Consider the following 41,767-nt stretch of genomic DNA (forward strand, 5'->3'; position numbering starts at 1 on the left):
GTTTCTCAAACCCAGTCCCCGTGAGCATTTGCCATTTGCGGATGAGTCTATTAGTAATAGCGTGAAAACCGAGCCTTTAGGTGTAGAGAAGCCCTCGACAATTACTATTGATGACTTGAGAAATTGGTACAATGCCGCAGATAAGTTAGGGAAGTCAGAAAATTACAAAAAACGCATTGTGGAAGTCGCCAATCAATTTAAAGTTAGTAAGCAATTCTCAGCCGAAGCGTTGACAACAATGAATAAAGATACATCTGAGCTTGAAGCCATCAGTCGGCTGACTCAAATTACTCAAAGGATTGGCATGGTTTGGGGTAAGCCTAATGAAAATGGGATTCAAGTTTTGGGAAAAATTTATGATATAACCTTTAATACCCGGCAGAGAGATTTAACTATTTCGCAGAAAAATGGAGAGGTAATTTTAAACTTGCAATCTGGGAGAGTGCAGACTAATAAAGTAACTCCACAGATATTGCAAACTTTTGAGGATGCGAATAGTCATCTAGATAAAATCTTGGCTAAATCTCAAGCGCCACAAATAGACTTACAAAGATAGATTTATCCTAAAATAGCCTTTTTAAGCCAATAGAAAAGGAGAACAACGCTATGGAGACGGTTAATTTAGAGCAAGCACAGGTTTCTTATAATTAAGGTCTAGTACATATAAAGTCAGGGAAGTTAGATGCAGTTATCGAGTGTTTTAGAGAGGCATTACTATTTAATCCTAATTTTGCTGAAGTTCACAATACTATAGAACTAATTCAGTTCCAAATCGAAAAAGTAGCCACTTGCCAAGAGTGGCTACAAATTTCATCCGAGAATTTGAATTACAGCCGCCAGAATTGACGCTGCTTTATCGCCAGTTGGGACGAATACTCGCTTTTTCCATTGAATGATTTCCGTGAAACATCCAACAGCCACCAGAGAGTCAGCCAACGAGAGGGCATTCACTAGCTCAATCCGCCGCTCATCAGCAATAGACGAACAGCGTAATGTAACTCCTCCAGGTAACTGTTGTGAATACTTATCGTTCAAGACTAGCTTCACCAGTTCTGCTGGAGAAAGCACCTGATTCCTTAGTCCGAGTTGTTCTCTGACAGTTTGAATGTCGTGAGCCGAAATCACCCGACCTAAAACTTTCTCGCCATCGCTGGTTTGCAATCGAAATACTCGACTGTTCTGAATCGGCAGAGTTTTCCAAATTGGTAAAAGTGTTCCTGTGACCAAATGAATGTAATCAGTACTGAACTGGGGCAGTTGGGAGACTTCGGTAGACCACGCCGCGACAAACGCCTCTGTTGAAACCTGCTTCCAGATTGACGATAAGAGCTTGTCAACAGGTACACGAGTTTCTTTGTGTGGTTGCACCAACAAAACCCGTGGCACTACCCCACCTTCAGGATCAAAGATACTGTGAGTAGGAATAGATACTGCGGCTTGACCAGATTTCTCGTTTACCATAAGCCGTCCCTGGTATTTGCTAGCCGAATCCACTGCTTCTTGAGCAGTTTGAATGTTGTTCTTTTGAAGACGTTCAATCAAGAGATAGTTAGTCACACTACCAGTAGCAGGATGAGTATAAACTGCTTCTTCCCTTTCAATGGTAAACCGTTGTGCCCGAAGAGTTTCAACACCAAGCTCAAAGACACCATTAGCGATCGCTGTTTCAATCTGTTGACTTAACAGTAATTCAAACCTCTCGAAAATCACGTTCTGCATTCCGATTTTCAAAGCCAGCAACCGATTGAGGAATTGCCGCAGGGGTGGCAGGTCAATTTTCATACCGCCTTCATGGGAGGTAAGCGATAAACCTGTCATTTGCTCAAAAGTCCCTAGTGGAACCTCAATAAATCGACCTTGGAATATTTGCTTAAACAATTCGTACAAGGCATACTCAGCATAGTTCGATTCCAGATTGTCTTGTGCTGAGAATATCCCATTGCCCCCCGTTTGTCTTTGTCCGCGAGTGAGTGCGCCGAGACTGTCCAGCCGTCGAGCAATCGTACTGATGAATCGGCGTTCACCTCGCACATTGGTTGTGACTGGTCGGAATACGGGTGCTGATGCTTGGTTGGTGCGATGAGATCGCCCTAATCCCTGAATTGCATTATCTGCTCTCCAACCGGCTTCCAAAAGGTAGTGCGAGCGCCGCCGACGATTGATCGCGTTCAAATCTGCGTGGTAGCTACGACCTGTACCGCCAGCGTCAGAAAAGATGAGGATTTGTTTGTTTCCCTGCATAAACTCGGCAGTTTCGGGAATATTTGCGCTAGCACCTCTAGAATCTACAAATAAACGCCCCGAATCATCTTTGAGGACTCGTTTGCTCCTCCCGGTGACTTCAGCCACTTGTTTATAACCGAAATGCCAAAGCAATTGCTCTAATGCGCCAGGGATTGGGTCAAGGCTAGCCAGCCGATCAATGAGCTTATCTCTCAAGGCTACAGCTGCTTGGGAGATAACCGGAGAACCATCAGCGTTAAAAGCTGGTTCTGAGCGTTCTTCACCTTCAGAGGATGAGTGAATCTCATGCAGATGTACGGGAAAGGCACTCACTAAGTAGTCAAGAACATACTCACGCGGAGTTAAATCAAGATTGAGATCCTTCCACTCGGAAGCTGGAACCTCATTGAGCCGCCGCTTCAATAACTCTTCGTTAGTCGAAACGATTTGAACAACAACGGCATTACCCGCAGCTAAATCCTGCTCAATCGCCTTAATTAATTGAGGGCATTTCATTCCGGTCAGCAGATGATTGAAAAACCTCTGTTTGTGGGACTCGAACTGAGACATTGCGCTCATCTTTGCAGCACGGTTAAAAGTCTTATCACCGGAGATATTGCAAGCTTCTAGTGCTTTTTGAAGGTTATTATGAATAACTTGAAAAGCGTCTGCGTAACTGTCGTAAATTCGTTCTTGAGTCGGTGTTAGCTCGATTTCAAGAGTGTCATATTCTACACCATCGAACGAGAGACTCCGCGCCAGATATAATCCCAAAGCCTTCAAATCCCGCGCCACAACTTCCATCGCCGCAATGCCACCGTCAGAGATAGATTCCACAAAATCTTCACGCGAAGTAAATGGGAAATCTCCAGTCTGCCAAAGCCCCAGGCGATTTGCATAACAGAGGTTAGAAACCTTCGTCGCTCCGGTGGCTGAAACGTATATAACCCTGGCTCTTGGGAGCGCATTTTGCAGCCTCAGTCCGACAACACCTTGCTGTGAAGCGGCGACCATACCAAGTTTTCCTTCTTGTGCCATCGCATTTCCCATTGAGTGGCACTCGTCAAATGAAATGATACCCTCAAAACCAACACCAGCCCACTCCACAATTTGCTTGAGCCGACTTTTTCCACCTTTAACAGAGCGCAACGTTGAGTAGGTGCAAAACAGAATACCTTGGGAGAATGGGATTGGATCGCCTAGTTTAATGTTGCTAAGGTCGATAATATCTTTCTCGCTACCTCCCAAAGCACACCAATCCCTACGTGCATCTTCGACTAAAGCAGAACTTTTCGATACCCAAATAGCTTGACTTCGCCCTTGACACCAATTGTCTAAAACGATTCCCGCAACTTGTCTACCTTTCCCACAACCTGTCCCATCGCCAAGGAACCAGCCACTGCGAAATCTTACAGGATTTTCTTCAGTATTTGCCGCTACAGTCACATTATCCCAGGAATCATCAATAATATATGACCCAGACAGGAATTCAGAGTGCGCTTGACCAGCGTAAATCACGCTTTCGAGTTGTGCCTCTGATAACAAGCCTTGTGTGATGATGTTGCGTGGGAGATACGGTTTATAAGTTGGAGCCGGGGGCGAGACAAGTGCTAGGGCTGCGCTCTCGCAAAGCAACGAGGGATGTGGTAAAGCGTCCTTGATTCTGATTCGCTGTGGTCGGTAGGTTTCGTAAAGCGTATCTTTCAGTCCTTCGGTAGCTGCCCACTCGACAACTTCGTATTCCAAAACTACTACATCTGGAATTTCTGCGGAGGGTTCTGGTTGTGCCATTACGGTACGCTTGGGCAGCTTAACAACCTTCGTTGCAACGACAGCAGCTAAAGGAGTTGCAGCATTCCATTGCGAACGCAGAGGTAACTGCTCAATCAACGCCAGTATTTCGGGCAAGTCCAAGGTTTCTCTAATGCAAGGAATGTTGCTTATTTCAGTAGCCGGAACTTTGTCAATCACAGTGATTCGGGTTTCCATCCTCGTCCCGTGCAAGGCGTAGGCTTGACCACTGACTCCGACTGACATTAAAACTCGTGCTTTCTCTTGCCACTTAACGAAAGTCTCTCGCCAAGTTGGGTTAGCAGAAGAAAACCAATTAGCAGTGATTGTTACCAGTCGTCCACCATCGCATAATCTTTGCAATGCCGAGTTAATATGCCGAGGAGTTGCGTCAGGGTTGCGATCGGCTATCTTAGGAGATGATGAAAAGGGTGGATTCATCAGAACAACGGATGGCTGAGTCTTGCCAGCCAAATAATCGTTGATCTGTTCTGCGTTGACTGAGAATAATGATGTGCCAGGGAATAGCCGACGCAGAATCTTCGCTCTATCGGGTGCAAGCTCATTAAGCATCAAACTTGCACCTTGAAGTTTAGCGAACTGGGCTAAAATCCCAGTACCAGCAGATGGTTCAAGAATCAGGTCGTTGTTTGTGATTTGTCCTGCCAACGCCACTAAGTAAGCTAATGATAACGGAGTAGAGAACTGCTGAAGTTTTAGTTGCTCCTCGCTACGACGGGTATGTGTGGGGCAGAGTAACTCAAGCCGTCGCAGTTCTTCTAAGGGATTTTCCGATAATCCCTTTTGCCGCAGGTAGAGAATTAATGCAACCTCAACAGCTTCGTAAGCATCTTTCCACTGCCACTTGCCCTGTGCCGCAGTTCCGTTGAAATAACGATTCATCTGCGACTGGATTGCTCTGTTTGCCAAAGGTTGATTGTTAATCAATAATTTGGCAAGTTCTTGTCCCGCGCTGACAATGGATTGCCCGTAGTCCAAAACTGTTTGCACGTCAAACAGTGAGCCTTGGATTGCATTAACCATGACTGTATATATAGTATTGATTTCACAAAAACTTGGCGTAGCCGATACTGCACTGGAAGATTCGTACAGCGATCAGCAATCAAAGTAGACTTAATTGCAAGATGTTGATTTCTGTGGGATGCTCCCGCTCGATCCACCGAAATGCACATTTCAAATTAAAAATGAATTCCAACCACTCTTTCGGTTGTGGAACTCCAACAGATGTTTGTTTTGCTGCATATTCGTTGACCAAAAGAGCTAACTCAATCATGTGCGAGTAAGTATCAAAAGCCAGTTGATTGCATTGTGAACGAATTCGTTTTTTTACTCGTTCCGGTGAGGTCTTCCAAAAGATGCTCCAGAAAAGCTTGTGATATTCATCAGAAAGAGCGATTGCTATTTCCAAGTGCTGACGAACGATCGCAAACTCCTCTTTATCTGGGGCATACCGGAGAGCGACTACTAAGGCACAGTGCGCTGCTTGCATTGTTTTGAATTTTTGAAATGACAAAAAAGCGACCGCTATTCTTGAAACGCGATCGCTCCTTTAATAGGTGTCTCTGTCGAAGCAACAAGACACCCGGTAAAGTTACTTAAGCCGACTGCTTGCCTGAGCTTGCGGGTTTTCGTGGAGCTTTAGTAGATGTCGCTTTTGCAGTAGTCTTAGAAGTTTTGGTAGTTTTGCCTTTGAGGAGAGTAGATTTATTGGCGGTTTTAGCTTTAGATTTAGGTTGTACTCCTGTTGCTGGCGGTAGCAACCTTAGTGAAGGGAACGGGAGTACAACTGGTTGAGTTTCGGTACAACTGTTGTAAAGCTCTAGCTCTAATGTCCAGGGGTCAGAAATTTCCTCAAACTGTGATGTAAAAAAGGGGATTTGTTGAGTTTTAACTTCTATTTGTTCAGTGTTAGGTAGTGGTTCAAATTGAGTTGCTATTACTGTAGATTTGGAACTGGAATTGAATTGTGCAATTGCAATAGATGGTAATGGCACAACGTAAAGTCCATCGATAAAATCGAAAATTATCAGAGCAACAAAGCTCATAACAATAACTTCAATAGCTTGAGTAAGTGTAGATTGAATATCCATTGTATTTTTCCGAAATTTTTAATGTTCACAAAAGTTACGCGAAGCGTTAACAGCCCTGTAATCAAGTACAATCGATCTGAATACAAAAAGTTTTAAAAATGAATATCTTCAAAGAAATTCATGGGTTGACTGAAGCTTGAAGGTGCGCTTAAGTCTCGGACTATTCTATAGTTTTCTGGATGCCAACAAGTATCACTTAAATGTTTTATTTAGCCATTGGTCAAGTAGATTTTGTAACTCTGAATCGTTCTGAATAAACTCTTTTTCTTCAATTGTCCAAACTCTTGTAATCGCGTTAGAGACAGCTTCAAAAATGGAGTCTTCTGATTGTTTTGGATTCATTTGGATTATCAGTTCAAGAATTTTCACTCTATTCCTCGCAACGCGAGTGGCTAACGCCTGGGCACTCAAGGCATTGCACAGAAACTTGTGTAGAATACAAAGCAACACACGGGTAAAACTTCTGCTAATGCAAGATTTAAGTCAGTGCAGTCATCGCGTTTTACTTAACAATGCTTTCCGTACAAGAGTAGATACTGGAATTCCGCCTCGGTTATCTCGGTCGCTACTGGAACTTGATAAGCGTTGTTGGCTTATTAATTGGCTTCTTGCTCTGTACGCTGATATTTATGCCATTAATTATTAACATAAAACTAGATCCGTTCAGATATCCAGATCATCTAGTCATGAGCGGGATCGCTGCGGTGATTTTTGGTGCAATACTCTGGCTGGGGCAGTGGCTAATTCTCCGTCAGACTGAGATGACACCAAGAATTTTTGCGCTTATCAATACGGTAGTTGGAATTTTTGTCTTCTCTGTGCTGGTATGGTTCAATCAAAAAAGTTTGGAGTGGAGCGGTGGCCCGATTGATGGCTTAATACCGGACTCATTTTTCTAGTGGGTGGAACAGTTACTGGAGCCGCGACGGATAAAGCATTAGATTTTTACTGTGGACGAGTTGAGCAGCGATTAATCAGACTTGAGAAACAGACGGTAGAGCCAGAAATCCAAGAGCGAGAAAGGCTGGAAAGAGAAAGGTTTGAGAAACAGACGGTAGAGCAAGAAATCTTAGAAGCAGAGATGGCACAAAGGAAAAGGATACAGCCAGAGGCGGATCTTGAGGAAGAACGCCTCTGATACGAACAACACGGTCAAGACTATGCAGATTATGAATATGACGACGAGGAGGAAGAATAACTTTGTGCTGACATGAACATTAGTAAGCGATGCCTGCGGTGTTTGCTAGCCTACGCTGATGAATTAGCTTTCACTGATGGAATGGCACAGGCGTTCTTCCCCTTGTTTACCGTTGCCAACGGGAGCAACGCGATTTGGTGAGGTCGGATCAAAAACTAGCGATCGCTAATCCCGTATTTCAGTACGAAAACAAATTTATTACTTAATATTGCGTATAAATACATAAATACTTCCTATCTATTCTGTCATGACGACAGAAAAAGGTAAGATTCCCTTTAAATAGTGTTTTCAGATAGGGAATATCTGCCTTTTATGACAAAAAATATATGTGCAACTCTTGATTTAAATAAATCAATAAAAACTTTTCAATCAAATATTACAAAACTTTTGGATTTTGGTAATATCCCAGAATGGGATGGAAAAAAGCTCAAAGAGCGAGAAGAAGAAATTAGAGTTCAGGCAGTCATCTTAGCTGGACAATGTATAGCTCTTTTATTATATAATCTTTCGATATCACCGAAGATTCTTGACTACTCTGTTGCTCAGACACACGGATGGAGAAGCACAAACACACAAAAACATGGTTATAAAAAGCGACAAATAGTAACAATTGGAAATATCGAAGTAACTTTAAACCTACCTTATGTACTTGAACGGAATCCCACAAGTAAAAAATCTGATAATGCTCTGATCAATGAGCCAAAAATAAAAAACCCAAATCAAGGATTTTGTCCGTTTTTAAAATGGCTAGGGATGTCAGAAGGTATTAGCCCTTTAGTCTGGTCAACAATTGCCAAATATGGTGCGATAGCCAGTTCTTTTGATGCAGCACGTTCGACGCTAATGGATTGGGGAATAAATGTTAGTTTAAAACGAATCGAGCGCCTGACTTACCTTTTTGGTGAAATTGGTATTAATCTACGCCAATCAAAAATATTAAATTTGGAGATGGGTTACTTATCTAACAGTAATGTTCTCAAAGACCAACGAGTTGTGATCGCTGTAGATGGTGGAAGAACTAAAATTAGGTTCAATAAAAAAGGTAGACGCAGCAACAAAACAAACCGTCATGGCATTGTTGGTGAATGGATGGAGCCAAAGTTACTAACAATTTATGTAGTAAATGAACAAGGTAAAAAAATTAGGACATCGGCAATACCTATTACTAATGATGGCACGTATTCCGGTTATAAAGAATTCCTCAAAATTTTAGAAATGTATTTGGTAAATTTGGGTATAAGTGAAGCCAAGCAGGTGTTATTGATTGCTGATGGTGCAGAGTGGATATGGATACACATTCCTCCTTTACTAAAAAAATTAAAATGCCCACTTGAAACTTATCAATTATTAGACTTTTATCACGCAGCATCACATTTACAAGATTTTGCTGATGCTGCTTTTAGTACAGATAATGAGCGTCAATCATGGTTTAAAAAATCTCGGAAAATTTTAAAGAAAGGTCAGACACTAGATTTAATGAGAAATATGGGTAAATTTATTTCCGAGGCAACAGGAGAGCGCTGTAAAATTATGGTAAGAGAGCGAAATTATATTTTAAAAGCGTATAGAAGGAGGCTTTTAAAATATAACGAAGTTGCAGCCCGAAAATTACCTCTCGGTAGTGGTGCAGTTGAAAGTTTAATTCGTCAAGTTATTAATTTACGCATGAAAGGAAACAGTAAGTTTTGGTTACAAAATAATGCAGAAATTATGTTACATCTGCGTTGTCAATGGATAGCTAAAAGTTGGGATAATTTTTGTGATTCTATTTTTAATTCTTTTATCAAATCCCCAACTGGGTGATAAATTTTATACTTTAATTCTTCCTTTGATTTATTTTATGCTGTAATTGATACCAAATATCAAAGAGATATTACAGAAAATTTTGTAAATAATCGTCAAAGAACTTACTAGCAATCTTTTTGAGATATCTCATCAAGATAATTTATCGTGTAAATACGTTTATATATTGCAAATAAAATTACCTCGTACTTAAATTTAAGTTTTAGCGATTCCTACGGAGCGCTTCGCGATCGCTAGTTTTTGATCCGACTTCACAAAATCGCGTTGCTCCCGTTGCCAACTGACTTTGACGGTTACAAATCAAAGTCAAGGCTGAATGTTTCACCATCAGAATCTTCTTCTTCCGACTCTGTAAATGGAGTTGAACTCCTTGAGGGGACTTTGTTATCTTCTGTATTAGTCGGCGTGAAAGCCACTTGTTGTGTGGGAAATGCACCCTTTCTGAAAGCAAAATAACAATCAATGATAAAGTAAAGCGTCTCTAGGTAACTTTTACCTAGTTGCTGTGATTCGGCAAATATCCGTTCTCGGTAGCTATCTTTGATCCGAACTTTTTCTGGGGTTAAGTCAAGTTTGTCTGCCATTGTTATAACTTAAGAGATGTAGATGCTGGATTCTTACCAAGAATAGTTTTTGCCATTTCTAAAAGCCCAAAGACATTGGCTTCCACTGGGTTGTCGAGAATCTTGAAACCGTTCTTCTCTAACAATTTTTTAAATCCTGGTAAGAGGCAGCCTCCACCAATCGCCCAGATTTCATCCCCCTGGTGCTTGGCATCAAGTGTCAGATTCACCACTTTCTTCAAGTATTTTTCATACCAATCTTTTAAAGAAGCGCTGTATATATCTTTAATATCGATGTCACGGCTGTATCGGGTATGCCCCATTTCCAAACAAAATCGGATTTTTGATGGATCGCCGATTTTTCCGCCATTTAGATGTTTCATTTTTTGGGAGATATCATCAATGAGAACTTCTACACCGATAGGGTAGGCAGTATGAACTTCTCGTTGACCCCGGTTGTAACGAGAATACAAGGTCGTACCATTGCCAAAGTCTAAAATGGTTAGTTTTTTTGGTAGTGAATGCCCAAATAATGCACCCATACCCTCAAGTACAACTTTCAGCACTTCTACTTTTACATCTGATTGTTTGCCAGCAAGTATTGGCTGATATTCTCCATTTAGTACTTTTTGCAATTCTTCGGCCAGACCAACATCATGTAAGCTGACGACTAATTTTAAGTGCCAAGCCCTACGATGTGGCAGATGTGCCAAAGCACCCAATAAAGTCAATAATGCGTTGTTGACTTTGTTTTCATTATTATCGGTGTTTCGGTCAAAATAATTTCCTGTCCGGTAAGCTGATTCTCCGACTGTGTAAGCACTACCATTAAAAACTACCCGTCCGGGCACATCTTCCATCTCGGCATTTGTTATATAGCTGGGCACGCGAACTACTTCAAAGCCATCGACTAAAAGTTTGAGACTTCCATAACCGTTATCGAAACCCGCAGGAAAAATTTTTTGCAACGTGTGAATGTTTGACATAAAGACAAAGGTAATACACTATGATTTGCGAAAGCTATCTGTTCAAATGATTTTGGGGAGTGGGGGAGAGAAAAATAAAATAACTATCCCTTTTTGATCCAGCCTCAAGAGTTTATCATAACCCCCTTGGGGGCTAAGTGGGGTACAAAATCTCATCCAGTCAAATGTACCCCATATAGCACCTTTATGTACCCTATATAGGGGTCAAAATTTCATCAAAGTCTTGAGCTATTGTTGGGGTATATATAGCCCCCCTATAGCCCCCAAAAGGAATTTTAGAAATCTTTTTTATCAACGCAGCAAAAATTAATTTAGATCGTTGTTGACTCTTTGATTTATACTTTACTGTCAATTTTTTGTTGAAAAGCAATTCAGTTTTGATCTTTAACTTCTTGCTGACTATGTAACGAGTGCGCTATCAGTTGCTTACAGGTTCAGCTTTCTCAACTGAATTATCATTCACACCCAAAGTCAAAACAATTCAAAATTCAAAATTGAATAAATAATTAAAAATTATTTAATTAAAGCCTCGACTCTGCTCGGCTTTAACCCTGAGCGAACTTGTGCTGAGTGTAGTCGAAGTAGCGTCTCGTAGAGAAGTCGAAGCAGCCGAAGGGTTAAGGTACAAGCCCTTGTTTTTAAACATGAGAAAAAAAGTGCAACATCCTTAATTCAAGCTCCAAGATGCGACATGAAGCATTAATTTTGAATTTTGAATTGATGTGCCTCTTCTTGAAGTCTTTTGCGTTGTTCAACTTCATCAACACTTGGTCGCGGCGGTAAAGTAGGCCACCATAAACCTCGGTCATCTGGGCCAATTACTTCTCCCGGTGGTTTTACTCCATTTCGATTCAGCACCGAAGTAGTAGCAAAGGTTTCAATGCGGGGTCGTGGTTCACTAGTTAGGTTATTGGCATATTTAACTTGCCAGGTGTAACTGGTGAGTACTGTAGCTTCATACTGTTCAGCAGTAGTAGTACTGCAACTAGTTAATGTTAGTGCCGTTAGTGCAGTTATTATTGAAGTTAACAATCTCATTTGCATTATTAATGATTGATATCTATTACCAGTCACTCTTAAAGAGGGTGTGTGAGATCATTGCTGCCAAGGCGAAGGTATCACTGTTGTCGAAAGCACCTGACCTGTTGTTAATCTGATCGCCGTCTGCTCACAATTAGGACATTGGATTTTCAACTGAACAAGCGAAGGACGACCCTTGTATTCTCCCATTACTGGTTCCCCAGTAAACTCGCTAATTATTCCCTGCTGACAGTGCCAACACTCAAATATCACGCCCCCCACTTGTTTATCGCAGTCCAAAAACTGGATATGTTGACAGCGTTCTGGTGCTAACTCTTCTTCTTCATCGCTCTTTGTCAATTGACCCTGTTGCTTGGGCTGTTGCGGTAATTTAGATTTTCTCTTGTCAGCAGAGGTACGTTTGGCTTTACTTTTCTCTAAATGTTGCGGTTTTTCAGCAGCGTTTGTCTTTGACCTTACAAGACGTATCACCTCTGCTTGGGCTGGTTGCTCAACTGACGGCGGCTCATCAATGGGAGTAATGCCAGGCTGAGAGATTGGCTGCTGTTTATCTACTGGTTTATAAGCTACAAGGTCAAGCTTTGGACTTGGGTTGTTGGGTTTTGGCTGCTGTTTAGGTGGCTTGGGCAATCGCTCGGTAGACTTCATCAGAACTTTCTTTCCTGAACTTTAGCAAATGAGTGTATTTTAACTAGCAGTTCACCTTTTAAACATTTTTACTAAGTCACAGATGAGTTTATGCACTAAAGCGTATAGTTGCCACTATTCATCAGCTTTTCCTACCAACTCTTCTAGTTGAGAGAGTAGTTTATCTAACTTCGCTCGTTTGTTGGGATCATTCCAAACAGATGTTTTTTTAAGTTGTTTTCCGATTTTAGAATACCTCTGAACATAGATTTTACTAGGTGGATTGTCTTGTTCAATGACATTGAGTTCCTGGATTTTTTGCTTAATTTCTCTGAAACTCAAGTTTTGGGATATTGCTAAGTTGAGCAAGGTTTTTCGCTGTTCTTTATTTTTAACTTGTGCGATTGCTCTAGCCTTTGTAAACTCTATTTTACCTTCACGGAGTGCTGTCAAAATATCAATAGGCAGATTTAGCAATGGTAAACGACTGGTACGAAAGGATTCTGACGAAAATTTTCCTAACCCAGATAAGACCGATTCGATAACTTGAAGTTGGAGGAAAACGTTTTCCTCCAATTGTTGATGACGGTTTTTTGCGTGATTAGCACGATTCAGTATAGAACCAACCTCTTCGGAGCTGATCTTGAGTTTGAGTGAAAGAAGCTCAAGAATTGCCTCCGTTTCTTCAACTGGGTTAAGATCCTCACGTTGGAGGTTTTCTATAAGAGCAATTTGGAGAGCTTGTTGATCATCTAAGTCTCTAAAAACGACAGGAAGCTCACTCAATCCAATTTCCTGGGCTGCTCGATATCGCCTTTCTCCAGCAACTAACTCATAGGTTCCATTTTTTAATGGACGAACTAGTAACGGTTCTAGAATCCCATGATCTTTAATTGATTGGACTAATTGAGATTGCTTGTCTGGAGCAAAGTAACGACGGGGTTGCTTGGCAGGAAGTTGAATTTGTTGAATAGATAATGTTTGAGAAGATTCGACACTTTTTGGATCAGTGATGAATTTTTGAGCAATGGAGGCAGAGAGTCCTTGAGTTAGTGATTGTCTTGGTTTATTCATTCAAAACCTCCAAGGATTTTTTGAATAATTGTTCAATTTCACGTCTAGCGATTCCGGCTGTTGATCCAGGTAAATCAAAGATAGTAGAATTTTGTCCATAGCAGTCGGCGATGATCTGTCGTTGATGAAGTACATTTTCTAAAACGGTGACATTTGGCATTAATTGAAGTACTTCTACTGCTTCATCTTTCAATTTAGTTCCTTTAACTGCACGATTAACAAACATTACGGCTTTAGGTTCTCCTCGCCGAATCCTTTGCGCTTGTTGAATCAAATGTACAGTATCAGAAGCACTCTCAAGGTCAATACCAGCAGGTTGGCATGGAATAATTGCTAAATCAGCAGTTAAAACTAATGCTCTGGTTGTTTCAGAGAGAGCGGCAGGCCCATCAGCAATAATCCATGTATATGATTCATTTAGCTTAGGTAACTCATCCAATAGTGCATCAGGCGCTTGAATAATCTGACAAGGAATAACTTGTTCTAATCGTTTTAGCCACTTAGAAGATGAGCATTGAGCATCAGCATCTACAAGTAGCACTGATTTACCTTGTTTTTGTAGCCATCGTGCAAGATGAACAGAAACTGTTGATTTACCTGCTCCTCCTTTTTGATTGATAATTGCGATGATCGGCATAAGTAGGATCTAAATTACAAAGTATAGTTTATGGTAGATTTTTAGCTTATACAGGCTTTCAGGCAAAACAAGCAAGCATCAAACAGCAAGATATATAAGTATCAGTGTTCACAAGCAGAACTTCTGAAATTCTCCTTTATACTCAAGTTGAACTTAAAAATTCATATCAATTTAACACGATTGCAAAAATCCCATCTTCTTTGCAGATTGCCTATATCTTGAAGAATACTACTCAAACAAATAGTTTCAATAGGTAGCTTCTCAATTTATCTTGATTTATCTCATTCATTAAGTTTTATGCCCAGCCCAACTACCGACTTAGTTCGCTCCTACTTAAAAGAAATCGGACGCTATCCTCTGCTAACTCCTGAGCAAGAAATTACAAACGCTAGGCTTGTGCAGCAGATGATGACGATTGAGCAGCAACGGCAAGCGATCGCACTTGAACTTAACCGACAACCAACTGCAAGAGAATTAGCTATCTCGTTTGGGCAAAGCGAAGCTGAAGTAGAGTCAATCGTTCAACAAGGTCAAAAAGCTAAACATAAAATGGTGACAGCTAACCTACGATTGGTGGTAGCGATCGCTAAAAAGTACCAGAATCACAATTTAGATTTTCTCGACTTGCTCCAAGAAGGGGCACTAGGTTTACAAAAGGGAATCGAAAAGTTTGATCCCAACCGAGGCTATAAACTATCAACCTACGTTTACTGGTGGATTAAGCAGTCAATAACACGTGCTGTAGCAGAGAAGTCTCGCACTATTCGTTTACCAATCCATATCAACGAAAAGTTAAACAAAATCAGGAGAATACAGCAGCAACTATCTCAATCTTTGGGTCGTCCTCCGGTTGTAGCAGAAATAGCCGAATCGTTGAATCTATTGCCAAGCCAAATAAGAGATTACCTTCAGGTTTCCAAGTCTCCAGTTTCATTAGAAATGAGAGTGGGAGATGAGGGTGAAAGTGAACTAGTCGATATTTTACCGATGGATAGCATTTCTCTAGATGAGCAAATAGCTCAGGAGCTTTTACACCAAGACTTGAGCAAGTTGCTGGCATTGCTTAAGCCAAGGCAACGAGAAGTATTGACTCTACGTTTTGGATTGTCAGATAATCAGCAACTGACTTTGAGTCAAGTTGCAAAACGCCTAAATCAAAGTCTGGAAACAATTCGTAAAACTGAACATCTTGCTCTGAAAATTTTACGCTCTCATCAAAACAAGATTAAAGACTATCTTCTTAATTAGGACTAAAGGTTGTTTGACTCTAGTTTCATTTATATAAGTCGAACTCACTACTCCAAAGATTGAGAACAAACCGCCACTACTGGTAAAGATGCCTTTAATTGCCTCTGTCTGGTTGCGATCGCGTACCTGCCATGAATTGGTGGCATCGCCTCTGCTTAATCCCCGGCGAAAAACCTCACTGTTTCAATCAAATGAAGCATGAATATATTGATACTAGAAACTATCCTTATAAATAGAACACCGAAGAAAGAACCGATGCCCAGCAAAACTATTGAAGTCCGAGAGTACACTGTTAGAGCGCACAAGCGGGAAATTCACACTCGCGTTTTCAACTTCGTATGTAAGCAGTGTGAACAGCCCACACAACGAGAAACCTTTGGTGTGCGACCACTCTACTGTGAGCAATGCCGTCCGCCACAAGCACCTAAGCAATCGAAATTAGTCCCTATAGGCAAGAGGAAACCCAGAGCTATGAACTATAAAAGCGGGAAGGATATCGCTGGGTGATTTGTTGTCTCTTGGGTGAGTGAAGCAGTGCGCTCATTCGCCCAACCTAACTCAAACTGGTAAAAAGTAACTCTAATGTTTAGGGTCATTCAGGAGATGCAAACTGTGCAAAGACCTCGGCCCCTGTCAGGTTTTTAGTTTCATTGGCAAAACAGTAATATTGGGGCTTTTCATCAATGAATACCTGACGATCGAAAACAAGACCTTCAGAACTATCGAATAGTCCAACAGGCATGAAATACTGGTTACTTTGTTTCAATTTGTAAAAGAGATGGCTACCACACTGCTTACAGAATCCACGTTCTGCCCATTCTGAAGATTGATAAACTTCGATATTTTCTTCACCAGAGAAGCTAACATCACTTTCACAGTCAACGACTAACAAAGGCCCTCCGCCCCAATTGCGGCAGATACTACAATGACACGCTCCCACACTTTTACTCATGCTAGTTGTAGAAAGACTTACTGCTCCACACAGGCAACTACCTTTTGCAATGCTTACGTTAGACATATTATTTTCTCTGACTCCACGCAGGCACTCCAATTACTCACATTTTCCCCTATTTCATACTGGAAATGCCAAGAATATTAAGTAGTTCGCTTTCATGACTTTGTTCTTTTAAAGGTAAAAGCAAAGTTACGAAACAACTTTTACAATTTATTCTCTAGAAAGGTTGCCCAGAGACTATTTATAAAGTAAATCTTTAGAGAACAAGACGACGCAACATAATTCTGTACTTGGCATTAGCGAGAAACGGGATATCAGATACAGGTTTTGGTTAACATAGAAATTCCCCTGACATTGCAAATATTGTATGCCCAAGACTTGGAACATCAAGATAGATAACTATATTCAAGCCAACCCCAATTGCATCATCGCCACTGCTCATGTAGATTCGTTTCCGATAGACCTGCCGCTAGAACCGAACATTCGCGAACCGAACCGCAAAAGCGCGACCTACAGACAAATGTTCGATTCACTGACAACCGAACCCGAAAAATTCTTCTCCCGTCACAGTGGAATTGTTTTATTAGCCAATAAAGTTAAGCCCAACAGAAATAAAACCTCACTCGAACTAGAAATTTTAGAAGCTAACGAGGGGGGTAGTGATGGCATTATCAACGGAGGGCATACAGTTTTAGCTTTTGAGCAAGCAAAAAATTACAAATATGACCTAACCGAAGCCAGAGTAAAAGTTACGATTCACATTGGACTGACTGAAGAATCAGCCAAAGATATAGCCCTAGCAAGTAATACTACAACGCCAGTAGATTCTCGCTCCAAAGTCAACGCCAGGGGTGATTACAAATTCATCAAGCAGTATTTAGCTCAGTTAGAACAGAAAGAAGATAGAAAATTCCGCATTGCCTATTATCAAAACCAAAGCGGCACTCCCAGAAATGCCCAGTGCAATGTCACCCATTTGCTCAAGCTGCTTTACTGCCTCGACAGGAATAAATACAACCCCGACAGCAATAAACGAACCAAGCACCCAGCAGGAATGAGTCTTCCAAGTAACATCACAGACGCAGAAAGGGAAAGATTAACTGCACTTTTGCCTCTCTTGACTCATGCCCTGTGGATAGAGCAAAGACTTTACGAAATAATCCAAGACTATATCAGCAACCCCAGAAGAAAAGGTGCTAACGACCTAGCATCAATTGATATACGTAAAACGACGTTGTTGCCTGACAGCAAGTATTCATTCGGGTTTGGTGCGCCAACCGACTTAGCACTACCGATAATCGCATCATATCGGGTATTTCTGGATAAAGACTATAAATGGATTCTGCCGTTTAACGAATTCGCTGAAGATTTCCTCCAACACTTGTGGAATAACTACTTCCGCAAATATTTGGTGTCGGAGAAAACAGCAGGAAATACAGTCGGTACAAAAATCAGTCGGAACCAGGAGATTTGGGAAAGTCTGTATATTTCGGCGCAGAGTTATCTAAATCAGCACTTGGTTAAAATGGTTAATTCTAGTAAGGAAGAAAAATCGAAGGTAACACAAGGGACAAAAGGGCGTGTGCAAGCAGCTAAGAAATGATAGTACAAGGCTTCTATTGAAAAATTTGTTTTGGATGAGCGATGGTTTTTAACACTGAATAATTATCAGTTATCAGTAAAGTTGTAAAATCCTTGGGTTTTAACTGATAACTGATAACTGTTTTAAGTGATAGCTTAACTTTTGAAATCAAAAAAGTACTATTGCTCACAGATTATTTTCTATTTCCATATACAATAACAACTGCTCATTCAAGGAATATTTTGTGATTTTAACAGTAGCAAGAGAGAAAAAATAATGGCTGAACTCAAACTCCGGTCAAAAGATCCAGATTCCCTCAGACGCATTATTCAAAGTGCTTTGTCAGAAAGATTACAGAGTGTGACAGCAGGAATCAAAAGAACAGAAGAACGGATTCAGGATTTTGAAACCAAATATCAATTATCGACTGAGGAATTTCTCACTCAGTTTAATAATGATGAATTATCCCATAATTTTGACTATGATGAGTGGATTGGAGAAGCTCGAATGTTGGTACATTTACAACAAACAAAAGAGTCGATAGAGGAGATTGATTTTGTTGATTGAAGATTATTTTCAGCAAATTCGGATTTTAATCGAATCCTCAGAAATAGTTAAGATATTTAATTTAGAAACTGAAAAAAGAGGAATATATGAAGGTTTTCTCAGAGCCAAGCTCGAATTTAAAGATAATTCGTTGCTGCATCTAAGGGAATTTATCTATGTTGAAATATCTCCAGATAGAAAAATGTATAGTTATCAATATATGAACTCAGAGAATAATCTAATTTTCCGCTATGACAATACTGAACATCACCGAAAATTAAATCTGACTACCTTTCCTCATCATAAACATGATGGTGGTGAAGATAATATCGTTAAATCAGATGCTCCTTTTTTAGCTGAGATCCTAAAAGAAATTGAGAAAATATTAGTATAAGTGCGATTCCTACGGCAGAGGTTGCCGATATCCACAATCTCTTCAGCGAACGCTTGACATCGATTAATTTATTTTCGCTGTAGACCACGCCCTAGTTAGAAAAGCGTATGATTTTTGGGTTTAGCCCTTTCGTCTGATATTGTATGAACGAGCAGGATTTAGCCGTTCAGCAGGAATATAGCTTAGGAAATACCACCCATCATCATCCCTTTCAACCAAATCAGACTTTTTGTGACTAAATAATACCAAGCAATTTAAATTTCCTTTTCGACTTCATACTATTAAAGTCTTTTTCGGGCTGTGTTTTTCTTATTAAAAGCTTAATTTAGATTCAGGTGATACTAGTTGCTGAAGATAACATGAGTTTCCCAAATACTCATACTAACCAGTCTTCACTTTAGCTTGTTGCGATCGCTCTCAAGTTCTAAATTAACTAACTTCAACAAGGAAAATACACTATGGCTATTATACAAGGACAACCAACCAATGGAAATGACGTCATCTTTGCTGATGGAGCTAATGACTTTATCGATGGTCTACAAGGCATTGACTTAATTAACGGTGGTTCGGGTAACGACACCCTCTTCGGTAGAGATGGCAATGACATAATTCTCGGTGATCCCGGCAATGACTTGATTGATGGTGGCTTTGACAATGACGACCTTAATGGTAACGCGGGCAATGACACCCTTATAGGTAGCTTTGGCAATGACAGCCTTTTCGGTGGCTCTAGCAGTGACTCCCTCAGTGGTGGCGCCGGCAATGATATTCTCATAGGCTTTAATGGAGTCAGTGGGAATGAGTTAGACACTCTAAGGGGCGGTTCTGGAGCCGACACGTTTGCGCTTGGAGATAGAAGCGGTTCCTTCTACCTCAATTCGGCCGGCTCTAGTTTTGCCACAATTGTTGATTTCGATTCCAGTCAAGCTGACAAGATTCGAGTTAACGGTAGTGCCTTTGGTTACACATTAAACAAGAACGTTAATTTTTCTGGTGGTTCCGCATTAGACACTTCAATTTTGAAAAACGGTGATCTCATTGCGGTTGTGCAAGACAATACTAATGTGTCTATTTCCTTCGACTTTATTACAGCTTAGATTGAGGTAATTGAAAGCATTGTACAGCAATGCTTTCAAGAAGATTTAAGTCGTGCAAGTGGTACAGGGGAGCAACGCGATTTTGTGAGGTTGGGTGAAAAAGGTGCGATGCCTTCGGCGGGCTGCGCCTACGCTAAAACTTACATTTCTGTATGAAGTAATTTTATTTGCAATTAATATACGTAATTGCACGATAAATGCTCTTGATGAGATATCTCAAAAAGATTGCTAGTAAGTTATTTGACGATTATTTCCAAATATATCTGCAATAAGTCTTTAAGACTTAGTATCAATTATGGCAAAAAATACATTAAATACCGAATTAAAGTATAAAATTTATCAGGATGTTTGAGGTTTGATAAACGAATTAAAGATAGAAAAGGAGGAATATGTATCCAGATCCATTCTGCTCCATCCGCAATTAATAAAACCTGTTTTGCCTGACTAATACCTAAATTAACCAAGTACATCTCTAATATCTGCAAAAACCCTTGATATCCTTTATAAGTTCCATCATTGGTAATTGGAATCTCTCCATTTTTGATTTTTTCACCTTGCTCATTCACTACATAAATTGTTAATAGTTTTGGCTCAATCCATTCTCCTGTAAAGCCTACACGATTAGTCTTAACCTTACGCCTACCTTTTTTATTAATCTGAATCCGTGTACGACCACCATCTACAGCAATAACGAGCAACAAAGCTGTACATTCTCCTGCCAAAATTAAGGACAATTCTCTAATTTCTTGCTCACGTTCTCTGAAAAATCGTCCATCCCATTCTGAGATATTCTTCAGTTCTAAAAGTTTCGTTCTTTAGTTCTAAAAGTTTCGTAACTTGTTCTTGAAAGTTTTCTAATGATTTGCTTAAATCGAAAGTAGAATATATATGATTTTTCATAAGCAAAGTAGGCACTCCCTGTTTTGATGTCAGATATCAAAACCTTTACTCCAAAGGGAATCCTACCTTTTTTTTGTCACAAAAACGAGTCATCTTCAGACCCTACAATAGAACCGGAAATTTAAAGCAGTGCTAATACTGCTTTAAATGTATAAATATTTATATTGTACTTAAATATATTTATTAGCGATCGCACCTTTTTCACCCAACCTCACAAAATCGCGTTGCTCCCCTTAGGAAATACTAATGAACTTAAGCATTCAACAGATTGTACCGGAGGACGTTGCATTAATGGAAGCTCTATTAGCGACCTTTGGTGAGGTGTTCGATCAGGTGGAGACATATAGAAATCCACCTAGTCCAGACTATCTGCGGCAACTGCTCGATAGTGACTACTTCATTGCGATCGCCGCATTGAAAGAAGGTGAGGTCGTTGGTGGTCTTACTGCCTACGAGCTTAAAAAGTTCGAGCAGGAGCGCAGTGAGATTTACATCTACGATCTAGCTGTTGCTGCCGCACACCGACGGCAGGGAATCGCAACGGCATTAATTCAAAAGCTGAAGGAAGTAGCAGCAGCATGTGGAGCTTATGTCATTTTCGTCCAGGCGGATATCGGTGACGATCCAGCCATTAAACTTTATACAAAGTTGGGCGAGCGCGAAGACGTATTGCATTTCGACATACCAGTTAATAGCGGCAATGACAATGCCTAATGCTTATCCGAGTAGTGGCTTTTCGAGAAGAGCATACTAAATAGCGGGTCAATTTTTTACAATATTTCTAAATCCTGGTTGAGTCATCATCAGCGATCAAATGCAGTTTTTTTTCGTGCGAAACCCCTATAAAAATTTGCGGTTACTAGATCAAGTTTGGACGGGAGAAAATATGCAAGTGTTTGAATTAATTTCCATCTTGGAAAAAGATGGCGAACGAAATCTTTAATCAAGATGCGCTCCTACGGCAATTGTGCGGATTCATGAAGTTAGCTGATTAATAAGTCCCGCATAAACACGGATTCATTCTTGCTGCCTTTCAGTAAAACTGCATTATACAAGTTTTGAAGGTGCATCTATGACTAATACTACAATGTTAGATAACCGTATAAATAAGCAAATAAAATTTGAACCATTAGAAGCGACAGTAGCAGCAACAGAAGAAGAGTCAGTAATATTAGCCGAAAGGCTTACACAGGTGGCAATTCCTTTATCCGTATTGTTACAAGCCCTGAATATAGCGAAATACGATAAGGCAGCAGCTTTCCACTACGCTGACAAATACCTAAAGAATATCAAAAAGTCGAAATGGGTTATTATCAAAACGGCTTGAAATTTTCCCATGAAACGCTCGGTTAAATATTTTTCTCCTGATGTAAATTCTCAGTTTTGATTATTCCAGCATCATTTTTCGCCATCATGGTCAACAACTTTACAAGCCTTACCTCTGTATCCTGCGTCCTTGACAATATGATTCAGTTTTAAGGCAGATTCTAACGCTTCAGTTCTATCAGGCAAATTGGTTAACACATCCACTTTTGTGCCAGAGTTAGATTCTATATAAACTGAGTAAGTCACTTTAATCCCCATTTGTCTTTATCTCTATTGCTCTACAGTCAAATTCCATATCTTGCCCAAAAGCTATAGTTAATCTTCAATCAAATGATTTTATATAGTGAAGAAAAGCAAAATTCAATGCTTTTTCCAGTGACTCTTCCCTGGATGAGCGGTCTTTATAGCTATCGACTACTAACTCCAAACTATAATTTAATTTCTGATGTAGTAGATATAAGAACCTACATCGTAGGGATCTGGTTGGTAATAGGTAACGATTATTTCAAATCCTTTATGGTTCTTGTGTGCCTCAATTATGTTACCTTTTAATTCAAGCTGATTAGAAATTTTCACAAGTAATCATTTTTGGTTTTTGATAAGTACGGCACTCTAGCTTGTTATTGAAAGGAAAAGATGCTGAGATTAACCTCAAACCAATAAAATACTCAAGGTCATCAGTGCCAGATTTTGAAATGAAATCACCCTGCAAAGTGATTCTAGTTTCAGATTCTTGAATTATGTCAACGGTGGGTTGAATTTTGTTTATTAATTCTTGCAAGTGATCCATAGTTAATCTGGAATTTTATCGAATTTATAAGGCTAAAAACTAGTATCAATAAAATCGGACTGAAGGAAGTTGGATTTACCTGAGCCAGTTATAGTATAAATTTATTCCTTTTTAATTGTTACCCAATCACTCAAAACAGCTATACAGCAAGCGGTCAATGTTGACCTTCTCAAAGTCTTACTTTCGTGTTTAGCAATGTAACCGCCCTCTAACTCATTCTGCTCAAAAGAAACCCCAATTACGTCAAAAAGCTTATTAGCAACATCAAGAGAAATAGATTTCGACCAAGACATATTTATCTCCCACCCAATCCCGGAAAAAACTTACTCCAAACACTTTGCTCTTTGGAGGCTAATTCTTCTGAACCTAAAACATTCTCTAGCCCTCTCTGATTACTCTGAATCTCCTGCATATTGAGAGCGTGAATAGTTTGGGCTAACTCTGGATTGTCTTCTAACAATTCAGCTTCAAGCTCCAACTCCTGCTGTAACAGTTGGGCATTTCGACACAAGAACATTCGTTGCTGATGTCGTCGCCTGATTTCAGATTCAGTAAGTTGTAAGCGTTCTTCAAAATTAAAATTATCGTAATCGCTATACATAACGTTTAATTACTCCATAAAGTAGCTGATATCCCAGCCTCAATCTTGTAATAAACTCATCAGTATTACGATTACCCCAAACAGGATTACTACAGCTCTTTATCCAGTTAATTGGACTATGACAAATCTCATTATGACAAGAGATACACGTAGGAAATGTCGATACCCCAATAACGTCATTCCCATAGTAAGCGTGATGGATCTCTTCGCTTTTCTTCGTTAGGCAAACGACACAATAATTGTGAGTTTTTCTGTGAGCGATGCCTACGGCGGGCTACGCCAATGCTACTTGTTTTCTGTACTCTTTGGGATTACCATATCGAGCATTCCAGTTTAATCGTCTGTGTAGCCGAGATTTTCTAGTAATAGAGTCACCCCTTTTTCGTTTAACTCTTGCCCCGTTAATTCGTGCCACTTCTGTTTGATTTCCTGAAAATGTGGTTTTCTCCCTAATTCTGTTGCCCATTTTCTAATTTCTTGATACCAGTCAACCTGCTGCTGTGAGGATTGCTGATTATTTTTAGAACTATTAACAGTGTCAGCATTCGGTTTGGAATCCTGTTTTTGTTCCAGACCTTTGATATCAAATTCCGGGATTAGAGCAACAAAAGGATTAGACCGAGTGGGAATCACCAAGGCATATCGAACTCCGGCTTTGTCTAACATTTCACAAGCCTGTCGCAAGACCTCCAAAATCTCCTTTTTAACGTTTACAAAATCCTGGGGATGGTCAAGAATATAAGAGGATGTTTGCCCCATCGCAATAAAGCAAACATTTTTCAAGGACGGGCGACTAAATCCGGTTTCCCCAGAAAGTGGAGACTGGCCCATGAATAGCCCATGACCTTTTAACCCAGCAGTGAATTTGATGATATAGTTCCAAAAACCTTGCAAATCTTTAGCAGTATCAGCATCAACCATTCCTGGAAGTCCCTTGCCACCACCAAATACAGAGTCCACCTCATCTTGAGCAAGAAATAATTCGGGAACACCGTGACATTCACCACCAACAATTGATACTCTTGCTTTCTGTTTGTCAATTTGGTCTGTGGCAAAGATGAGCCAATTTCTTAATTCTTTCATGCCGTCAAACTTACGGCTGAACTTGCACAACCATCTGGTGACATCATCCTTTGGATCGCTGCCAATCACAATTGCTGGTGTTTGAGATTTTGCACCGATTTTGTTAATAATCACTCCAGCCAGCGTAGACTTCCCAGATTGTGTTCCACCAGATAGGTAAAAATGGTGATTACTGCGAAGAGTCATATTTTGATTAGATGCAGCATCACATAGTTCATCAATCCAAGCACCATCAATTCTGATGTACTCAGGATAATTAGCAGCGATCGCTTGCAGAATTTTCATCGCACCCGGATTAATCACGGACTGCACCGACTCTTCATCAATGTCAGCAATATCGGGATTGGGAATACCAGTCGGTGAAGGTTGTTGTTGTGCTGGTGGTTCAGGAAGAGTAACCAACCCCTGCAACTGATATTCAGCAATCCACCGGGGGCGCTCACTAACGGGCAGGCGATTCACGTAATCAGCAACTCGGCGTTTGGCAGCGATCGCAGTCGTAACATAATCATAAACAGCCTCACCTTGTAAATGCTGTTTAAGTGATTTCAGGTCAGCTTCTAGCAAAGACTGGTAAACTTTTTCCTTACTTTCGCTGATTTGGGCGGATACCCCAAATAAGCCAGCACTCACTGTTCCCGCACCAAGTAGCATCCCGGTTGTTATTCGGTCAGTATTTAAGAAAAAAGGAGCAGACAGACATAATACAGCACTCGCTCCTAAAGAACATAAAATACTCCGTTCTGCATGAATAACGCTACTGGCAGTTAGACGTTGTAATTCAAATGGCATAAACTTATCTCACCCCCAAAGCAACACCAGCTGCAACTAAAGTCAAGAAGATAAACAGAAATATTACTCCAGGCATTAAGCCAATAGTGAAAGTTTTGCGGTTGAAGCCGAATCCTTTAATGACTAAACCGCCAAAGTTGAATAACCCCAGAACTATGCAGCAGATAGAGATTATGCCAATAAACCAAAGAATGTATCGACTAACGGGGCTGGCAACGGATAAATAACCCATAAACATAGAAAAGCCAACCCCAGACACTGCATATCCTATATGAGAGAGCTTGATTTGCATAACCTAGAACCTAAAGCTATCACCCACTTCATCAAATGCTTTTTCGTATCCCCCAAGTTGACGCTGCTGTTCCTGGGAACCGAAGGCATGACGAATTACCGCTTCCCCATGTAGCGCCCTAGTTCGCTGCAAATCTTCCTCAATCTTCATGGCTTCTTGGGAATATGCCAATTGGTTTTTATACATCTCTGCCAAAGATTGCAACTGCTTAAGCCTGTGCCTGGAGAACTTTGTATGCAGCCACTTCTGTGCTTTTAACGTGCCAGCCACTTCTGCTTCATCCAGAACCTGCTTTGCTGTAGTGTAAGCTGGCAATGTGTAGCGTGAGCGGATTGATGAAGGTAAATTACCCTCAATTTGGGTAGCATCCCCAACTCTTAAATCCGTTGATACTACTCCATCACCTTTACCGCCAAATAAACCAGGAAGCCATTTTGCTAACATTCTTTTCTCCCCCCTACTACTTAAAATTGGTATAACTCTCTTGCACTTGTTGAACTTGTGAGCCGATATATCGGGTTATGCCATATATGCCCATGAACGAAAACATTAAAACGGTCATTGCTGCGATCGCAGTTTGAGCCATCATCCCTCGTTGCATCAATTCCTCAATCTGTCTATTGGAGTGCGATCGCACTCTCGACTCATCAATAAGTTGCTGGACGACTAGGAATTCTTCTGGAGAGAGGTTTTCTAGTGTCAGCCCCGACAGATTCAACTCCCCGTCCTTCTTCAGGTGAATATTTAATGCTTTGCGATGGGTTTGGTCTTGTTGCTCCATATATTGCCACGCCCAAAACGAGGGTTAATAGCAGCAGATTTAGTACCGCTGCTAATCCAATCAATTTATTCGGTCGCATTTGTTGGGCTAATACCGAAAATACCCGCAACGAGTTCGTCACCGATTGCACGAAAGGAATCTACATCAGCTTCCTCCTCCATCGCCTTAGAGACAAACTTACTCACCACGTCCTTGGGAGCATTGCGAATCGTTGATAACAACTGGTCGGCTTTGTCAGTTGTGTAAGCATCAATCCCGACGTTAAGAACATCCTCCAAGGATTGAATTTCTTGGTTTGAAACCTGAGATGCGTGAGCGATCGCTCCTTGCAATGGAGGTGTGGATTTACGGCGGGGTGAGTTTTTACCGAGTTTACCTCCCGTATTTTTAGACTTACTATTAGCAGTGGTCAGGGCAGTTGATTTCTTGGCTTGTACAACTTGAACTGCTACTTCTTGAGCTTCGGCATCATTTAAATTATCAATATCCATGCCAATAGCTGATGCAGCAGACACAATATCTGCCTCATCGAACTCGATACCTTGAGCCAGCAAAATTTCTTTGACTTTTTGCATAACTTAGTTTCTTATGTGCTACTACACCATTAATATAATATATATGTTAGCTAAGTAGCATATAAGAAACAAACAATATTTTAAATTTGTCGGTTTCTTGTCCCATAAGCAATATCAGTTGATAATTTGGGTGATTAAGTATGGATGCAACAATGCCTAGAACGAAAGCACAGGGAATGACCCGGATTGAACTCTACGTGCCAACAGCACTATTTGAAGAAGCTGAGGAATTAGCCGACTTTGAAGGTTGGAAATTGTCAGAATTGCACCGTGTATTTTGGGAAAACGGTTTTGGCGCTTACGTGGAGCGCAGTAATAAAAGAATGATTAACAAGCGCTTGAGAGATAAGATTTCTCCTGACGTTGCCAATCAAGGAGAAGAAGAGTAATTTTCGCGCCCAGGTTTAACCTGGGCATTGTTGAGTAAAGGGAGCAACAAAATATGCAAAGTATTGAAGAAGCATACACCCTTGCTTGGGTAAAAACAGCTTGCGAACACGTCTTAGGTAAAAGCATTAGTATTAGAGCTTGGCGAAAATGGTTAAGGATATGTGGTGTAAAGCAGTACGCCCGACAGGTGAGATTGAAAGAATGCTGCTATTTGTTAGGGCTTGCATATCTCAAAAGTCAAAATCTCTTCAAAAAGTATTCTTTGTCAGACGTTTCATTGTTACTTAAAAAAGATCAAGAGCGTTTTGCCCAATTTGGTATCGACTTAGAAGAACCAGATTTTCCGTTATCTGGGCGAGAACTTCCGAATTTTATCTACGACAGAACAAAGCGTAAAATCAGCTTGCGAACTGTGTATCGTTGGGCTGAAAAACATAGTATTCCCTTCTCTGTATCGAGAATTATTCCCCCACAAGAACTTATTAGATGGCTGGAATTAGGAAATGCTTTGTGAAGAAGAATTCAGAATTCAGAATTCAGAATTCAAAACCAGGAATTAGGACGCTTTCTACCAAACTCTAAAAAGCACCACTTTTTTGGTCGAAATACCGATTCTTGTTTTCTGATTTCTGACTCCTGACTCCTGACTCCTGACTCCTGAATTCTAATTTCTAGCCGCTCTTTTTTTTGCACTACTCTGTCACAAAGCGGTACAGAATTCCGGCAGGTATGCCGTGACATTCAAAACCCCTGCTGTGTATAGATGTCACAAAAAGCGGCATGATGTTAGCAACGCCCAGAACCCTTGTGTTTCCGTTAATGTCACAAAAAGCGGCACAGTTGCTCTGTGACATCGGCGTGCAGAGACAGTACTCAAAGCCATACAGAATGGGTGTCACGCGAAAAGCGGCCCACTTGACGAAAAAAAAAAGGGATGGAAAAAAGCCCCAAAAACGGGGCTTTTTTATAAAGTGCGATCGACAGCCTCTGATGCTCACAGAACGCCTGCTTTTAAGTCTGGGATTTTCTACACCCTATCCCTTACAAGCTTTTCATGACTGATGCTGAATTTTATTTCCTAAACTTTCTATTTTTTACTTTGCAAGTTTTTCTTTTTCTTTTTTTTAGGGCACTCGATATCGACCATCAACCCATGCTCAAATACAACAGTGTGTTTTGGGTCTGCTCCATCAGAAAGGAGAATTTTTTTCTGTTTACTCATCAACTTCATTTCCTTAATTGTGTTCTCGAAAAAATGAAGTTGATAGCCACAATCACATTCAAATGATGAAGGGAATATTTCTTTGGGCATAAACTAATCGAAAAAATTATATTTCCTTGGCATTTTTTTTCATAATCCCATTGCCCAGATGAAAAAGTGTAATCTTTTGTATAAGTTATTGAAACACAGGAAAGCCGGTGGCATGGTTAATCTGTGAACCTGGTGACACTGGACAGCACTCAAGCGGTTGAGAATTTTAACAGCAGCCGTTGGTGCGCCAGATGCCATGTACACCTGTGGAGAACTTTGAGTATGGAGTTCGTCGTTCTTCTGAATAGGTAGCGAGGTGAAGTTAATGAGTCAGGAAGAACCTAATTACAGTAAAAGCGTCTTTAACCAAGAAAATGCAGTAAATCCAATAGGTTTATTATTTAATGAAGAATGGTTGCGAAAAGGTGTTGAAGCTGAAGATAAAGTTGGTGGCAATATTGGGACTGGATTAGATTGGGGGTCAGCATTTGCCTCCTTAATGGGTAATCTAGAACTTCTGGGGCGTTTCACAACATTGCGTATTTCTCTAAATAGAGAAGTGCGGTTGCTACTGAATAATTGGAATTTAGGTACAGCTACGAAAATTGCAGTCATTACTGCAAGAGAAAGAATACTTGAAAAGTTTAGGCTGCCGACACCAGAGGTAAGAGAATACATACTTGCCACTCTGGAAAATGATCAGCTTTATGGTGAAGAATTCATTTCTAATCGAGAGATACTGCGCGAACTGCTTGGGGTGTTGTTAAAACAAGAAGATTGGGAAACCATTGCAGCAGTTGCAGCAGATTTGTTAAAGAAAGAAATTATACATCAAGCTGTTAGTGAAAAGATTTCAGCATAGTCAAGCTCATCGCAATAATTCTATTTGAATTATTTTTTTGTTTTGCCAACAAGTGTGTGCTGTTTAACCTAGCCTTTCTTCTAGGTTCTCAACGTTTAAACTTTGTGAGAGGATTAACCCAGTATTTAAACTCAGCTTAAACATCTTGTTCTGAAATGTGATCTTAATTCATCACAGGAGTGCTTAATCATGGCGCAGGACGAACTAAAGAACAAAGTAGCTTTGATTACTGGTGCAAATAAAGGTCTGGGGCTGGAAATGAGTCGTCAACTCGGACAACATGGATTGACAATTCTGATAGCGGCCCGAAACCTAGATGCAGCTAAAACAGCAGTGAGTAACTTGGAGAACGAAGGAATAATATCTCACCCAATTGCCCTGGATGTCACTGATAGTACTCAAATTGAATCTGCTGTTCAACAAATTAGTGACTCTTTTGGTAGGCTTGATGTCTTGATCAATAACGCAGGTGTGTTTTTAGATGGTGATTGGTTAGCTAGTAATGCTAGTTCTATTTCTGTAGACATTATTCGACAGACATTTAACACAAACTTTTTTGGCTTAGTGGAATTAACTCAACGAGTATTGCCGTTAATATTGAATAGCCCTAGCGGTCGAATTGTAAATATGTCGAGTATTGAAGCCTCGTTAACACTTCATGCTGACCCCAATTCATTCATCTATGATTCCAAACCATTTGCTTACAATGCTTCTAAGGCAGCAGTGAACTCATTTACTATTCATTTAGCTCATGAGTTACGCAATACTCCGGTGAAGATTAATAGCGCTCATCCGGGTTGGGTAAAAACGGAATTAGGTGGTGAAGGTGCGATGATGGACATCGCATCAGGTGCGAAAACTGGTGTTGAATTAGCGATATTACCAAATGATGGCCCCAGTGGTGGGTTTTTCCATCTTGGTGAACCAGTAGCTTGGTAACTTCTACCACAATTTGAAGCAGTGACATAAGTTATTAGTGATTACGCGAATTCTCACGATTTTCGTAGACTCAATAGTAATGAGTATTGATTTTTAGGGCAAACGGCGATTCATCCCATTCCTTCAATGTGTGGTATGAATCGCCGTCTTTTGTAAAAAGTTGAGCATTATCCTTCTAACTCTAACTTTTCCATATTTCGTGAAAAGTCGGCTCTAACTCTGATCAAGTCATTTATATTAGAGGTGCTTCTTAGTACGTGAATACTCACTTAAGCATTGGATATTGCCTCCAGCTGGTGCTTGAGAATTAATATTTTACGCTGATGCGCTTCAATCTCAGCTTCAAGTTCAGCACGTAATTCAAGTGATGTAAGTAGATGAATTTTCTCCTCTTCAAGATGTGACACTTCAGAAAAATCGTTTTTATCTAAAACACCATAACGTCAAGATTCGTTACATAAGCCAGTCAGTAGATTATTAGGTGGATAATACTGAATCCCAACAATCATCCCCTGCTTGGTTCTTTGTCCTAACGAATATTTTGGTAATGTCCAATGATTGGGAATAGTGATAACTTTTGAAGTTTCCATACGATTGTTCCTATCTTTGTTTTGACTGTGTTTGTACTACTCGCTGCTGCCTTTTCTCCACCAAAACCTGACCGATAGCTCCTCCAGTACCCAGCCCTAACATGACTGTAGTAATCGTGTACATTGTATATCTGCCAAAAATTTGTACTCCTAAATACCCAATAGATATGGCCGCTAATGTACCAGTGAGACTTACAGCAATTACTTGTGCTTGATTACGTTTCATAATTAGAATGCCTTTCCCTGATAGAGGTTATGATTTGAATGATTTTGCTATTACGTAATCGCGCCACTGCTCAACAAATAGAACAAATGCGTAACTGTTCACAAGTTCTACATCAAAACAGCAGTCGATATCGAGCGTCGGGTGCTGGTTGGTGGTGGCGATCTGCACGCTGATTGCGAAAAAGAGCTATTATTGACATCCTTGCAAGATAGTCCGAATCTGTGATGTGGTTAATTTGATTTCCATCGTCGTTTATCTCTCTAAAATTTGTCTCGTTGAATACTAAAACTTGCTCCAACCAAGGCAGTACCCAAAAAAGCGGAAAAACTGACCAACATTGCACCCAGGCAGATATTTTTCTGTTGCTCCCAATCAGAGATGATTATGTTGGGATTATTAGTCTCAATAATCTCCAACCCCCAACACCCCATTGCTCCAACTCCAGAGAATCCAGTAATTAACAGAGAGACAATTGCAGTTATTTCTACGGTGCGGTCAATACAAATTCTGGGGCTGAATCTTCTCCTATTACGGCGGCGAAGAACCAATTTACTCTTGTGGTCTACTTGAGATTGGTAAACAACTTGTTTGTGATTAGTCATTTGAATTCCTCCAATTGAACATAGAAACCTGTACCTGTATTCGTAATCTTTACCTTTCTTTGATTGACCAGTGTTTAAATCAGGTTAAGACCGAAGTTTATACTACGCAATCGTGCGCTACCTTCACAGTGACGGAGGTACTGTAGACACAGTGAGGACTGGTCAGTAGAGGTGGGATAAGTTGATTTTCTCGGCATAATCTTGTCTATTACTCTATGATTTGTAAATGATGTGCATTAAAAAAAATTCCCTGACCAGTAGGCATATCTGAGAAATGAACGCAAACCATCCCGTGCCCTGAATACTGAATTACTGTACCTGTTTGGCCTAACCTTGGGTCTTTTTCTGTCAGTGCTTTAATGACTTTGACAACTGAATTAATTGGTGGGAGATTAGCCATTTTTAATCCTTGAATAAACAGCTTATTTTATACTCATTCCAATTCTTGGGATTATGAGGTGATGACGTTGACTCTTCAAATTTCCAGTTTTGAGAATTGGTATCGAAAAACTCAATCGCTGCATCAAAACCACACTTTAAAAATCTGGTGTATGATTCTTCCGAGCAAAGAATTGATTCGACAATTGCAGTCAAGAGTTTGAGGTTGGTTTCAGTAGCAGCACCTTCTTTGTGGAGCCATTCAATGGTTTCTATTAGCTGTTGTTTAGCAGAAGCAGCAGTAGATTCAGGTAATGCAGCAATGGGAATAAAACCTGTTAGTTGTTTCATGTTTGATTGGCTCAAAAATTATCTATTTCTACAACACCTTCATCAGTTGCAAATTTCCGTTGAGATTTGGCTTTGGTAATTTGGAATTCGTTAGCTTTAATTACTGGAATTGCAGCCTCTTTAACTGCTGCTTTCGCCTGATGATAGAGAAATTGAACTACACCATCTGCATCTTCTTCGTCCTCGATTTGCGCCCATAAAGAACAACCTAATTCGATTGATTCGTAGTTGCCCAAATTGAACTTTCTGGAATAACTAACTGAGACAGTACCGATTTTCATTTACTTATTTGAACCGCTAATTTATTTAGTGGCGACTCAAAGGTGAATCGCCGTTGTAGTATCTAATTACCGCTTGTTACCTTGCGGCATAACTGTCTGATTCTGCGCTTGCAGAGATGCCCTCGCTTCAGTTTCTGAAACCGGGGGTAATGCTGGTGCAGTGACAGCATTACTAGCCCATCGCTCGTAAGTATCATTCGTTACCCAATGAACTGTTGCCCCAGATTCCGCACCGCTACGAATCATCTCTGCTGCAACGAGGGCATCATGCTCAAAATCAGACTGTGGATTGCGATAGCTCCACTGAATAAACCAGTACGTTCCCAGCGTTCCTTCCACTTTTTGAAACTCCGCGCAGAAAATATAGTTTTTCAGTACCGAAGCGATCGCCTGATAACAAAACTCCTTTGGATCTCCGGGCATTCCTTCCTCGCACCACGATTGAAATGCGCGATGGGCGAAGTGGTTGTACAATCCAGCGAAATTGTCTTTACTCCGACGGTGGATTAGAAAACTAAGCAGCATGGAGGCTGGCCCCTTAAACTGGTCTTTGAGTCCGCCAGTAACAGGAATCACCCAGAGTTCAGTAAATGGCTCATTGGTGAAATTCTCGTTGATAGTCAAGGCACGGTCAGGGCGTGAGATTGCAATTGCAAAATCAGCCTTGTTACCTTTGAGGTATCCGCCAGCTTGTGCTTGTAGAATCGTGAGTTTTGGGGGACAATCAAGTAAGAATTGACCATATTCTTTAGCGCAATTGGCTTGTAGTTTCGGTTGGCTGGGTGGAATGAGAAAGACACTGTTGTTGATGATGATGGTTTCCATAATTGCGTTGTTGTTGTTAAAAATTGGGTTGATACTGGATAGTGTTCGACTTAGCTATTTATGACAGTGCAGGAATTGCTTTTAACTAATAAGTCAGCAGTTCAGCAATTTTGAATTGATAATGCGTGAATTTTGAACTGTTTTGACTTCAACGATTTCTTCGACACACCCCATCGCCTCGCTCAAATAATGCAGGACATCAGCTAAGTGAGTTGCGGCTTCTGGATCAATCCTTTTATCAGCAATCAACAAGAGCCAGTTTTCATCTTGGGCAATCGCTTGAATCTTGAGATAGCACGAGTTGAACTCTTGTAGTATTTCTATCGGTTTCATTGATTTATCCGATGAATTGTGGTGTTCTATTTGGATAAAATTTAGGTTTGCTCCTTGCCACACAGGTGGGTCTATCCTGCCCACCCGTTTCCTTACGCTGCAACCAAATCTCTAGTTTCTGGCACGTATCTCTTTAACCTTTCCCACTCCTCACTCGTGAGCGAATCAAATTCCTTATCTAACAACTCTTCTTCGGTAGGCGGTTCCTTTTTAGTCGCTGTAAAGTAGCCTGTCTTTGCCATAAATTCATCCAACCCGACTGCTGCATCAACCGACTCGGTGTATCGAAGAGAATCCACTCCGTTAGACCAGTGGGTGATGTACTGAAATATCACCCCAATCATGGAATCACCCTTATAGACTCGATAGTTTCTGGGGCAGGCTCCGTCAACGTAAACCAGCTTGTAGCCAGGAATCTCTAGCACCTCTGCATTGGGGTCGGTTGGAGAGAGGAGAATTTTCTCTTGGGAATTATCGAACTGGGCTTCTTTAAGAGAAAATGAGTTTATTGTGTGTGCCATGATAATTTCGTTTGTCTAATTTCGTTGTAGAGGCGATTGCATAACTCTAGGGCTGCGATCGCTTTTTCTCACTTCCAGTACTAGGAATTTCTTACACCTCTGCATTCGCATCTGTAGCAGGTAGGAGAATTCTCTCGTGACAGTCACCTACTTGAAGTAAGAGGTTACTTGCTGCACTTTGTGTCATGATTGTTATTTCTAAAGCAGCGATTGAGCTTTGGAGGCGATTGCAGTTGTCTTGGTGTGCAATCGCCCTTTCTCACTTCAGCAACTTACGCTGCTACTGCCGTTCGGACTCCCAGCAGCGCAATCACATCTTTGGCACTGCCAGCAACCCGATTTACCCCGTACTGTCTTGGTCTGACATACCAACCTTGTTGATTACACCCGACGAAGCCGACAAAGCGCCCATCTTGGTAGAGTTTGGTGCTGAACGAAAGCCAGTCAATCTGACCGTGGTACAGACCAAAAGCAGTGCAAGCTTCCTCCAGTTCATCGCTCAATCGCTCGTTGCGCTCCAGGGGTGTTTCTGGTAGAGTCGCCTTGACCTCTGCAACTCTTGTAGCGAACCAGTTTCTATCGAAGGGCAGCCGTCCGCCACCGACTAATTGCACCCATACTGTGATTCCGCCTTCGATCCAGATTGTGCGAACTGATTCGGGTTGGACTTCGATAATCTCGCCAATGATGCGGCGATCTCTGCTGGTGAGAGGATCTTGTGTGGGGGCTACAGCTTCGGCTTGGGTTTCGAGGTGGGTGTACAGTTCTGCTTGGGCTAGGGTTTGCTTGTCAACAGAAGAATTAGGAATTGCTTGCTGTGTATGTGTTGCATAGTTCATAATATTGATCTCCGTGATAGGGGAAAAGGCGATCGCAAACTTTCCAGGGTGGGCGGTCGCCTTTGTTATGTGTGCAAACGACGTTGTGGTTTCGCACAACGCTCTCAAATAGATTTGGCGTAGCCATCAAAGCTAGTGCTTCGCCACACAAACTTTGCGTGGTGGCAAGCAGAGGTGCAGAGGGGCAGAGGGGCAGAGGGGAAAGAACTTGTACGAATCTCTCCCCTGCTCCCCTGCTCCCCTGCTCCTCTGCCAACCTCCACCTAACATTTTTGGGTTGGCAGACTACTAGTTGCTAAGAGCATTATCAAGACAGTAGACGGCACCATCGGGGGACGTGTAAGGAAGTGCTGTGTTCGCAAGAGGACACTCTACTAAATTCAGCTTTGCTGTAAAATCTTTGATTTCTAGGCAGTTAGGCAATAAATAACCAGTTTTTTAAGACTTGGTAGGTCATCGAGATCATCTTCGTTGGCTTGAGCATTACAAGTTTGGCTTCCGGCTGCTAGTCCCGGTGGCACTTGGTTTTGTGGTTAGTTGAATGAGTGAATGTTTGGTAATTTGGCTTGCGAACCCTTGATTGCGTTCGGGTGCAGACGGTTCGTTTTTCTTACCCTCATGTACATAATGCTAGTACACCTATTGGTAGTAGTCAATAGAGTAGTAGTTACTTTTAGATAGAGATTTGTAATACTACTATTGGTTGCACATAAGCAACTCTAATACCAATAGATGTAAGTCCTATATATTTACATCCAATAGTAGTACCACTATAATAGGAGTATTATTTGGAGAGGATGATTGTGTTTATCGCATTAAAAAAATTGAGAGAGGCTGCGGGTCTTTCTCAGAATGACCTAGCTAGAAAGACTGGTTATAGTCCTCAGTTCATCCAAAAAATTGAACAAAATAAGGTTAAATCACTCACATTAGATGCAGCAGCAAGATTCTGTGAAGCCCTTAATTGTAAGCCTGGAGACTTGCTTGAGGAAGGTGAGCCACCCAAAAGACTAAGAATAGAAAAAGGTGTCACGCTCAGTTCTCAAGCAGAAACAGAGACTTTAGCGAATAAAAAGAAAATTCTGGGCGAAAGTGCAGAAGTTGATCTACTAAAAGCAGCGTAAAAGTTAAAAGCGACCGCCCGCCGACCAAAGCAATGCGATCGCCTGCTCAATCCGTTGATCACAAAGTGAGCTTATTATAATGCTGACACATTTTTGTGCAAATACCCTTCAGTATCTTCTCAGTTCACTTTGGTTAAACTGCAACACCCCAACTTTCAAGCATTTACCATACATAGTGGGCAAGAGATATGCTGACACTAGACAGAGAACAAACTACGGCACTTGATTACAGCAACCTCAACACCAGCATCCAGGAAACCTTCACCGCTATTGACCGATTCGAGTGGCAAGCGGTAGATGAAATCCTCCAGATGCGGGAACAACAGCTTTACCTGCAAGCTGGATATAAAAACTTTGAAGAATACTGCCAGCGTGAGTTATACGCTTGGGGTGGATACCGACGAATCAACCAACTGCTAGGAGCCAAAAAGGTCATAGACGCAGTTAGCGAGTTGGGCGGATACATTAAAAATGAGCGTCAGGCCCGTCCACTACTACGGTTAGTCAAGGAGCCAGAGAAACTAAAACAAGCTGTAGCGATCGCACTTGAAGAAAATTCCTCCCCAAGTGAATCAGATTTTGCTGCCGCCGCCCAAAAAGTGGTTCCTCAACTTCCACGCAAAAAGCAATCTATTCAGGAACCAACGGTTCCCAAAATTCAAGAACCAGTGGTTCCTCAAAAAGCTATTGTCACAGTTTCACAAGAATCACATCCAAGGTATGGAGAAGAGGGAACCATCTCAGCAGACGCGCCAAATCACTGGCAGCAAATTGTCACCTTTGCTGATAGCGAGAGGTTGTTGATCAACAATACTGATTTAGATGCCGCTAGTGTTCCCTTTCCTAGAGAGCGAAATTATTCACCAGAATACTCTGAGGCGATCGCTGCTATTGAAGAACGCCATAAACAGGAGCTAGAGCGGCTCTCCCAAGAAATGAGGATTGGTTTGCAAACAGAAGCCACCGCCAAAGCAGAAAAACAAGTACAAGAGCAAATTCAATCTCTGCAAAATTTGTACAGGCAGCAGAAAGAGCAAAACATCCAGTTACAGCAACGGCTAGATGAAATGGAGGGGTTGAGAAAGCTTGAGACTGAGAACCAGCAACTCCAGCAGCGCATTCAGGAACTAGAACACGCAGTACAAGAGCGCCATTCTCAACAATGGGGAAATACCATGACCCAGCAAGCGACCAGAGCTTTGAACAAGCAGGTGAAACAGACGTTAAAGAAGACAATTGATCTGCGATCGCTGGCCCAGGAACCCCCAAAAGAGAATGCCCAGGAATGCTTACGGCTAATGGGCATGGCTTTAAAGAATCTCGCTAGTGCTATGAACAATACCCAGGCATTGGAGGCAGCAGCGCTAATTTTAGGTAGTGAACCGACATTAACTGCGATCGCTTATCAAGCAGAGCAATTGGAAATGTTACCCCAAGCGGTTAGTGACATTAGGGCAGTGCTAACTAAACCTGGGTGTACGTGGCAGGATTATTGGGCAGTGGCGCAAGAGTATGAGGTGATTAAACAAGATTACTGGGCAGAATTGACCAGTGAGGAGACAAATTTAATTACCGCACTCCAGAACGCATCTACTCAACCGGACACAATTGGCGTTGGCTCTATTGTTGCCCATGCTGACCCATATCGCACTTTGTATGTCGAGAGGGGTGAAGTCGTAGAGGATTTGGGCGAAGAGTTGATAGTTGCTTGGGATCATTGGCGAAACGAATCGAAAAAGACTGACAGGTATTTCCGAGATGAATTGCGGTTTTGGCAACCTGAATAGGCTTTCAGTGTATCGGTAACTTTTTAGACAACTAAATACAAATACCAAACCCTGCAATCGCTGTAGGGAAAATTCCGTGCGTCAAGATAAACAGGAGATTGTAGAATGACTGCAACTATTACAAGACCTAAGCCCAAAAAGGCTGCTGCTAGCAAGAAGGAATCCCCGTATAAAAGGCTTCATGTGATTATTCCCATCGAAGATATGTTGTGGGCTTCGCAGCAAAAACCATCAATTACGCAATTGTGGCAAGAGTGCTGGACGGCTGACCCCTACGGTTCCCGATGGCTGCCTTTGACCTCTGCTTTGGGGTACAGTACTTTTATCTCTGCGAAGAAAATTCTCTCCGAAAGTGGTCTGTTCATTTTCAAACCCGACAAGTCGATTCAGGATGGCCGGGAAACGGCTAGCTGGATGGTGAAGAATTTACACGGTAGCCGGATGAAGGAATTTTGGGAGAAAGCCAATGCTGAAAAACAAGAACCAAATCCTGAAAAACGAGAATCAAATGCTGGGGATTCAGATAAAGATGCTGGCTGTGAAGAAATGGGTGCTTTGTATGAAGCATCTATTTTAGGTCAAAACCAGCTAGAGCAAGGGTTTCAAAAACCCTCACGAACTGTTCAGGAACACCTAACGAACTCTACAAAAGAGTTCGTTAGGTGTTCCTGATACGCTTATACGAAATTTGCAAGTTGAGGAGACGGCTCACGCGCCCTTGAGGGGCGCGTCGCCTCAGACTGTTCAAGGCGTGTCAGAGAATGAAAAAGACTCGCCTACGGCGAATGACTGCACGACGCTGGCGCTTGTGGATGCTGTACAGGGTGAATCTGCTTCGTTATTGGCTGAAAATCAGGATTGTGGTGTTGAGCAGAAAGGCTGTCATGAAGGTGCTTGTTCCGCCGCGCCCGTCGTTCAGAATGAATTTTCTGACAAGGAAGCGATCGCTAATCAAACACCAAAGCTTGTAGAACAGAGTTATTCTGCTTCGTTGTTGGTTGAAAATTCGGTTTCGGGTGTAGAAGTCAAAGCAGTTGATGAAGGTGAAAGTTCCGCCGCGCCTGTACCCAGTGCTGAAAAATGGTCACATGAGGCGATAATTGCGAGGTCAAATGTACGACCGGAGCGGATGCAGAAACTGAAACTTGCGGCAAATTCGGGTGAGAATCCGGGGTTTGACTTTTTGCAGGAGTGTTGGAATGATGATCCGGCTTTGCAGATTGTGATCAAGAAGTTGCTGGCGAAGTTTCCGCAGTGGGGGATTGCGATTGTGGATGAGGTGTTAATTGATTGGAATGCTAAACTAAAATAATGCTAGAAGACCCAGAAAAACCCAAAGAAGTCTGGACTGATTATGTTTGGGCTGACAATGAAGCAGAAGCCATGCAAAAATGTCAGATAAAAGCACAAGACGCGACTGTTCAAGGCAAAACAGTTGTGCGGCTCATTGGACTACCCTTGAAAGTAGGTAGAGGAAATGACAAGTTAAGGAAAAGCAGGATTTGTCAAGGGGAGGGGAAAAGGTGATAAATCAAGTGGTTGAGGCTTCTTCCGTATAGTCTTAACAATATCAAGACACTTATTTTCAGGAGCCGTAAAAAACTAAACTGGGTCAGTTGCCTTACCCTTGGAATATGTTTGATTACAGAACTTCCGGCAGCTATGAGGTACATCCTTAAAGCTGAAAGCTATGATAGGAGAGGGGTAAGAAAAAACTGTATTGCATAATAGCGGGAAGCGCTGTAAAGTGATACAGACCTCTAAATACCATCTCCAGAGGAATTCGCTCAAATAGGTAGAGATAACTCATCTGCAATCGCATCCGCGAGGTCAATTAAAACTGCGTAGAACAACCAAGTTGCCCAAACTTGAAGTTCGATACCATTGATTGAACCAGTCCACAGATAACTTAATCCCAACAAGCGTTTCGCAGTGTTATAAATTATCTCAAAAAAAATAATTCTTTACAAAAGACAGCACTTCCTGACAATCAAAAGACCATTTTGACCAACCTCTTTCATGAGCTAACCAAACTCTCATGCGAAGCGGTATTTCTATGGATAGTTTTCCAAAACAATCATTAATTTCTTGTTCAATTTTTCTGGCAATTTCATCCTGTAAAACACGAATTAACATATTATCAGGATCGATCCCAATTTTAAGACAATACTCCGGTTGTATTACGTGAAATGGTTTAGAGTCTTCTCGTAATTGAGGTGTCATACCTCTTTCAGAAAGTTCTCTCCATCTTCTTGCTGTAAATACTTTTATTCTGCTTCGCCCAACCTCAAACTCTCCTAATATTGGATTTAATTGGTGATAACAGTCATTAGATTTATCTTTAGGAACTAGGTACGGTTGAGCAATATTTCTACTGTTTGTATTTTTAAGTATTGTTTGAGGAATAAACACTATACCTAATGCTTGTTCTGTATCTATTCCAGAGACATTTTCTAATTGTACGACATTATCAAAAATACTCGATAGATTCCTGCAAAGGTTTAATGGGCCAATAAGAATAGGATGTAAGTCATCAAATCTTTCACTTAAGAATGAATAGGCATTTGCCCAAGGAGTCAATCGATTAAGTATATTTAGAAAACTTATTAACTCACTATGTTCATCCAATTCTGCACAGCCAATTATAGTCTTATTCATGAGAGTATGAGGAATGCTACAAGATAGTAGATTAAATAATCTTTGATACATTTCATCTTTATTATTTGAGCCTTTTAATATAATTACACAATCTAAAAGTGTTGGATATACGTAAATTTCTTTGTGTTTTAGTGATATCGCTTTTGATTCAAAAGTCATACGTATTGCTTCATCACTATAATTATGAGTTTGGTAGCCAGTCGTTGATGCCCAAATTAAGTTTGTTGGAGAAATGTCAAGTTGATTTGTAATTTTTTTTACTGAAATATCTAATCCTGGGATATTATACGGAATAAAATTATAGGAAAAACTTATTCTATTACTCTGTTTATCTGACAAAAAATTAATTAAGTTATTAATATTTTTTGAAGATTTTTTAACTGTACATCCCCTTGACCAGTATGATGCTTCAACTTCTACATTTTTAGGTAGTAACGGATTTGTTGGAAAACGTAACAAATTCAAAACTTCTGAATTTTGCAAAAAACTAAGAATTTGAATACGAAATATCCAGTCAGATTTTAGCCTTGCATTCATTTAAAATATTCCTTAAATTGAAAGTAAATAATATAGTGTTTAAAATAAAATCAATAACACTTTTAGTAAGATGATTTATTTTTTAACTGTTTTTCATCTATGACAGCCACTATCTCAAAAATGAGCTATTGATGTTACAAAATTAAGCTTAAGCTGCTGACTTACTGAATCAGCAGCTTAAGTATTTCATTGATTTAAAAACGGGAGCATCCCAAATGTGCAAAAATAAAGAAAGGAAAATTATTAGCGAGTATTC

General features: G+C 40.9%; 56 protein-coding genes and 4 pseudogenes. 25 read left to right on the plus strand and 35 right to left on the minus strand.

The window, feature by feature from the left end:
• Positions 1-556, plus strand: a pseudogene (locus RM049_RS33540) (hypothetical protein); the annotation flags it as partial.
• A 254-nt stretch (positions 557-810) separates the two neighbouring features.
• Here the strand turns inward: RM049_RS33540 and RM049_RS33545 are convergent.
• The 4 genes from RM049_RS33545 to RM049_RS33560 form a co-directional block, all read right to left on the minus strand.
• The gene (locus RM049_RS33545; protein WP_322707260.1) at positions 811-5,058 is read right to left on the minus strand and encodes a strawberry notch-like NTP hydrolase domain-containing protein; all 4,248 of its coding nucleotides are present in this window, start codon (positions 5,056-5,058) and stop codon (positions 811-813) included.
• A gap of 79 nt (positions 5,059-5,137) precedes the next feature.
• Positions 5,138-5,524, minus strand: a complete 387-nt coding sequence (locus tag RM049_RS33550; RefSeq protein WP_322707261.1) for a hypothetical protein — start codon at positions 5,522-5,524, stop codon at positions 5,138-5,140.
• Positions 5,525-5,630: 106 nt separating this feature from the next.
• On the minus strand, positions 5,631-6,125 hold the full coding sequence (locus tag RM049_RS33555; protein WP_322707262.1) for a hypothetical protein: 495 nt from the start codon (positions 6,123-6,125) through the stop codon (positions 5,631-5,633).
• A gap of 192 nt (positions 6,126-6,317) precedes the next feature.
• Positions 6,318-6,467: a hypothetical protein gene (locus RM049_RS33560; protein WP_322707263.1), complete on the minus strand. Its 150-nt coding sequence runs from the start codon at positions 6,465-6,467 to the stop codon at positions 6,318-6,320.
• A gap of 344 nt (positions 6,468-6,811) precedes the next feature.
• On the opposite strand from RM049_RS33560, the gene RM049_RS33565 reads away from it, so the two are divergent.
• The 4 genes from RM049_RS33565 to RM049_RS33580 all read left to right on the plus strand — a co-directional run bounded on the left by RM049_RS33565 (position 6,812) and on the right by RM049_RS33580 (position 9,126).
• On the plus strand, positions 6,812-7,024 hold the full coding sequence (locus RM049_RS33565) for a hypothetical protein (protein WP_322707264.1): 213 nt from the start codon (positions 6,812-6,814) through the stop codon (positions 7,022-7,024).
• Positions 7,024-7,263, plus strand: coding sequence for a hypothetical protein (locus RM049_RS33570; protein WP_322707265.1), 240 nt, complete (start codon positions 7,024-7,026; stop codon positions 7,261-7,263). The genes RM049_RS33565 and RM049_RS33570 overlap by 1 nt, the downstream gene beginning before the upstream one ends.
• A 72-nt stretch (positions 7,264-7,335) precedes the next feature.
• Positions 7,336-7,464, plus strand: a complete 129-nt coding sequence (locus RM049_RS33575; RefSeq protein WP_322707267.1) for a hypothetical protein — start codon at positions 7,336-7,338, stop codon at positions 7,462-7,464.
• Positions 7,465-7,635: 171 nt separating this feature from the next.
• A complete protein-coding gene (locus tag RM049_RS33580; RefSeq protein ID WP_322707268.1) occupies positions 7,636-9,126 on the plus strand; it encodes an ISLre2 family transposase in 1,491 nt (496 codons plus the stop codon).
• A gap of 293 nt (positions 9,127-9,419) precedes the next feature.
• On the opposite strand, the gene RM049_RS33585 is transcribed toward RM049_RS33580, so the two are convergent.
• The 6 genes and pseudogenes from RM049_RS33585 to RM049_RS33610 form a co-directional block, all read right to left on the minus strand.
• Positions 9,420-9,710: a hypothetical protein gene (locus tag RM049_RS33585; RefSeq protein WP_322707270.1), complete on the minus strand. Its 291-nt coding sequence runs from the start codon at positions 9,708-9,710 to the stop codon at positions 9,420-9,422.
• A gap of 2 nt (positions 9,711-9,712) precedes the next feature.
• Positions 9,713-10,675 carry a ParM/StbA family protein gene (locus tag RM049_RS33590; RefSeq protein ID WP_322707271.1) on the minus strand — a complete coding sequence of 321 codons (963 nt, stop codon included), beginning with the start codon at positions 10,673-10,675 and terminating at the stop codon, positions 9,713-9,715.
• A 723-nt stretch (positions 10,676-11,398) separates the two neighbouring features.
• Positions 11,399-11,713: pseudogene (locus RM049_RS33595) on the minus strand (hypothetical protein); the annotation flags it as partial.
• Between the two features lie 57 nt (positions 11,714-11,770).
• Positions 11,771-12,364 carry a hypothetical protein gene (locus tag RM049_RS33600; RefSeq protein WP_322707272.1) on the minus strand — a complete coding sequence of 198 codons (594 nt, stop codon included), beginning with the start codon at positions 12,362-12,364 and terminating at the stop codon, positions 11,771-11,773.
• A gap of 114 nt (positions 12,365-12,478) precedes the next feature.
• A complete protein-coding gene (locus RM049_RS33605) occupies positions 12,479-13,417 on the minus strand; it encodes a ParB/RepB/Spo0J family partition protein (RefSeq protein ID WP_322707273.1) in 939 nt (312 codons plus the stop codon).
• Positions 13,410-14,054, minus strand: coding sequence for an AAA family ATPase (locus RM049_RS33610; protein WP_094345073.1), 645 nt, complete (start codon positions 14,052-14,054; stop codon positions 13,410-13,412). The genes RM049_RS33605 and RM049_RS33610 overlap by 8 nt, the downstream gene beginning before the upstream one ends.
• Before the next feature lie 297 nt (positions 14,055-14,351).
• On the opposite strand from RM049_RS33610, the gene RM049_RS33615 reads away from it, so the two are divergent.
• Both RM049_RS33615 and RM049_RS33620 read left to right on the plus strand, forming a co-directional pair.
• Complete coding sequence (locus tag RM049_RS33615) at positions 14,352-15,302, plus strand: RNA polymerase sigma factor, RpoD/SigA family (RefSeq protein ID WP_322707274.1); 951 nt, start codon at positions 14,352-14,354, stop codon at positions 15,300-15,302.
• A 255-nt stretch (positions 15,303-15,557) separates the two neighbouring features.
• Positions 15,558-15,809, plus strand: coding sequence for a hypothetical protein (locus RM049_RS33620; protein ID WP_181927312.1), 252 nt, complete (start codon positions 15,558-15,560; stop codon positions 15,807-15,809).
• A gap of 85 nt (positions 15,810-15,894) precedes the next feature.
• Here RM049_RS33620 and RM049_RS33625 read toward each other — a convergent pair whose 3' ends face one another.
• Complete coding sequence (locus RM049_RS33625) at positions 15,895-16,320, minus strand: GFA family protein (protein ID WP_322707275.1); 426 nt, start codon at positions 16,318-16,320, stop codon at positions 15,895-15,897.
• A gap of 304 nt (positions 16,321-16,624) precedes the next feature.
• On the opposite strand from RM049_RS33625, the gene RM049_RS33630 reads away from it, so the two are divergent.
• From RM049_RS33630 to RM049_RS33645, 4 genes are all read left to right on the plus strand, one after another.
• Entirely contained in the window at positions 16,625-17,860 is a 1,236-nt protein-coding gene (locus tag RM049_RS33630; protein WP_322707276.1) for an AIPR family protein, read from the plus strand.
• Between the two features lie 255 nt (positions 17,861-18,115).
• Positions 18,116-18,406 (plus strand): hypothetical protein, encoded by a 291-nt coding sequence (locus tag RM049_RS33635; RefSeq protein WP_322700471.1) that lies wholly within the window; start codon positions 18,116-18,118, stop codon positions 18,404-18,406.
• Positions 18,396-18,779: a toxin-antitoxin system TumE family protein gene (locus RM049_RS33640; protein ID WP_322700472.1), complete on the plus strand. Its 384-nt coding sequence runs from the start codon at positions 18,396-18,398 to the stop codon at positions 18,777-18,779. Before RM049_RS33635 ends, RM049_RS33640 begins: the two co-directional genes overlap by 11 nt.
• A 458-nt stretch (positions 18,780-19,237) precedes the next feature.
• Positions 19,238-19,876 carry a calcium-binding protein gene (locus tag RM049_RS33645; RefSeq protein WP_322707277.1) on the plus strand — a complete coding sequence of 213 codons (639 nt, stop codon included), beginning with the start codon at positions 19,238-19,240 and terminating at the stop codon, positions 19,874-19,876.
• A 374-nt stretch (positions 19,877-20,250) separates the two neighbouring features.
• On the opposite strand, the pseudogene RM049_RS39465 reads toward RM049_RS33645, so the two are convergent.
• Positions 20,251-20,571: pseudogene (locus tag RM049_RS39465) on the minus strand (ISLre2 family transposase); the annotation flags it as partial.
• A gap of 451 nt (positions 20,572-21,022) precedes the next feature.
• Here RM049_RS39465 and RM049_RS33655 point away from each other — a divergent pair.
• The 3 genes from RM049_RS33655 (at position 21,023) to RM049_RS33665 (ending at position 22,103) form a co-directional block, all read left to right on the plus strand.
• A complete protein-coding gene (locus RM049_RS33655) occupies positions 21,023-21,490 on the plus strand; it encodes an AAC(3)-I family aminoglycoside N-acetyltransferase (protein ID WP_322707278.1) in 468 nt (155 codons plus the stop codon).
• A 100-nt stretch (positions 21,491-21,590) separates the two neighbouring features.
• The gene (locus RM049_RS33660) at positions 21,591-21,719 is read left to right on the plus strand and encodes a hypothetical protein (protein ID WP_322702359.1); all 129 of its coding nucleotides are present in this window, start codon (positions 21,591-21,593) and stop codon (positions 21,717-21,719) included.
• Between the two features lie 129 nt (positions 21,720-21,848).
• A complete protein-coding gene (locus tag RM049_RS33665; protein ID WP_322707279.1) occupies positions 21,849-22,103 on the plus strand; it encodes a hypothetical protein in 255 nt (84 codons plus the stop codon).
• 71 nt (positions 22,104-22,174) lie between these two features.
• On the opposite strand, the gene RM049_RS33670 is transcribed toward RM049_RS33665, so the two are convergent.
• The 9 genes from RM049_RS33670 to RM049_RS33710 all read right to left on the minus strand — a co-directional run bounded on the left by RM049_RS33670 (position 22,175) and on the right by RM049_RS33710 (position 27,016).
• Positions 22,175-22,360: a hypothetical protein gene (locus RM049_RS33670; protein ID WP_322707280.1), complete on the minus strand. Its 186-nt coding sequence runs from the start codon at positions 22,358-22,360 to the stop codon at positions 22,175-22,177.
• A gap of 304 nt (positions 22,361-22,664) precedes the next feature.
• Positions 22,665-22,892 (minus strand): hypothetical protein, encoded by a 228-nt coding sequence (locus tag RM049_RS33675; RefSeq protein ID WP_322707281.1) that lies wholly within the window; start codon positions 22,890-22,892, stop codon positions 22,665-22,667.
• Positions 22,893-22,993: 101 nt separating this feature from the next.
• Positions 22,994-23,185, minus strand: a complete 192-nt coding sequence (locus RM049_RS33680) for a hypothetical protein (RefSeq protein ID WP_322707282.1) — start codon at positions 23,183-23,185, stop codon at positions 22,994-22,996.
• A 2-nt stretch (positions 23,186-23,187) separates the two neighbouring features.
• Entirely contained in the window at positions 23,188-23,493 is a 306-nt protein-coding gene (locus RM049_RS33685) for a hypothetical protein (RefSeq protein ID WP_322707284.1), read from the minus strand.
• Between the two features lie 333 nt (positions 23,494-23,826).
• A complete protein-coding gene (locus RM049_RS33690; protein ID WP_322707285.1) occupies positions 23,827-25,368 on the minus strand; it encodes a hypothetical protein in 1,542 nt (513 codons plus the stop codon).
• A gap of 4 nt (positions 25,369-25,372) precedes the next feature.
• On the minus strand, positions 25,373-25,660 hold the full coding sequence (locus tag RM049_RS33695; RefSeq protein WP_322707286.1) for a hypothetical protein: 288 nt from the start codon (positions 25,658-25,660) through the stop codon (positions 25,373-25,375).
• Between the two features lie 3 nt (positions 25,661-25,663).
• On the minus strand, positions 25,664-26,104 hold the full coding sequence (locus RM049_RS33700; protein ID WP_322707287.1) for a hypothetical protein: 441 nt from the start codon (positions 26,102-26,104) through the stop codon (positions 25,664-25,666).
• 16 nt (positions 26,105-26,120) lie between these two features.
• Positions 26,121-26,441, minus strand: coding sequence for a hypothetical protein (locus RM049_RS33705; RefSeq protein ID WP_322707288.1), 321 nt, complete (start codon positions 26,439-26,441; stop codon positions 26,121-26,123).
• A 65-nt stretch (positions 26,442-26,506) separates the two neighbouring features.
• Positions 26,507-27,016 carry a hypothetical protein gene (locus RM049_RS33710; RefSeq protein ID WP_322707289.1) on the minus strand — a complete coding sequence of 170 codons (510 nt, stop codon included), beginning with the start codon at positions 27,014-27,016 and terminating at the stop codon, positions 26,507-26,509.
• Between the two features lie 152 nt (positions 27,017-27,168).
• Here RM049_RS33710 and RM049_RS33715 point away from each other — a divergent pair, with 152 nt between their 5' ends.
• Together RM049_RS33715 and RM049_RS33720 are read left to right on the plus strand one after the other, a co-directional pair.
• On the plus strand, positions 27,169-27,405 hold the full coding sequence (locus RM049_RS33715) for a hypothetical protein (protein ID WP_322707290.1): 237 nt from the start codon (positions 27,169-27,171) through the stop codon (positions 27,403-27,405).
• 53 nt (positions 27,406-27,458) lie between these two features.
• A complete protein-coding gene (locus RM049_RS33720; protein WP_322700483.1) occupies positions 27,459-27,920 on the plus strand; it encodes a DNA-binding protein in 462 nt (153 codons plus the stop codon).
• A 29-nt stretch (positions 27,921-27,949) separates the two neighbouring features.
• Here the strand turns inward: RM049_RS33720 and RM049_RS33725 are convergent, their stop codons facing one another.
• Both RM049_RS33725 and RM049_RS33730 read right to left on the minus strand, forming a co-directional pair.
• Entirely contained in the window at positions 27,950-28,147 is a 198-nt protein-coding gene (locus RM049_RS33725; RefSeq protein ID WP_322707291.1) for a hypothetical protein, read from the minus strand.
• A gap of 346 nt (positions 28,148-28,493) precedes the next feature.
• Entirely contained in the window at positions 28,494-28,718 is a 225-nt protein-coding gene (locus RM049_RS33730) for a hypothetical protein (RefSeq protein ID WP_322700484.1), read from the minus strand.
• A gap of 265 nt (positions 28,719-28,983) precedes the next feature.
• Between RM049_RS33730 and RM049_RS33735 the strand changes: the two genes are divergently transcribed.
• Together RM049_RS33735 and RM049_RS33740 are read left to right on the plus strand one after the other, a co-directional pair.
• Positions 28,984-29,520: a hypothetical protein gene (locus RM049_RS33735; RefSeq protein ID WP_322707292.1), complete on the plus strand. Its 537-nt coding sequence runs from the start codon at positions 28,984-28,986 to the stop codon at positions 29,518-29,520.
• A 189-nt stretch (positions 29,521-29,709) separates the two neighbouring features.
• Positions 29,710-30,459: an SDR family oxidoreductase gene (locus RM049_RS33740; RefSeq protein ID WP_322707293.1), complete on the plus strand. Its 750-nt coding sequence runs from the start codon at positions 29,710-29,712 to the stop codon at positions 30,457-30,459.
• A 443-nt stretch (positions 30,460-30,902) separates the two neighbouring features.
• Here RM049_RS33740 and RM049_RS33745 read toward each other — a convergent pair whose 3' ends face one another.
• On the minus strand, positions 30,903-31,049 hold the full coding sequence (locus RM049_RS33745; protein WP_322707294.1) for a hypothetical protein: 147 nt from the start codon (positions 31,047-31,049) through the stop codon (positions 30,903-30,905).
• Between the two features lie 10 nt (positions 31,050-31,059).
• Positions 31,060-31,275: a hypothetical protein gene (locus tag RM049_RS33750; protein WP_322700487.1), complete on the minus strand. Its 216-nt coding sequence runs from the start codon at positions 31,273-31,275 to the stop codon at positions 31,060-31,062.
• A 38-nt stretch (positions 31,276-31,313) separates the two neighbouring features.
• Here RM049_RS33750 and RM049_RS33755 point away from each other — a divergent pair, with 38 nt between their 5' ends.
• Together RM049_RS33755 and RM049_RS33760 are read left to right on the plus strand one after the other, a co-directional pair.
• A complete protein-coding gene (locus RM049_RS33755) occupies positions 31,314-31,448 on the plus strand; it encodes a hypothetical protein (RefSeq protein ID WP_322707295.1) in 135 nt (44 codons plus the stop codon).
• Positions 31,417-31,500 carry a hypothetical protein gene (locus RM049_RS33760; protein ID WP_322707310.1) on the plus strand — a complete coding sequence of 28 codons (84 nt, stop codon included), beginning with the start codon at positions 31,417-31,419 and terminating at the stop codon, positions 31,498-31,500. Before RM049_RS33755 ends, RM049_RS33760 begins: the two co-directional genes overlap by 32 nt.
• A 35-nt stretch (positions 31,501-31,535) precedes the next feature.
• Here RM049_RS33760 and RM049_RS33765 read toward each other — a convergent pair whose 3' ends face one another.
• The 8 genes from RM049_RS33765 to RM049_RS33800 all read right to left on the minus strand — a co-directional run bounded on the left by RM049_RS33765 (position 31,536) and on the right by RM049_RS33800 (position 35,405).
• Positions 31,536-31,877, minus strand: coding sequence for a hypothetical protein (locus tag RM049_RS33765; protein WP_322707296.1), 342 nt, complete (start codon positions 31,875-31,877; stop codon positions 31,536-31,538).
• 208 nt (positions 31,878-32,085) lie between these two features.
• On the minus strand, positions 32,086-32,277 hold the full coding sequence (locus tag RM049_RS33770) for a hypothetical protein (RefSeq protein ID WP_322707297.1): 192 nt from the start codon (positions 32,275-32,277) through the stop codon (positions 32,086-32,088).
• 2 nt (positions 32,278-32,279) lie between these two features.
• Positions 32,280-32,606: a hypothetical protein gene (locus RM049_RS33775; protein ID WP_322707298.1), complete on the minus strand. Its 327-nt coding sequence runs from the start codon at positions 32,604-32,606 to the stop codon at positions 32,280-32,282.
• Between the two features lie 11 nt (positions 32,607-32,617).
• Positions 32,618-32,887 (minus strand): hypothetical protein, encoded by a 270-nt coding sequence (locus RM049_RS33780; protein ID WP_322707299.1) that lies wholly within the window; start codon positions 32,885-32,887, stop codon positions 32,618-32,620.
• Positions 32,888-32,953: 66 nt separating this feature from the next.
• The gene (locus RM049_RS33785; protein WP_322707300.1) at positions 32,954-33,712 is read right to left on the minus strand and encodes a hypothetical protein; all 759 of its coding nucleotides are present in this window, start codon (positions 33,710-33,712) and stop codon (positions 32,954-32,956) included.
• Positions 33,713-33,805: 93 nt separating this feature from the next.
• Positions 33,806-34,045 carry a hypothetical protein gene (locus RM049_RS33790; RefSeq protein WP_322707301.1) on the minus strand — a complete coding sequence of 80 codons (240 nt, stop codon included), beginning with the start codon at positions 34,043-34,045 and terminating at the stop codon, positions 33,806-33,808.
• Positions 34,046-34,137: 92 nt separating this feature from the next.
• Positions 34,138-34,566: a hypothetical protein gene (locus RM049_RS33795; protein WP_322707302.1), complete on the minus strand. Its 429-nt coding sequence runs from the start codon at positions 34,564-34,566 to the stop codon at positions 34,138-34,140.
• Between the two features lie 272 nt (positions 34,567-34,838).
• Positions 34,839-35,405: a hypothetical protein gene (locus tag RM049_RS33800; RefSeq protein WP_322707303.1), complete on the minus strand. Its 567-nt coding sequence runs from the start codon at positions 35,403-35,405 to the stop codon at positions 34,839-34,841.
• Positions 35,406-36,202: 797 nt separating this feature from the next.
• On the opposite strand from RM049_RS33800, the gene RM049_RS33805 reads away from it, so the two are divergent.
• From RM049_RS33805 to RM049_RS33825, 5 genes are all read left to right on the plus strand, one after another.
• Positions 36,203-36,529 (plus strand): helix-turn-helix transcriptional regulator, encoded by a 327-nt coding sequence (locus RM049_RS33805; RefSeq protein WP_322707304.1) that lies wholly within the window; start codon positions 36,203-36,205, stop codon positions 36,527-36,529.
• 188 nt (positions 36,530-36,717) lie between these two features.
• On the plus strand, positions 36,718-38,316 hold the full coding sequence (locus RM049_RS33810) for a hypothetical protein (RefSeq protein WP_322707305.1): 1,599 nt from the start codon (positions 36,718-36,720) through the stop codon (positions 38,314-38,316).
• A 105-nt stretch (positions 38,317-38,421) separates the two neighbouring features.
• The gene (locus RM049_RS33815) at positions 38,422-38,988 is read left to right on the plus strand and encodes a hypothetical protein (protein ID WP_322707306.1); all 567 of its coding nucleotides are present in this window, start codon (positions 38,422-38,424) and stop codon (positions 38,986-38,988) included.
• 46 nt (positions 38,989-39,034) lie between these two features.
• On the plus strand, positions 39,035-39,628 hold the full coding sequence (locus RM049_RS33820) for a hypothetical protein (RefSeq protein WP_322707307.1): 594 nt from the start codon (positions 39,035-39,037) through the stop codon (positions 39,626-39,628).
• Complete coding sequence (locus RM049_RS33825) at positions 39,628-39,843, plus strand: hypothetical protein (protein ID WP_322707308.1); 216 nt, start codon at positions 39,628-39,630, stop codon at positions 39,841-39,843. The genes RM049_RS33820 and RM049_RS33825 overlap by 1 nt, the downstream gene beginning before the upstream one ends.
• On the opposite strand, the pseudogene RM049_RS39470 reads toward RM049_RS33825, so the two are convergent.
• Both RM049_RS39470 and RM049_RS33835 read right to left on the minus strand, forming a co-directional pair.
• Positions 39,802-40,265: pseudogene (locus tag RM049_RS39470) on the minus strand (hypothetical protein); the annotation flags it as partial. The gene RM049_RS33825 and the pseudogene RM049_RS39470 overlap by 42 nt on opposite strands.
• Positions 40,264-41,511: a hypothetical protein gene (locus tag RM049_RS33835; RefSeq protein ID WP_322707309.1), complete on the minus strand. Its 1,248-nt coding sequence runs from the start codon at positions 41,509-41,511 to the stop codon at positions 40,264-40,266. The pseudogene RM049_RS39470 and the gene RM049_RS33835, both read right to left, overlap by 2 nt.
• Positions 41,512-41,767: the final 256 nt, after the last annotated feature.

The sequence above is a fragment of the Nostoc sp. DedQUE04 genome (assembly GCF_034530995.1).
Classification (GTDB): domain Bacteria; phylum Cyanobacteriota; class Cyanobacteriia; order Cyanobacteriales; family Nostocaceae; genus Nostoc.

Bases quoted from the DNA above. Each gene is read 5' to 3' on its own strand.
- RM049_RS33815 (WP_322707306.1), top strand. From the start codon at position 38,422: ATGACTGCAACTATTACAAGACCTAAGCCCAAAAAGGCTGCTGCTAGC.
- RM049_RS33675 (WP_322707281.1), bottom strand. From the start codon at position 22,892: ATGGATCACTTGCAAGAATTAATAAACAAAATTCAACCCACCGTTGAC.
- RM049_RS33590 (WP_322707271.1), bottom strand. From the start codon at position 10,675: ATGTCAAACATTCACACGTTGCAAAAAATTTTTCCTGCGGGTTTCGAT.
- RM049_RS33695 (WP_322707286.1), bottom strand. From the start codon at position 25,660: ATGCAAATCAAGCTCTCTCATATAGGATATGCAGTGTCTGGGGTTGGC.
- RM049_RS33770 (WP_322707297.1), bottom strand. From the start codon at position 32,277: ATGGCTAATCTCCCACCAATTAATTCAGTTGTCAAAGTCATTAAAGCA.
- RM049_RS33780 (WP_322707299.1), bottom strand. From the start codon at position 32,887: ATGAAAATCGGTACTGTCTCAGTTAGTTATTCCAGAAAGTTCAATTTG.
- RM049_RS33665 (WP_322707279.1), top strand. From the start codon at position 21,849: ATGACTAATACTACAATGTTAGATAACCGTATAAATAAGCAAATAAAA.
- RM049_RS33580 (WP_322707268.1), top strand. From the start codon at position 7,636: ATGACAAAAAATATATGTGCAACTCTTGATTTAAATAAATCAATAAAA.
- RM049_RS33560 (WP_322707263.1), bottom strand. From the start codon at position 6,467: ATGAATCCAAAACAATCAGAAGACTCCATTTTTGAAGCTGTCTCTAAC.
- RM049_RS33555 (WP_322707262.1), bottom strand. From the start codon at position 6,125: ATGGATATTCAATCTACACTTACTCAAGCTATTGAAGTTATTGTTATG.
- RM049_RS33735 (WP_322707292.1), top strand. From the start codon at position 28,984: ATGAGTCAGGAAGAACCTAATTACAGTAAAAGCGTCTTTAACCAAGAA.
- RM049_RS33605 (WP_322707273.1), bottom strand. From the start codon at position 13,417: ATGAATAAACCAAGACAATCACTAACTCAAGGACTCTCTGCCTCCATT.
- RM049_RS33545 (WP_322707260.1), bottom strand. From the start codon at position 5,058: ATGGTTAATGCAATCCAAGGCTCACTGTTTGACGTGCAAACAGTTTTG.
- RM049_RS33785 (WP_322707300.1), bottom strand. From the start codon at position 33,712: ATGGAAACCATCATCATCAACAACAGTGTCTTTCTCATTCCACCCAGC.
- RM049_RS33670 (WP_322707280.1), bottom strand. From the start codon at position 22,360: ATGGGGATTAAAGTGACTTACTCAGTTTATATAGAATCTAACTCTGGC.
- RM049_RS33710 (WP_322707289.1), bottom strand. From the start codon at position 27,016: ATGCAAAAAGTCAAAGAAATTTTGCTGGCTCAAGGTATCGAGTTCGAT.
- RM049_RS33725 (WP_322707291.1), bottom strand. From the start codon at position 28,147: ATGTCACGGCATACCTGCCGGAATTCTGTACCGCTTTGTGACAGAGTA.
- RM049_RS33750 (WP_322700487.1), bottom strand. From the start codon at position 31,275: ATGAAACGTAATCAAGCACAAGTAATTGCTGTAAGTCTCACTGGTACA.
- RM049_RS33685 (WP_322707284.1), bottom strand. From the start codon at position 23,493: ATGTATAGCGATTACGATAATTTTAATTTTGAAGAACGCTTACAACTT.
- RM049_RS33835 (WP_322707309.1), bottom strand. From the start codon at position 41,511: ATGAATGCAAGGCTAAAATCTGACTGGATATTTCGTATTCAAATTCTT.
- RM049_RS33690 (WP_322707285.1), bottom strand. From the start codon at position 25,368: ATGCCATTTGAATTACAACGTCTAACTGCCAGTAGCGTTATTCATGCA.
- RM049_RS33550 (WP_322707261.1), bottom strand. From the start codon at position 5,524: ATGCAAGCAGCGCACTGTGCCTTAGTAGTCGCTCTCCGGTATGCCCCA.
- RM049_RS33620 (WP_181927312.1), top strand. From the start codon at position 15,558: ATGCCCAGCAAAACTATTGAAGTCCGAGAGTACACTGTTAGAGCGCAC.
- RM049_RS33680 (WP_322707282.1), bottom strand. From the start codon at position 23,185: ATGTCTTGGTCGAAATCTATTTCTCTTGATGTTGCTAATAAGCTTTTT.
- RM049_RS33705 (WP_322707288.1), bottom strand. From the start codon at position 26,441: ATGGAGCAACAAGACCAAACCCATCGCAAAGCATTAAATATTCACCTG.
- RM049_RS33810 (WP_322707305.1), top strand. From the start codon at position 36,718: ATGCTGACACTAGACAGAGAACAAACTACGGCACTTGATTACAGCAAC.
- RM049_RS33600 (WP_322707272.1), bottom strand. From the start codon at position 12,364: ATGAAGTCTACCGAGCGATTGCCCAAGCCACCTAAACAGCAGCCAAAA.
- RM049_RS33775 (WP_322707298.1), bottom strand. From the start codon at position 32,606: ATGAAACAACTAACAGGTTTTATTCCCATTGCTGCATTACCTGAATCT.
- RM049_RS33630 (WP_322707276.1), top strand. From the start codon at position 16,625: ATGCCCAAGACTTGGAACATCAAGATAGATAACTATATTCAAGCCAAC.
- RM049_RS33740 (WP_322707293.1), top strand. From the start codon at position 29,710: ATGGCGCAGGACGAACTAAAGAACAAAGTAGCTTTGATTACTGGTGCA.
- RM049_RS33755 (WP_322707295.1), top strand. From the start codon at position 31,314: ATGATTTTGCTATTACGTAATCGCGCCACTGCTCAACAAATAGAACAA.
- RM049_RS33765 (WP_322707296.1), bottom strand. From the start codon at position 31,877: ATGACTAATCACAAACAAGTTGTTTACCAATCTCAAGTAGACCACAAG.
- RM049_RS33660 (WP_322702359.1), top strand. From the start codon at position 21,591: ATGCAGTTTTTTTTCGTGCGAAACCCCTATAAAAATTTGCGGTTACTA.
- RM049_RS33585 (WP_322707270.1), bottom strand. From the start codon at position 9,710: ATGGCAGACAAACTTGACTTAACCCCAGAAAAAGTTCGGATCAAAGAT.
- RM049_RS33610 (WP_094345073.1), bottom strand. From the start codon at position 14,054: ATGCCGATCATCGCAATTATCAATCAAAAAGGAGGAGCAGGTAAATCA.
- RM049_RS33635 (WP_322700471.1), top strand. From the start codon at position 18,116: ATGGCTGAACTCAAACTCCGGTCAAAAGATCCAGATTCCCTCAGACGC.
- RM049_RS33800 (WP_322707303.1), bottom strand. From the start codon at position 35,405: ATGAACTATGCAACACATACACAGCAAGCAATTCCTAATTCTTCTGTT.
- RM049_RS33745 (WP_322707294.1), bottom strand. From the start codon at position 31,049: ATGGAAACTTCAAAAGTTATCACTATTCCCAATCATTGGACATTACCA.
- RM049_RS33790 (WP_322707301.1), bottom strand. From the start codon at position 34,045: ATGAAACCGATAGAAATACTACAAGAGTTCAACTCGTGCTATCTCAAG.
- RM049_RS33575 (WP_322707267.1), top strand. From the start codon at position 7,336: ATGAACATTAGTAAGCGATGCCTGCGGTGTTTGCTAGCCTACGCTGAT.
- RM049_RS33655 (WP_322707278.1), top strand. From the start codon at position 21,023: ATGAACTTAAGCATTCAACAGATTGTACCGGAGGACGTTGCATTAATG.
- RM049_RS33645 (WP_322707277.1), top strand. From the start codon at position 19,238: ATGGCTATTATACAAGGACAACCAACCAATGGAAATGACGTCATCTTT.
- RM049_RS33715 (WP_322707290.1), top strand. From the start codon at position 27,169: ATGCCTAGAACGAAAGCACAGGGAATGACCCGGATTGAACTCTACGTG.
- RM049_RS33795 (WP_322707302.1), bottom strand. From the start codon at position 34,566: ATGGCACACACAATAAACTCATTTTCTCTTAAAGAAGCCCAGTTCGAT.
- RM049_RS33565 (WP_322707264.1), top strand. From the start codon at position 6,812: ATGAGCGGGATCGCTGCGGTGATTTTTGGTGCAATACTCTGGCTGGGG.
- RM049_RS33700 (WP_322707287.1), bottom strand. From the start codon at position 26,104: ATGTTAGCAAAATGGCTTCCTGGTTTATTTGGCGGTAAAGGTGATGGA.
- RM049_RS33730 (WP_322700484.1), bottom strand. From the start codon at position 28,718: ATGCCCAAAGAAATATTCCCTTCATCATTTGAATGTGATTGTGGCTAT.
- RM049_RS33825 (WP_322707308.1), top strand. From the start codon at position 39,628: ATGCTAGAAGACCCAGAAAAACCCAAAGAAGTCTGGACTGATTATGTT.
- RM049_RS33625 (WP_322707275.1), bottom strand. From the start codon at position 16,320: ATGTCTAACGTAAGCATTGCAAAAGGTAGTTGCCTGTGTGGAGCAGTA.
- RM049_RS33615 (WP_322707274.1), top strand. From the start codon at position 14,352: ATGCCCAGCCCAACTACCGACTTAGTTCGCTCCTACTTAAAAGAAATC.
- RM049_RS33720 (WP_322700483.1), top strand. From the start codon at position 27,459: ATGCAAAGTATTGAAGAAGCATACACCCTTGCTTGGGTAAAAACAGCT.
- RM049_RS33805 (WP_322707304.1), top strand. From the start codon at position 36,203: ATGATTGTGTTTATCGCATTAAAAAAATTGAGAGAGGCTGCGGGTCTT.